Origin of the sequence: Agromyces salentinus (assembly GCF_009749395.1) — a bacterium.
GTDB classification, from domain to species: domain Bacteria; phylum Actinomycetota; class Actinomycetes; order Actinomycetales; family Microbacteriaceae; genus Agromyces; species Agromyces salentinus.
The window spans coordinates 1-54,454 of record NZ_WBIR01000023.1 but is presented as its reverse complement, the minus strand read 5'-3'; the positions used below and the strand labels follow the sequence as shown (position 1 = coordinate 54,454).

General features: G+C 71.8%; 47 protein-coding genes. 27 read left to right on the top strand and 20 right to left on the bottom strand.

Translation table 11 applies throughout. From position 1 onward, the window contains the following. Nucleotides 1-272: 272 nt before the first annotated feature. On the bottom strand, nt 273-1,565 hold the full coding sequence (gene glsA, locus GQQ95_RS17585; RefSeq protein WP_157428905.1) for a glutaminase A: 1,293 nt from the start codon (nt 1,563-1,565) through the stop codon (nt 273-275). Nucleotides 1,566-1,802: 237 nt separating this feature from the next. Here glsA and GQQ95_RS17580 point away from each other — a divergent pair, with 237 nt between their 5' ends. From GQQ95_RS17580 to GQQ95_RS17540, 9 genes are all read left to right on the top strand, one after another. Further along, nucleotides 1,803-2,987 (top strand): NAD(P)/FAD-dependent oxidoreductase, encoded by a 1,185-nt coding sequence (locus tag GQQ95_RS17580; protein ID WP_157428904.1) that lies wholly within the window; start codon nt 1,803-1,805, stop codon nt 2,985-2,987. Then, the gene (locus tag GQQ95_RS17575) at nt 2,987-3,310 is read left to right on the top strand and encodes a (2Fe-2S)-binding protein (protein ID WP_157428903.1); all 324 of its coding nucleotides are present in this window, start codon (nt 2,987-2,989) and stop codon (nt 3,308-3,310) included. The genes GQQ95_RS17580 and GQQ95_RS17575 overlap by 1 nt, the downstream gene beginning before the upstream one ends. Further along, entirely contained in the window at nt 3,307-4,878 is a 1,572-nt protein-coding gene (locus GQQ95_RS17570) for an NAD(P)/FAD-dependent oxidoreductase (RefSeq protein ID WP_157428902.1), read from the top strand. The genes GQQ95_RS17575 and GQQ95_RS17570 overlap by 4 nt, the downstream gene beginning before the upstream one ends. After that, nucleotides 4,875-5,792 carry a dihydrodipicolinate synthase family protein gene (locus GQQ95_RS17565; protein WP_157428901.1) on the top strand — a complete coding sequence of 306 codons (918 nt, stop codon included), beginning with the start codon at nt 4,875-4,877 and terminating at the stop codon, nt 5,790-5,792. The genes GQQ95_RS17570 and GQQ95_RS17565 overlap by 4 nt, the downstream gene beginning before the upstream one ends. Before the next feature lie 39 nt (nt 5,793-5,831). Continuing rightward, nucleotides 5,832-6,833, top strand: a complete 1,002-nt coding sequence (locus tag GQQ95_RS17560; RefSeq protein ID WP_157428900.1) for a proline racemase family protein — start codon at nt 5,832-5,834, stop codon at nt 6,831-6,833. A gap of 40 nt (nt 6,834-6,873) precedes the next feature. After that, nucleotides 6,874-8,358 carry an aldehyde dehydrogenase (NADP(+)) gene (locus GQQ95_RS17555; protein ID WP_157428899.1) on the top strand — a complete coding sequence of 495 codons (1,485 nt, stop codon included), beginning with the start codon at nt 6,874-6,876 and terminating at the stop codon, nt 8,356-8,358. A gap of 103 nt (nt 8,359-8,461) precedes the next feature. Beyond that, nucleotides 8,462-8,731: a GlsB/YeaQ/YmgE family stress response membrane protein gene (locus GQQ95_RS17550; RefSeq protein ID WP_157428898.1), complete on the top strand. Its 270-nt coding sequence runs from the start codon at nt 8,462-8,464 to the stop codon at nt 8,729-8,731. A 141-nt stretch (nt 8,732-8,872) separates the two neighbouring features. Then, on the top strand, nt 8,873-9,163 hold the full coding sequence (locus GQQ95_RS17545) for a DUF6412 domain-containing protein (protein WP_157428897.1): 291 nt from the start codon (nt 8,873-8,875) through the stop codon (nt 9,161-9,163). 98 nt (nt 9,164-9,261) lie between these two features. Next, on the top strand, nt 9,262-10,086 hold the full coding sequence (locus GQQ95_RS17540) for a YidC/Oxa1 family membrane protein insertase (protein ID WP_157428896.1): 825 nt from the start codon (nt 9,262-9,264) through the stop codon (nt 10,084-10,086). Nucleotides 10,087-10,101: 15 nt separating this feature from the next. On the opposite strand, the gene GQQ95_RS17535 is transcribed toward GQQ95_RS17540, so the two are convergent. Together GQQ95_RS17535 and GQQ95_RS17530 are read right to left on the bottom strand one after the other, a co-directional pair. Continuing rightward, on the bottom strand, nt 10,102-10,845 hold the full coding sequence (locus tag GQQ95_RS17535) for a glutamine amidotransferase (protein ID WP_157428895.1): 744 nt from the start codon (nt 10,843-10,845) through the stop codon (nt 10,102-10,104). Then, nucleotides 10,842-11,564 carry a LysR family substrate-binding domain-containing protein gene (locus GQQ95_RS17530; protein WP_157428894.1) on the bottom strand — a complete coding sequence of 241 codons (723 nt, stop codon included), beginning with the start codon at nt 11,562-11,564 and terminating at the stop codon, nt 10,842-10,844. Before GQQ95_RS17530 ends, GQQ95_RS17535 begins: the two co-directional genes overlap by 4 nt. 199 nt (nt 11,565-11,763) lie before the next feature. On the opposite strand from GQQ95_RS17530, the gene GQQ95_RS17525 reads away from it, so the two are divergent. Beyond that, nucleotides 11,764-12,174 (top strand): DUF5997 family protein, encoded by a 411-nt coding sequence (locus GQQ95_RS17525; protein ID WP_157428910.1) that lies wholly within the window; start codon nt 11,764-11,766, stop codon nt 12,172-12,174. 122 nt (nt 12,175-12,296) lie between these two features. Here the strand turns inward: GQQ95_RS17525 and GQQ95_RS17520 are convergent, their stop codons facing one another. After that, nucleotides 12,297-12,944, bottom strand: a complete 648-nt coding sequence (locus GQQ95_RS17520) for an alpha/beta hydrolase (RefSeq protein ID WP_157428893.1) — start codon at nt 12,942-12,944, stop codon at nt 12,297-12,299. Between the two features lie 34 nt (nt 12,945-12,978). On the opposite strand from GQQ95_RS17520, the gene GQQ95_RS17515 reads away from it, so the two are divergent. Next, nucleotides 12,979-13,563: an NUDIX hydrolase family protein gene (locus GQQ95_RS17515; RefSeq protein WP_157428892.1), complete on the top strand. Its 585-nt coding sequence runs from the start codon at nt 12,979-12,981 to the stop codon at nt 13,561-13,563. On the opposite strand, the gene GQQ95_RS17510 is transcribed toward GQQ95_RS17515, so the two are convergent. The 5 genes from GQQ95_RS17510 to GQQ95_RS17490 all read right to left on the bottom strand — a co-directional run bounded on the left by GQQ95_RS17510 (nt 13,530) and on the right by GQQ95_RS17490 (nt 18,055). Next, nucleotides 13,530-14,066 (bottom strand): nitroreductase/quinone reductase family protein, encoded by a 537-nt coding sequence (locus GQQ95_RS17510; RefSeq protein ID WP_157428891.1) that lies wholly within the window; start codon nt 14,064-14,066, stop codon nt 13,530-13,532. The genes GQQ95_RS17515 and GQQ95_RS17510 overlap by 34 nt on opposite strands. Before the next feature lie 128 nt (nt 14,067-14,194). Further along, nucleotides 14,195-14,698 carry a GNAT family N-acetyltransferase gene (locus GQQ95_RS17505; RefSeq protein ID WP_157428890.1) on the bottom strand — a complete coding sequence of 168 codons (504 nt, stop codon included), beginning with the start codon at nt 14,696-14,698 and terminating at the stop codon, nt 14,195-14,197. A gap of 302 nt (nt 14,699-15,000) precedes the next feature. Beyond that, nucleotides 15,001-16,563: a DEAD/DEAH box helicase gene (locus GQQ95_RS17500; RefSeq protein ID WP_157428889.1), complete on the bottom strand. Its 1,563-nt coding sequence runs from the start codon at nt 16,561-16,563 to the stop codon at nt 15,001-15,003. Nucleotides 16,564-16,856: 293 nt separating this feature from the next. Then, complete coding sequence (locus GQQ95_RS17495; RefSeq protein ID WP_157428888.1) at nt 16,857-17,486, bottom strand: DUF1684 domain-containing protein; 630 nt, start codon at nt 17,484-17,486, stop codon at nt 16,857-16,859. Then, nucleotides 17,483-18,055, bottom strand: coding sequence for a hypothetical protein (locus tag GQQ95_RS17490; RefSeq protein ID WP_212275556.1), 573 nt, complete (start codon nt 18,053-18,055; stop codon nt 17,483-17,485). The genes GQQ95_RS17495 and GQQ95_RS17490 overlap by 4 nt, the downstream gene beginning before the upstream one ends. Before the next feature lie 102 nt (nt 18,056-18,157). On the opposite strand from GQQ95_RS17490, the gene GQQ95_RS17485 reads away from it, so the two are divergent. Together GQQ95_RS17485 and GQQ95_RS17480 are read left to right on the top strand one after the other, a co-directional pair. Then, nucleotides 18,158-19,423, top strand: coding sequence for a hypothetical protein (locus tag GQQ95_RS17485; protein ID WP_157428887.1), 1,266 nt, complete (start codon nt 18,158-18,160; stop codon nt 19,421-19,423). A 46-nt stretch (nt 19,424-19,469) separates the two neighbouring features. Continuing rightward, the gene (locus GQQ95_RS17480; protein WP_157428886.1) at nt 19,470-20,150 is read left to right on the top strand and encodes a 2-phosphosulfolactate phosphatase; all 681 of its coding nucleotides are present in this window, start codon (nt 19,470-19,472) and stop codon (nt 20,148-20,150) included. Between the two features lie 7 nt (nt 20,151-20,157). Here GQQ95_RS17480 and GQQ95_RS17475 read toward each other — a convergent pair whose 3' ends face one another. From GQQ95_RS17475 to GQQ95_RS17465, 3 genes are all read right to left on the bottom strand, one after another. After that, the gene (locus GQQ95_RS17475; RefSeq protein ID WP_246205759.1) at nt 20,158-20,811 is read right to left on the bottom strand and encodes a CGNR zinc finger domain-containing protein; all 654 of its coding nucleotides are present in this window, start codon (nt 20,809-20,811) and stop codon (nt 20,158-20,160) included. 142 nt (nt 20,812-20,953) lie between these two features. After that, complete coding sequence (locus GQQ95_RS17470) at nt 20,954-21,451, bottom strand: SprT-like domain-containing protein (protein WP_157428885.1); 498 nt, start codon at nt 21,449-21,451, stop codon at nt 20,954-20,956. A 40-nt stretch (nt 21,452-21,491) separates the two neighbouring features. Then, nucleotides 21,492-22,706, bottom strand: coding sequence for a PQQ-dependent sugar dehydrogenase (locus tag GQQ95_RS17465; RefSeq protein ID WP_246205757.1), 1,215 nt, complete (start codon nt 22,704-22,706; stop codon nt 21,492-21,494). Between the two features lie 38 nt (nt 22,707-22,744). Between GQQ95_RS17465 and GQQ95_RS17460 the strand changes: the two genes are divergently transcribed. From GQQ95_RS17460 to GQQ95_RS17445, 4 genes are all read left to right on the top strand, one after another. Further along, nucleotides 22,745-23,506 carry a LamB/YcsF family protein gene (locus tag GQQ95_RS17460; protein WP_157428884.1) on the top strand — a complete coding sequence of 254 codons (762 nt, stop codon included), beginning with the start codon at nt 22,745-22,747 and terminating at the stop codon, nt 23,504-23,506. Beyond that, nucleotides 23,503-24,129 carry a 5-oxoprolinase subunit B family protein gene (locus GQQ95_RS17455; protein WP_157428883.1) on the top strand — a complete coding sequence of 209 codons (627 nt, stop codon included), beginning with the start codon at nt 23,503-23,505 and terminating at the stop codon, nt 24,127-24,129. Before GQQ95_RS17460 ends, GQQ95_RS17455 begins: the two co-directional genes overlap by 4 nt. Beyond that, complete coding sequence (locus GQQ95_RS17450) at nt 24,126-25,004, top strand: 5-oxoprolinase subunit C family protein (protein WP_157428882.1); 879 nt, start codon at nt 24,126-24,128, stop codon at nt 25,002-25,004. The genes GQQ95_RS17455 and GQQ95_RS17450 overlap by 4 nt, the downstream gene beginning before the upstream one ends. 76 nt (nt 25,005-25,080) lie before the next feature. Then, the gene (locus GQQ95_RS17445; protein ID WP_246205756.1) at nt 25,081-26,757 is read left to right on the top strand and encodes a glycoside hydrolase family 10-like protein; all 1,677 of its coding nucleotides are present in this window, start codon (nt 25,081-25,083) and stop codon (nt 26,755-26,757) included. A 35-nt stretch (nt 26,758-26,792) separates the two neighbouring features. On the opposite strand, the gene GQQ95_RS17440 is transcribed toward GQQ95_RS17445, so the two are convergent. The 4 genes from GQQ95_RS17440 to GQQ95_RS17425 form a co-directional block, all read right to left on the bottom strand. Next, entirely contained in the window at nt 26,793-27,653 is an 861-nt protein-coding gene (locus tag GQQ95_RS17440; protein WP_246205754.1) for a spermidine synthase, read from the bottom strand. 24 nt (nt 27,654-27,677) lie between these two features. Continuing rightward, nucleotides 27,678-28,445 (bottom strand): spermidine synthase, encoded by a 768-nt coding sequence (locus GQQ95_RS17435; RefSeq protein WP_170297118.1) that lies wholly within the window; start codon nt 28,443-28,445, stop codon nt 27,678-27,680. Nucleotides 28,446-28,530: 85 nt separating this feature from the next. Further along, nucleotides 28,531-29,349: a hypothetical protein gene (locus GQQ95_RS17430; protein ID WP_157428880.1), complete on the bottom strand. Its 819-nt coding sequence runs from the start codon at nt 29,347-29,349 to the stop codon at nt 28,531-28,533. A 44-nt stretch (nt 29,350-29,393) separates the two neighbouring features. Further along, complete coding sequence (locus tag GQQ95_RS17425; RefSeq protein WP_157428879.1) at nt 29,394-30,263, bottom strand: endo alpha-1,4 polygalactosaminidase; 870 nt, start codon at nt 30,261-30,263, stop codon at nt 29,394-29,396. A gap of 288 nt (nt 30,264-30,551) precedes the next feature. On the opposite strand from GQQ95_RS17425, the gene rpoB reads away from it, so the two are divergent. The 4 genes from rpoB (at nt 30,552) to GQQ95_RS17405 (ending at nt 43,935) form a co-directional block, all read left to right on the top strand. Continuing rightward, nucleotides 30,552-34,040 (top strand): DNA-directed RNA polymerase subunit beta, encoded by a 3,489-nt coding sequence (rpoB, locus tag GQQ95_RS17420; protein WP_157428878.1) that lies wholly within the window; start codon nt 30,552-30,554, stop codon nt 34,038-34,040. Nucleotides 34,041-34,083: 43 nt separating this feature from the next. After that, nucleotides 34,084-37,980, top strand: coding sequence for a DNA-directed RNA polymerase subunit beta' (rpoC, locus tag GQQ95_RS17415; protein ID WP_157428877.1), 3,897 nt, complete (start codon nt 34,084-34,086; stop codon nt 37,978-37,980). 304 nt (nt 37,981-38,284) lie between these two features. After that, entirely contained in the window at nt 38,285-42,664 is a 4,380-nt protein-coding gene (locus GQQ95_RS17410; protein ID WP_157428876.1) for a carboxypeptidase-like regulatory domain-containing protein, read from the top strand. A gap of 104 nt (nt 42,665-42,768) precedes the next feature. Continuing rightward, nucleotides 42,769-43,935: a hypothetical protein gene (locus tag GQQ95_RS17405; protein WP_157428875.1), complete on the top strand. Its 1,167-nt coding sequence runs from the start codon at nt 42,769-42,771 to the stop codon at nt 43,933-43,935. A gap of 5 nt (nt 43,936-43,940) precedes the next feature. On the opposite strand, the gene GQQ95_RS17400 is transcribed toward GQQ95_RS17405, so the two are convergent. Together GQQ95_RS17400 and GQQ95_RS17395 are read right to left on the bottom strand one after the other, a co-directional pair. Further along, on the bottom strand, nt 43,941-44,711 hold the full coding sequence (locus GQQ95_RS17400) for a hypothetical protein (protein ID WP_157428874.1): 771 nt from the start codon (nt 44,709-44,711) through the stop codon (nt 43,941-43,943). Next, the gene (locus GQQ95_RS17395; protein WP_157428873.1) at nt 44,711-45,259 is read right to left on the bottom strand and encodes a hypothetical protein; all 549 of its coding nucleotides are present in this window, start codon (nt 45,257-45,259) and stop codon (nt 44,711-44,713) included. Before GQQ95_RS17395 ends, GQQ95_RS17400 begins: the two co-directional genes overlap by 1 nt. A 111-nt stretch (nt 45,260-45,370) precedes the next feature. Between GQQ95_RS17395 and GQQ95_RS17390 the strand changes: the two genes are divergently transcribed. The 3 genes from GQQ95_RS17390 (at nt 45,371) to GQQ95_RS17380 (ending at nt 51,474) form a co-directional block, all read left to right on the top strand. Further along, complete coding sequence (locus GQQ95_RS17390) at nt 45,371-46,435, top strand: hypothetical protein (RefSeq protein ID WP_157428872.1); 1,065 nt, start codon at nt 45,371-45,373, stop codon at nt 46,433-46,435. Between the two features lie 25 nt (nt 46,436-46,460). Beyond that, nucleotides 46,461-50,792, top strand: coding sequence for a type VII secretion EssC family protein (locus GQQ95_RS17385; protein ID WP_157428871.1), 4,332 nt, complete (start codon nt 46,461-46,463; stop codon nt 50,790-50,792). Nucleotides 50,793-50,853: 61 nt separating this feature from the next. Beyond that, nucleotides 50,854-51,474, top strand: coding sequence for an FHA domain-containing protein (locus tag GQQ95_RS17380; RefSeq protein ID WP_157428870.1), 621 nt, complete (start codon nt 50,854-50,856; stop codon nt 51,472-51,474). A 6-nt stretch (nt 51,475-51,480) separates the two neighbouring features. Here GQQ95_RS17380 and GQQ95_RS17375 read toward each other — a convergent pair whose 3' ends face one another. Continuing rightward, entirely contained in the window at nt 51,481-52,227 is a 747-nt protein-coding gene (locus GQQ95_RS17375; protein WP_157428869.1) for a hypothetical protein, read from the bottom strand. Further along, a complete protein-coding gene (locus tag GQQ95_RS17370; protein WP_157428868.1) occupies nt 52,227-52,847 on the bottom strand; it encodes a hypothetical protein in 621 nt (206 codons plus the stop codon). The genes GQQ95_RS17375 and GQQ95_RS17370 overlap by 1 nt, the downstream gene beginning before the upstream one ends. Before the next feature lie 260 nt (nt 52,848-53,107). Between GQQ95_RS17370 and GQQ95_RS17365 the strand changes: the two genes are divergently transcribed. The 3 genes from GQQ95_RS17365 to GQQ95_RS17355 all read left to right on the top strand — a co-directional run bounded on the left by GQQ95_RS17365 (nt 53,108) and on the right by GQQ95_RS17355 (nt 54,422). Next, complete coding sequence (locus GQQ95_RS17365) at nt 53,108-53,401, top strand: WXG100 family type VII secretion target (RefSeq protein ID WP_056010942.1); 294 nt, start codon at nt 53,108-53,110, stop codon at nt 53,399-53,401. A 63-nt stretch (nt 53,402-53,464) separates the two neighbouring features. Further along, nucleotides 53,465-54,118 (top strand): WXG100 family type VII secretion target, encoded by a 654-nt coding sequence (locus tag GQQ95_RS17360; RefSeq protein WP_157428867.1) that lies wholly within the window; start codon nt 53,465-53,467, stop codon nt 54,116-54,118. Beyond that, a complete protein-coding gene (locus GQQ95_RS17355) occupies nt 54,111-54,422 on the top strand; it encodes a WXG100 family type VII secretion target (RefSeq protein ID WP_170297116.1) in 312 nt (103 codons plus the stop codon). The genes GQQ95_RS17360 and GQQ95_RS17355 overlap by 8 nt, the downstream gene beginning before the upstream one ends. Nucleotides 54,423-54,454: the final 32 nt, after the last annotated feature.

Here is a 54,454-nt window from a genome sequence, read left to right as displayed (position 1 = left end):
GGATCCTTTCAGACCATGCCCCTGACCAATCGCAGCCAGAAACCGCACCGCCGCAGGAGAAGAGAACGACAACACCACGAGCAACAACCTCCAAGAAGGGGTGTTGCATCGATCAATAGAATCCGGGCACGTCTACTGCAACACACATCGATTCCCAAGCAAATGTCCAGTTGGACACATCGGTGATAAGTCCAGTGGGAACTGGACAGTAGCGGCGGACGGGCCGCCGCCCGTTGCGCGCGCCGGCGCCAGTCGAGGGGCGTGGTGCGGCCTCAGCCGCCGAGCACCCCGGCGGGATCGTGCAGCTGCACCCTGGCGCGGCCGCCGGAGGTCTCGCCGAGTGAAGTCGACGCCCACTCGAAGATGCGGGCAGCCGGCTCCCCGACCCTCGTCACCGCCGCGAAGTCGAGCGTGAGCCCGCGTCCGGACTCGAGAATCGGCAGGAGGCGGGTGAGCACCTCCTCGGCGTCGCCGAAGGTGAGTTCGCCGCGCAGGACCGCAGTGACGTCGCCGGCGTCCGCGGCATGCGGGGTCCCCGAGGCGGCGTCCGGCGCGCCCGGGCTGCCGATCGCGATCTCCGCGATCGGCGACAGGGGTGCGTCGCGGTGCTCGAGCATGTGCAGGCCGTGCCGCTCGCTGAGGGACTCGAGCATCGAGATGCCGCGCACGCTGTTGCCGCGGGCGTCCAGCCGCGGGCTGAACGTGCCGATGCCGAACTGCTCGGGCTGGAGCGCGGCGATGCCCCCGCCGACGCCGCTCTTGGCGGGGAGGCCGACGCGGACGAGCCATTCGCCGGAGGCGTCGTACATGCCGCAGCTGGTCATGACCGCGGTCGTCCAGCGCGCCACGTCCTCGCGGACGACGCGTTCGCGAGTCACGGGGTTCACGCCGCCGCCGGCGAGCGTCGCCGCCATGATCGCGAGGTCCCTGGCGTTCACGTTCACCGCGCACTGGCGGAAGTACGCCGTGGTCGCCACGTCGGAGGTCGAGGCGAGCGTGCCGGCGGATCGGGCGAGGTAGGCGAGCGCGCGGTTGCGGTCGCCGGTCGCGACCTCGGACTCGAACACCGCCTCGTCGACGTCGAGGCTGCGCCCCGCGAACGCCGAGAGCCCGGCCCCGATGACCTGGAACTTCTCCTCGGCGCTGTCGCCCCGGATGAGCGAGGACGACACGATCGCGCCCGCGTTGATCATCGGGTTCAGCGGCCGGCCGGTCTGCTCGTCGAGGCTGATGGCGTTGAACGGCTCGCCGCTGGGTTCGAGGCCGACGTGGCGCATCACCTCGGCGAGGCCGTGCTGCTCGAGCGCGAGGGCGAAGACGAAGGGCTTGGACACCGACTGGATCGTGAACTCCGCGGCGCTGTCGCCCGCCTCGTGCACGGTGCCGCGCACGCTCGCGAGGGCGATGCCGAGCTGCTCGGGATCCTGGACGGCGAGCTCCGGGATGTAGGTGGCCACCGCGCCGGACGCCTCGGGCCGGGCGTGCTCGAGCACCGAGTCGAGCACGGCGGCGAACGCCGAGCTCAGTGGAGACGGCGGGTTCTGGGCGATCTCGTCGGCAGGCATGGGCTCAGCCTAGGACCGGGCGACGGCCGCGGCGCGGGGCCCGGGCGCGGCGCGGCGCGGGCGCGCATGGCGCCGTGGGCGTGCCGCTTGCGCCCCCGCTGGATCGCCACGACACTGAACGCACCGCGACACCGAACGCGTCAGCCGGCCGAGGGCGCGGCACGACCGTTGAATCCTCGATCGATATGTGACATATTACTGATGTCGAGATCCGAGACGAGAGCGAAGGAGGCGCCCATGGCCAGCGACGTCGTCATCGTGGGCGCCGGCATCGTCGGCGCGGCCTGCGCCCGCGCGCTCGCCGTCTCGGGACTGCGGGTCACGGTGCTCGAGCGCGGCGCCGCGGCATCCGGCACCAGCGCGAAGGGCGAGGGCAACCTCCTCGTCTCCGACAAGGGACCGGGCGCCGAGCTCGACCTCGCCGTCTACGCCGCGTCCCTCTGGCCGGCCCTCGTCGCGGAACTGGCGGACGAGCTCGGGCCCGCTTTCCCCGAGCTCGAGTACGAGCGCAAGGGCGGCCTCGTCGTGGCCACCACCGAGGCGGGCTCGGCGCCGCTCCTCGCGTTCGCCGCGAGCCAGCGGACTGCGGGCATCGATGCCAGGCCCGTCGCCCTCGGCACCGCCCTCGAACTCGAACCCTGGCTGAATCCCGCGATCACCGCAGCCGTCCACTACCCCGACGACGCGCAGGTGCAGCCCGTGATCGCGACCGAGGCCCTGCTCGCGTCGGCCCGCAACCACGGTGCGATCGTGCGCACCGGGGTCGAGGTCACGGGCGCGACGCGCGACGCAACCGGTCGCATCGTCGGCGTCACGACCACCGACGGCGACGTGGCGGCCGGGGCCGTGCTCATCGCAGCGGGTCCCTGGTCGGGCGAGGTCGCCCGTGCGTTCGGCGTCTCGCTGCCCGTCAGGCCCCGCCGCGGCATGGTGCTCGTCACCACGCGCATGCCGCACCGCGTCTTCCACAAGGTCTACGACGGCGACTACTTCGGTGCGACCCAGTCCTCGGATGCCGCGCTCCAGACCTCGAGCGTCGTCGAGTCCACCGCCGCCGGAACCGTGCTGCTCGGTTCCAGCCGCGAGCAGGTCGGGTTCGACGATCGGCTGCGCGTGGACGTCATCCGCGAGGTCGCGGCGAAGGCCCTGCGCCTCTTCCCGTTCCTCGCGGACGCGTCGATCATGCGCACGTACGGCGGCTTCCGCCCGTTCATGCCCGACCACCTCCCCGTCATCGGCGAGGATCACCGGGCGGCGGGCCTCTGGCACGCGAGCGGCCACGAGGGCGCCGGCATAGGGCTCTCCCTCGCGACGGCCGAGATGCTCGTCGCCCGCATGCGGGGCGAGGCCGCGCCGCTCGACGCGGCCCCGTTCGGCCTCGATCGGCCGACCCTGGCTCCCCACCTCGAGGAGGCCGCCTGATGGCCGCGCGCATCGTCCCGGCGAAGCGGGACCCCATCCGCCCTGCACCGGCGAACCCGATCGTCATCTCGATCGACGGCGATCCCGTCGCCGGCATCGAGGGGCAGACCATCGCCGGCGTCGTGCTCGCGAGCGGCCGGCTGGCCTGGCGGAGGACCTCCGTCGACGGTCGCCCCCGCGGCCTCTTCTGCGGCATCGGCGTGTGCTTCGACTGCATCGTGACCGTCAACGGCGAGCGCGACGTGCGTGCCTGCCAGCGGCGGGCCGGCGACGGCGACGTGGTCAGCAGCCAGCACGACGAGCTTCCCGAGGCGGCACGATGACCGCCGCGACCCCGGCACGCGGGCCCGGACCCGTCCCCACGCCGGCAGGCGCCGCCGCCGGCGCGCGCAGCGTGCTCGTCGTGGGGGCCGGCCCCGCCGGGCTCGCCGCCGCTCGCGCCGCACGCGAGCGCGGGGCATCCGTGGTCCTGCTCGACGCGTCCGACGCCACCGGCGGCCAGTACTGGCGCCACCTGCCGGACTCCCGCCCGTCGGCGAACGAGCGCGTGCTGCACCACGGGTGGTCGACGTACCGCTCGCTGCACGAGGAGCTCGAACGCGACCCCGGCTGCGAGACCGTGCTCGGCGCGCAGGTCTGGGCGATCGAGCGAGCGGATGCCCCCGGCACGGCCGCCCCCGTCGCCGTGCACGTGCTCGTGGGGCCGCCCGACGGCAGCCGCCGCGTCGGCCGCACGTTCCGTCCCGACGCGCTCGTGCTCGCCATCGGCGCGCACGACCGCACGCTCCCGTTCCCGGGCTGGGACCTGCCCGGCGTGTTCACCGCGGGCGCCGCCCAGGCGTTCGCGAAGGGCGAGCGGGTCGCGCTCGGCGAGCGCGTCGTCGTCGCGGGCGCCGGTCCATTCCTGCTGCCCGTCGCGGCGTCGGTCGCCGCGACCGGCGCGAAGGTGCTCGGCGTCTACGAGGCCGGACGCGTGAAGGGCCTCGTGAGGGGCTGGCTGCCGAAGCCGTGGCAGCTCATCGGCGCGGCGAAGAAGGGCGGCGAGCTCGCGGGCTACGTCGGCACGCACCTGCGCCACCGCATCCCCTACGTGACCGGCCGAGCCGTCATCGCCGCGCACGGCACCGACCGGGTCGAGGCCGTCACGATCGCGAGCGTCGACGCCGACTGGGCGCCGATCCCCGGCACCGAACGTCGCGTCGAGACCGACTCCGTGTGCGTCAGCCACGGCTTCACGCCGCGCCTCGAACTGCCGATCGCCGCGGGCTGCGACCTGACCGCCGACCGGTTCGTCCGCGTCGACGAGGGTCAGCAGACGAGTGTGCCCGGCGTCTACGCGGCCGGCGAGATCACCGGCATCGGCGGCGTCGACGCCGCCCTCGCCGAGGGCGAGATCGCGGGGCACGTGGCCTCCGGCGGCAGTGCGCGCGACACCGACCTGGCAGAGGCGATCGGCGCACGGCGCACGTTCACCGGCTTCGCGGCGCGCATCGAGGCGGCGCACGGCATCCGCCGCGGCTGGACGGGCTGGCTCGAGGACGACACGATCGTCTGCCGCTGCGAGGAGGTCCCGTACGGGCGGCTCCGCGAGACGCGCGAGGCCACGTGCGGCAGCGGCCTCCGGTCGATGAAGCTCACGACCCGCGCCGGGCTCGGCATCTGCCAGGGACGCGTCTGCGGGCGCACGGTCGAGGAGCTCCTCGGCGGCGCGGCATCCGACCCTGCGGCATCCGCTCCTGCGGCATCCGCTCCTGCGGCGTCGGGCCCCGCGGCCTCCGTCACGACCGACCGCCGCCCCATCGCCTCCCCCCTCCGCATCGGCGAGCTCGCCGCCGGCCCCGACCTCACCCGCTCCTCCACCACCAGCAACGTCCAGAAGGGACACCCATGACCACGCAGAAGTTCGACCTCGGCGGCGTCGTCGTCGCCACGACCCTCGCCTTCAAGGAGGACGCCTCCGCGCCCGCCGGCCTCGCCGTCGACTACGACCGCTTCGCCGAGCACTGCGACTTCCTCATCTCGAACGGATGCCGCGGCGTCGGCCCCAACGGGTCGCTCGGCGAGTACTCGAGCCTGACCGACGAGGAGCGCCGCAAGGTCATCCAGGTCGCCGTCGAGGCGGTCGACGGCCGGGGGCTCGTCGTGGCCGGCGTGCACGGCGTGGGCTGGCACCAGGCCGTGCAGTGGGCCGAGTACGCCAAGGAGGACGGCGCCGACGGCGTGCTGCTGCTCCCGCCGACCATCTACCGCGCGAACCGCGCCGAGGTCATCGAGCACTACACGCGCGTGAACGAGGTCGGGCTGCCGATCATGCTCTACAACAACCCGTTCGACACCAAGGTCGACTTGACGCCCGACCTCGTCGCCGAGCTCGCCCAGCTCGAGAACGTCGTCGCGATCAAGGAGTTCACGGCCGACATCCGCCGGGTGCTCGAGATCAAGGAACTCTGCGACATCGACGTCATCGCCGGCGCCGACGACCTGCTCTTCGAGTCCCTCGTGGTCGGCGCGACCGGCTGGTTCGCGGGCTACCCGAATGCGTTCCCGAAGGAGGCCGTCGAGATCTACGACCTCGTCAAGGCCGGCCGCATCGAGGAGGCCCGCACGCTCTACACGCAGCTCGTCGCCGTCTTCCGCTGGGACTCCAAGACCGAGTTCGTGCAGGCCATCAAGCTGTCCATCGACATCGCGGGGCAGAGTTACGGTGGACCGACGCGTCCTCCGCGCGGCCCGCTGTCGGCCGAGCACGAGGCGCACGTGCGCCGCGACACGCAGAGGGCGCTCGACTACATCGCGAGCCGCTGAGCCCGCGCTGACGCCGACCGAAGGGCTGGAGGAGGACACATGCGCTCGAACCGGGTCATCTCGGCCGTCGACTCGCACACCGAGGGGATGCCGACCCGCGTCGTGACCGGCGGGGTCGGGGTCATCCCCGGTGCGACGATGAACGAGAAGCGGCTCCACTTCATGGAGCACCTCGACGACCTGCGGCTGTTCCTCATGAACGAGCCGCGCGGGCACGCCGCGATGAGCGGCGCGATCCTCCAGCCCTCGACCCGCCCCGACTGCGACTGGGGCGTCGTCTACATCGAGGTCAGCGGATGCCTCCCGATGTGCGGCCACGGCACCATCGGCGTCGCGACCGTGCTCGTCGAGACCGGCATGGTCGAGGTCGTCGAGCCCGTCACCGAGATCCGCCTGGACACGCCCGCCGGGCTCGTGATCGCGCGCGTCGCGGTGAGCGACGGCCACGCCGACTCGGTCACGATCGAGAACGTGCCGAGCTACGTCGACGTGCTCGACGCCACCGTCGAGGTGCCGGGCTACGGCACGATCCCGTACTCGATGGCCTTCGGCGGCAACTTCTACGCCATGGTCGACCTCGACGCGGTCGGCCTGCCCTACCAGCGCTCGCGCCAGCAGGACATCATCGCCGCGGGCCTCGCCATCATGGCGGCCATCAACGAGACGGCTCCGCCGCGGCATCCGTCGATCGAGGGACTCGACCACTGCCACCACGTCGAGTTCATCGCCCCGGGGTCGGATGCCGCGCTGTCGCGCCACGCCATGGCCATCCACCCCGGCTGGTTCGACCGGTCGCCGTGCGGCACCGGCACGTCCGCCCGCATGGCCGAGCTCTGGGCGCGCGGCGAGCTCGCGCTCGACACCGACTTCGTCAACGAGTCGTTCATCGGCAGTCGCTTCGTCGGCCGCCTGATCGCCGAGACCGAGGTCGACGGGCGCCCCGCCGTGATCCCGACGATCACGGGTCGCGCGTGGGTCACCGGAACCGCGCAGTACCTGCTCGACCCGAGCGACCCGTTCCCGACCGGCTTCCAGTTCTAGCGCCGCACGCCGGCACCCGAGCACCACCCGCAGGAGAGACATGACCCCCGAGCTCGAGACCATCGCCGCGAACGCCGCGGCCGCCGCCCAGCCGTTCGCCGACACGAATCCGCGAGACCGGGCCCGAGCGCTCGTCGCCGTCGCCGATGCGCTCGAGGCGAACGCCGACCAGCTCGTGCCCGTCGCGATGGAGGAGACGGGACTCGCCGAGGCGCGCCTGCGGGGCGAGCTGCGTCGCACGGCCGTGCAGCTCCGGCTCTTCGCGGAGACCATCGCCTCCGGCGCCTACCTCGACGTGCGCATCGACGTCGCCGACCCCGAGTTCGCACTCGGTCCGCGCGCCGACGTGCGCCGCTACCTGGTGCCGCTCGGGCCCGTCGTCAACTTCGCGGCGTCGAACTTCCCGTTCGCGTTCTCGGTCGCGGGCGGCGACACCGCCTCGGCGCTCGCCGCGGGGTGTCCCGTCATCCTCAAGGGCCACCCCGGTCACCCCGAGCTCACGGGGCGCACGGCGGCCGTGGTCGTCGAGGCGCTCGCCGCCGCGGGCATGCCCGACGGGGTCTTCCAGGTCGTCATGGGCCAGGAGGAGGGCGTCGCGATCCTGAAGGATCCGCGCGTGAAGGCCGGCTCGTTCACCGGCTCCATCCCGGCCGGCCAGTTCCTCGCCGGCATCGCCGCCTCGCGCGAGGTGCCGATCCCGTTCTTCGGGGAACTCGGCAGCCTGAACCCCGTCTTCGTCACCGAGGGCGCGCTCGCCGAGCGCCGCGACGAGCTCGTCGCCGGCCTCGTCACGAGCGTCAGCGGGTCGGCCGGCCAGCTCTGCACCAAGCCGGGCTTCGTGTTCGCGCCGACCGGGCACGGCATGGACCAGGGCGTCGCGGATGCCGCGGCATCCGTCGCACCGCACCGCCTCCTGAACCCGCGCATCGCGGAGGGCTACGCGGCCAGGCGCGACGCGATCCTCGCGACCGCCGGCGTGCGACCGATCGCCGAGGGCCGGGTCGAGGTCGACGGCTCCGGCCAGGGCTGGGTCACGCCGACGATCGTCGCCGTCTCCCTCGACGACCTCCTGGCCTCGCGGGAGACCCTGCTCGAGGAGTCCTTCGGCCCGCTCGCCGTGCTCGTCGAGGCCGCGCCGTCGACCGACCTCGCCGCGCTCGTGCCGACGCTGCTCGAGGGCAACCTGACGGCGACCGTGCACGCCGCCGCCGACGAGACCACGCCCGAGCTCCGGGCGCTCGTCCGGGTGCTCACCGAGCACGCCGGGCGCGTGCTGTTCGGCGGCTGGCCGACCGGGGTGGCCGTGACCCCGGCCATGCAGCACGGCGGACCGTGGCCGGCCACGACGAACGACTCCTCGACCTCGGTGGGCTCGGCGGCGATCACCCGCTTCCTCCGACCGGTCGCCTACCAGGGGGCTCCCGAGGCGCTGCTCCCCGAGCCGCTGCAGACCGCGAACCCCTGGGGCGTCCCGCAGGCGATCTCGGGCGCGGGGGAGTCGACCAGGTGGGGCGCCGGGCTCTGACCGCGTGCCCCATATAGCGGCGCGGCGGGGCCTCGCGCAAGGTCTTGCGGGCGTACCGTGCCGAGTGGAACGCTGAAGTTCCCCCTATTCGAAGGAGCATCACATGAGTTTCCTCGGTTTCCTCCTGCTCGGCCTGATCGCCGGTGCCATCGCGAAGCTGATCCTGCCCGGCAAGCAGGGCGGCGGATGGTTCATCACGCTGCTGCTCGGCGTCGTCGGGGCTCTCCTCGGCGGTTGGCTCGGCAGCCTCATCCTCAACCGCCCGCTGACCGAGTTCTGGGACCTCGGCACCTGGCTCCTCGCGATCGCCGGCTCGATCATCGTGCTGCTGATCTACGGCTTCGCCACGCGCAACAGCCGCAGCGCGGCCTGACCCGCGGCACCACCTCACGCGAACGAGCGGATGACGGCGAACGCCGTCATCCGCTCGTTCGCGTTCCGGCGGGCCCGCGCCGCCCAGTGCTAGCGTGAAGGGGCGGACCGGCCGAGCCCCGTCGCACGAGAGGAGACCGACATGGACCACGTCGTCGCACTCCTCCGGCTGATCCAGGGCGTGCTCGAGCCGCAGCTCGCGGGCGATGCGCACGTCTCACTGCTCGTCATCGGCGCACTCGGCATCGCCGCGGTCGCCGTCGTCGTCATCGCGCACCGCGCCGTCCCCGCGCTCGTCGGCGCCGACCCGACCGGCGCCTCCCTGCGGCTGCGCCAGACCGCCGATCCGGGCCGGCTCATCTCCCAGAGCGATCCCGATGCGGCTGGGCGCCCGCGCCCCAGGGCGCCGGGGCGCGGCATCCCGGCCGCGTAGCGACATCCGCCCCTCGACCCGCGCCTGCGGGCTCAGCGGCGACCCCTGCCCTCGCGGCCAGACGGATCCCACCTCCGCTCCCACCGCAAGGACGCCCTGTGAACCTCTACGACTTCCCGCCCATCGCCGCCGTGCTCGACGTCGCATACGCGATGCTCATGGCCATCTCCGACCTGCTCGAACCCCTCGCGGGCAGCGCGAGCGCCGCGCTCGCCGTCGTGCTCGTGACCCTGCTCGTGCGCACGGCGCTCATCCCGGTCGGCATCTCGCAGGCCAAGGCCGAGCGCATGCGAGCGCGGCTCGCACCGAAGCTCGCCGAACTGCAGCGCAAGCACAAGAAGAACCCCGAGCGCCTGCAGCGCGAGATGATGGCGCTCTACGCCGAGGAGGGCACCTCGCCCCTGGCCGGCTGCCTGCCGATGCTCGTGCAGATCCCGGTCGTCGGCGTCATCTACGCGCTCTTCATCCTGCCCGTGATCGCCGGGCACCCGAACGACCTCCTGACGCACACGCTGTTCGGCGTCCCGCTGGGCTCCAGCCTCGCGGGCTCGATCGTCGCCGGGTCGGCGACGCCGGCCACCTGGGCGGTCTTCGGGACGATCGTGCTGCTCATCGCCCTCGTCGGCGAGGTCACGCGTCGCGCGTTCCGGCCCACGCCCGGCGCACCCGCACCGCTTCCGGTGCCGAGCGCGTCGGCCGGAGGCGCCGCGGGCGCCGGCGCGATGTCGCCGGAGGGCCTGGCTCGCATGCAGGGCATGCTCGGGCTCCTGCAGTTCATCACCGCGGTCGTGGCGATGTTCGTGCCGCTCGCCGCGGCGATCTACCTGCTCGTGACGGTCGCGTGGACGCTCGGACAGCGGCTCGTGCTGCGGCGGATGTATCCGGCGGTGCCGCCGCAGACGCCGCCTCCGCTCCCCGCGTGAGGCGGGGCCGGCCGGTCAGGCGCCGGCGAGCTCGGCGAAGCGCCGGAGCAGCAACTGGGGTGCGGTGACGGATGCCGCGGCCAGCCGCTCGCTCACGGCGCGCAGTTCCGCCGCGGGGAAGTACCCGTGGTGGCGGTAGACGTTCGCGCGCGCGATGAACTCGTCCGCGGTGACCTCCGGATGGAACTGCGTCGCGTACACGCCGCTCGCGCCCACCCGGTAGACCTGCACCGGGCACCCGGCGGAGGACGCCAGGAGCGTGGCGTCGGCCGGCAGCCGCTCCGTCGCCTCCTTGTGGCCGACGAGCGCGTCGAACCTGCGGGGGAGCACGCCGGTCAAGGCATCCTCGACGCCGGCGTCGGTGAGGGTGATCTCGACGGCGGCGGCGTCCTCGCCGTGGCGCGTGCCGACGGTGCCGCCCAGCAGGCGCGTGAGCACGCCGATCCCGTAGCAGGTGAAGAGCAGCGGATGCCCGCCGCCGAGGGCGGCCTCCGCGACGCGCGCGAGGTCGTCCTCGACGCGGCGCTGCACCGGATGCTTGTGCTCCTCCGCCGTGGTCACGTTGTACGGGCTGCCGCCGACGACCACGCCGGCGTAGCCCGACAGGTCCGTCGAGGGCAGCGACTCGACGTCGAGGCGCACGTGGTCGAGGCGCTCGGCGCCGACCCCCATGGCTCGCCGCACGGACTCGTACTCGGGGCCGACGGCCTCGATCTCGGGGCGTGCGGAGAGGAAGAGGAAGGGCCGGGAGCCGCTCATCGACCCCTCCTGCGGCTGCGCTGCTTGGCGCCGCCGCCGGTGCGCGGGGCCGGACGAGCCGGCTTGCCGCCCTTCGACTTCGCGCCCTTGCCGCCCTTGCCGGATTTCGCGGCCTCGGCGGCGCGGCGCTCGGCGGCGGCCTTCTTCGCCGCCTTCGCGGGCGAGAGCGCCGGCTCGTCGTCATCGCGTCCGCGCGAGCTCTTCGCCCCGCGGCCGCGGACGACGCCGACGAACTCCTGGATGTCGGCGTCGTCGCGCTCGAGCGTCCAGACGAGCGCGATGCGCGTCGTCGCGGCATCCGTCACCGGGATCGCGACGACGTCCTTGCGCGCGTGCAGCCGGGCGACGCCGTGCGGGACGATCGCGAGGCCCGTGCCGGCGGCGACGAGCTCGATGGTCATCGCCGCGTCGTCCTGCACCGGTGCGACCGGCTCGCCTTCGAGGTCGGCGAGGGTGACGGATGCCTCCTCGGCGAACGGGTGGTCCTTCGCGAGCACGGCGACGGGCTGCTCCTCCCACAGGGGGATGACGTGCAGGCCCTCGTCGTCGACGGGCAGGCGCACGAACGCGACGTCGACCTCGCCCTCGCGCAGGCCCGCGAGTTGGGCCGGCTCCTCGACGCGGAGCGCCTCGAGCGGCAGGTCGGGCCGTCGGTCGTTCCAGGCCCGCAGCCATCGTGCGGGGCTGACCCCGGCGACATAGCGCAGTTGCAGGGTCATCTCGCCCCCTCCTGTACCGCGGAAACGCCCACCACAGGCTATCGCGCCGCGCTGCGCGGTCGCTGCGTGCGGGATCCGGGCGTGCGGATGCCACGCGAGGAGCGGGTCGGCATCCGTCGCCCGGACCCGCCGCCCGGGCCCGCCGCATGCCGCACACAGGTGGACCGGCTAACGTGTGAGGGTGAACGCCTCCCAGTCGATGAAACCCGAGACCGCCGCCAAGAAGCTCGGGATCCTCCTCGACGCGACCCCCGAGGAGTTCCGCGAGGGCGTCGTCACGCGCGACGAGCTCGCGAAGCTGCAGGCCGACCCGCCCGAGTGGCTCGAGACGCTGCGCCGCGAGGGCCCGCACCCCCGCACGGTCGTGGCGGCCAAGCTCGGCATCTCGAACTCGGGCCTCGCCCGCGGCGGCGTGACCGAGCCGCTCACGAGTGCCGAGATCAAGTCCCTCCTCGAGGCGCCGCCGCAGTGGCTCGTGCAGGAGCGCGCGACGCAGGCCGCCGTTCGCCAGGAGAAGATCCGCGTCGCCGACCGCGACAAGGAGCGCGCCGCGCGGTGGGCCGCCGAGGGGCGCACCTCCGGCGGTGGCGGAGGCGGCGCCGGGGTCTGACGCCTGCCCCGAACTCAGGCCGACGTCGCCGAGTCAGGACGTTCTCGCCGGTTCCGTCCTGATCCGCGGCCGTTCGCCTGATTCCGCTGCGTGCCGTGCGTGAGACCGAGCCCGGATGTCGGTCAGGCGGTGTATTGCGCTCGCAGGAACGCCGCGGCATCCGCGAGCTCGAGCTCGGACACCGAGTGGGCGAGTCCCTCGTAGATGCGCTCGTCGAGCGATGAGTGCGCCGGGAGCCAGTCGCGCGTTCGCGAGATCGAGGCGTCCGGGATGACCGTGTCGGCCGTGCCCCGGCCCCAGAACACGGGAAGCGCGAGCTCGGCGAGCCGGGCATCGCCGTCGCCCTCACGATCGCCGGGCAGCACGAAGCCGGCCAGGCTCACGGCGAAGTCGAAGCGCTCGGGGGCACGTCGGAGCAGTTCGAGCGCCATGGCACCGCCCTGCGAGAACCCGAGCAGGCCGACGGGCGCACCGTCTGGCACGACGCGGTCGAGCCAGGCGAGGATCGCGTCGGTCGCGGCATCCGCCCCCTCGATCGAGAGCTCGGCGCCCTCGGCGAGCAGCGGGAACCAGGCGTAGCCGTAGCCGGCGTAGATCGGCGCCCGCACCGAGGCGATGACCGGCTGGAGCGGAAGGTAGGGCGAGAGGCCGAACAGGTCGCCCTCGTTCGAGTTGTAGCCGTGCAGGAGCACGAGGTGCGGACGCCCCGCGCGGTCGGCTGCCGACGCCGACCAGAGCACGGCCTCGTCGTCGATCTTCACTTCGCTCACCCGGCAACGCTACCCCGTGGGGCAGAATCGAGGAATGAGCGTGCGCACCCCCGACCCCGACTGGAACGGCGACGAGCCGGTGAACCAGCCGGCGCCGAACCCGACTCCCGGATGGCTGACCGACATCGAGCTCGCGGAGATCCGCGGCCGGCTGCCGCTGCTCTACGTCGAGGCCGTGCCCGTGCGCGTCGACGGGCTCGGGCAGGTCACCGAGGTCGGGGTGCTCCTCCGCGCCAACGCGGTGGGCGAGATGACCCGCACCCTCGTGTCGGGGCGCGTGATGTTCGGGGAGACCGTGCGCGACGCGCTGTTCCGTCACCTCGAGAAGGACCTCGGGCCGATGGCGTTCCCGCTGCTGCCGGCGAGCCCGGTGCCGTTCACCGTTGCCGAGTACTTCCCCATGCCGGGCATCTCGCCCTTCACCGACGAACGCCAGCATGCCGTGTCGCTCGTGTTCGTCGTGCCGGTGACCGGCACCTGCGAGCCGCGGCAGGACGCGCTCGAGGTCACCTGGATGGCGCCCGCCGACGCGGGTTCCGACGCCGTCGGCGATGAGTTCGAGGGCGGGCGCGGCCTGCTCGTCCGTCAGGCGCTGGCCTCGGTGGGCGTCCTGCGCTGACGCGCGTCGCGGGGTTCGAGCACGACGACCGCGGTCTCGCGGCTGCGTCGCGCCGAGAGGGCCTCGATGTCGTCGCCGTAGGTCTGCCAGGCCGACCACAGGCGTGCGCGCTCCATGCCGACCGCCGGTCGGGCCCGGACCGCACGGTGCCCGGTCGGCAGCACGACCGTGGCGTCCGGGTCGGCGAGCAGGTTGAGCCACCACGCGGGCTCGGGCTCCGCCCACCCGTTCATGGCGAGCGTCACGAGGTTCGGACCGTCCTCGAAGTACGCCACGATGACCGAGCGCTCACGGCCCGTGCGACGGCCCGTCGTTGTGAGGCGCATGGTCCCCCAGCGCTCGGGACGCGGCGGCCAGAGCCCCTTGCGCCCGCCCGTGACCCGGTAGATGCCGCGGTGCACGACCCAGGCGCTGCGCACGAACCAGCGCGGGGGAATCCGGGGCGTGCGCGCCGCCGGGGGTGGCAGCTCTCGAGCAGCGTCACTGTTGCGCGTCTGGTCCATGCGACACCGTCCTCCGCTCGTGGTCGGCGAGCGTTTCCACGGTCGTCGATGACGGATGCGGCGTCAATCGGCCGATCGGCCGAGATGCGCGCCGAGGCGACCAGCGGTCACCGGGTCGATGCGACGCGTCAGCGAACCATCCGGATCTCGTGGATCGTCTCGCCGAGGAACGGCTCGTCGTGCGAGACGCCGTCGGCCGTGAAGCCGTTGCGCTCGTAGAAGTGCACGGCGTGCGTGTTGGCCTCGGGCACCCAGAGGTACGCGGGCTCGTCGCCGAGGGCCGCGTCGAAGAGCTTCTGGCCGATGCCTCGGCCGTGGGCCGAGTCCAGCAGGTGGATGAAGAACAGCTCCCGTGCGCGGGGGGCGTCATCGTCGCGGGCGGGGCCGGCACCGGCGAATCCGACGATCTCGCCCTCGACGAGCGCGGCGACGTGGGTCAGGCCCTCGCCCTGGCTGATCCAGTGCGTCCAGAGTTCGGCCATGCGGCGCGGCGACAGGTTCGCGAGCGTCGCGGCATCGACGAGGGTGTCGTAGTCCTCATGCCAGCACTGGGCGTGGACACGACCGAGCGCCTCGACATCGGAGTCACGGATGGGGCGGATGACGGCTTCGGCAACGACTTCGGTGCTCATGTTCAGAGGCTAAGCCAGGGTGCCGCCAGCGACAAATCGACGCCGCGGGCGGTGCCGTCCGTTGTGCCTCGGCGACAATGTGCGGCCCGCGGACGTCACCGCCGGCGCTACGCCGCCATCTGTGCACGACTCCGGACGCGGCCGACGACACGCCGCGCTGCGGCCGACCGACGCGGCGTGTCCTCGCGCGGATCCGGAATTGCGCACACTCACAAGCACACGCACACGCCGACGCAGCGCACACGCAGACGGCCCCGACGAGCGCGAGCTCATCGGGGCCGTCGAGGCGATGCGGTCGGGCGTCAGCCCTGCGCGCGGCGGTTCGTGCGCGGGCTCTGGCCCACGAGGCTGCCGACGCGGAGCGGCTGCTTCGCGGGGCGACCGGATGCCCCGCGCTGCGCGCCGGACGTCTGGGCGCCGCGGCTGTGGCCGGAACCCTGCTTGGGCGCATTGGCCTTCGCCTCGACGGGGCGGCCGGAGCGGTCGCGACGGGGAGCGCCGGGAGCGACATCCGCCGAACCGGAACCGCCGGTGCCACGACCCCGACGACGGCGTCCGCCGCCCTCGGTGCGGGCCTCGCCGACGGGCGCGCCGTCGCGGGCGGCGCGCTTGCGCTGGGCGTTCGCGCCCTGCGAGCGTCCGCCGCCGCCCTGCTGCTGCACGGCAGCGCGGGGGGCGGGCTTCACGTACGGGGCCACGTCGCCGACGAGCTTGACGACGGAGGGGGAGGTCGCCGTCACGCGCTCGGGCACGACCTGGATCGCGGCCTTGCGGAGCAGGGTCTTGAGGTCCTGCTTCTGCGACGGCAGGCAGATCGTGACGACGTCGCCCTCGCTGCCGGCGCGGGCGGTGCGGCCCGAGCGGTGCAGGTACGCCTTGTGCTCCATGGGCGGGTCGACGTGGATCACGAGCTCGACGTTGTCGACGTGCACGCCGCGGGCCGCGACATCCGTCGCGACGAGGACCTTGGCCGAGCCGTCGCTGAACGCGGCGAGGTTGCGGTCGCGCTGCGGCTGCGACAGGTTGCCGTGCAGGTCGACCGCGGGGATGCCCTGGTCGGTGAGCTTCTTGGCCAGCTTCTTGGCGTGGTGCTTCGTGCGCATGAAGAGGATGCGGCGGCCGGTGCCCGAGGCGAGCGCGGTGATGAGGTCGTTCTTGGCGTCGACGTCCTCGACCTCGAAGACGTGGTGGGTCATCGCGGCGACGTGCGAGGTGGCCTCGTCGACCGAGTGCAGGACCTCGTTGTGGAGGAAGCGCTTGACGAGCTTGTCCACGCCGTTGTCGAGCGTGGCCGAGAACAGCAGGCGCTGGCCCGACTGCGGGGTCTTGTCCATGATGCGGGTGACGACGGGCAGGAAGCCGAGGTCGGCCATGTGGTCGGCCTCGTCGAGCACGGTGATCTCGACGGCGTCGAGGGTCACGAAGCCCTGCTTCATGAGGTCCTCGAGGCGGCCGGGGCAGGCCACGACGATGTCGACGCCGGCGCGGAGCGCGTCGACCTGGCGCTTCTGGCTGATGCCGCCGAAGATCGTGGTCGTGGTCATGCCGTAGGCCTTGGCCAGGGGGGCGAGCACGGCGTCGATCTGCGTCGCGAGCTCGCGGGTCGGGGCGAGCACGAGGCCGAGGGGGCGGCCGGGGCGGCGCTTGCCGCCCGAGAGCTCGCCGCCGAGGCGGGCGGCCATCGGGATGGAGAAGGCGAGGGTCTTGCCGGAGCCGGTCTTGCCGCGGCCGAGCACGTCGCGTCCGGCGAGCGTGTCGGGCAGGGTGTCGACCTGGATCGGGAACGGGCTGGTCTTGCCGTCGGCGGCGAGCGCGGAGACGATGGCTGCCGGGACGCCGAGCGTGCTGAAGGTGGTGTCGGTCATGGGTGCCTTTCGGGGCGCACCGCACGGTGAGGCCGACGTACGCGCGGTCGCAGTGGTGCGTCGGCGTGCGGCGGATCGGCCCGGCGGTGGGAGTGGCGAAGGCGCCGGTCGGCGCATCCGTTCGCCGTATGAGAGTCAACGGGCGCCCTCTGATGAGGCCCTGCCCGGAAAGCGTTTCTACGACGCAGGCGGCGCGTTCATCGCGCACACCGGCCTTCAGCATAGCGGATGCCGCCGGGCCGACGCTGTGAGTCCGTCCCGCGGTCCGGCGGCGACGCCTCGCGGGGCCGCGCTCAGCGGCCGAGTCGCTCGCCGACGGGGATCTCCTCGCGCACCGTGTTGCCCGGCTGGGCGAGCGGGCAGGACCACGAGGGGTCGTACGCGCACGACGGGTTGAAGGCGAAGTTGAAGTCGACGATGAGCGAGTCGCCGTCGGGGCCGGCGCCGAGGTCGGCGCCCTTGACGGTGTCGAGCAGGTAGCGCCCGCCGCCGTACGTGCCGCCGGGCGCGCCGGCGAGCCCGTCCTTCACCGGCAGGAACAGGCCGCTCGCGTACTGTCCGAGTCGCCAGACGTCCAGCGTGCCGAGGTACGGGATCCGCACGGAGCCGAGCAGCGAGAACCGGATCTTGCCGTCGGTGGCGCTGTCGACCGTCAGCTTCTCGGGCTCCTCGGCGGGCCGGACCTCGAGCTCGAAGCGCCAGTCGGGATCGTACGGCGCGACCGTGAGGCCGGTGAAGGACGCGCGGTCGTCGGGCAGCAACGGAGATTGCGGATGCCCCGCGAAGAGCTCGTCGCGGCCCGACTTCCAGAGCTCGTGGCCGGCCGCGGGGTCGTGCGCGCTCAGCTGGCGCACGCCCGCGTAGAGGCCGAACACGCGTCGTCGCCAGTCGGCCAGCTGCAGTGCGGGCAGGGAGTCGGTCATGCGTCGGGGCCTCCGGTCTCGGCGTTCGTCGTGCCCGGGGCATCCGCGGGGCCCGCCGGTTCGTCCGTGCTCATGGCGTCCGCGGTTCCCGGGGGATCGAACGACCACGTGGGGGCGAGCGCGCGCAGGCGCAGCCCGCGCCACTGCCAGAACGCCCAGGTGGGGTACCACGCCACGAGGTCGAGCGCCCCGGCGTGCGCGATCAGCCGGTCGCGGTACAGCGTGCGGCCGCCGGGCAGGGCCGACACCGCCATGCGGTGGTCCCAGCGGTCGAACAGGGCGAAGGGCCCGCTCACGGCGCCGCCGCCGTCGCGCAGCATCCGCACGCCGTCGGGGAGCCCGCCCGGGTAGCCGAGGTCGATGACCTCCTCGCCCACGGGGAACCGGCCGAACGCGCGCGGCTGCAGGCGGTGTCGCCCCGCGGACCACGTGGTCGGAAGTCCGCCGTCCTCCAGCGAGCCGAAGTCGAGCCAGGGTGCGACGACCTCGCGCAGCACCGCCGGGCTGTGCAGCGCCCGCCACGCGGCATCCGGAGTGCACTCGAGCTCGAGCTTCAACATGACCCGCATGAGCCGACCCTACGACCGGCGGATGCCCCGGCCAAGGGCCTTCGGCGGATTCACGGGCGGCAGGGCGGGCGCGCCCGGGTCGGCCGCACGTAGAATCCCGGCATGGCCGACGGACTCTGGTGGGTGCCCTCCGTCGTGGTGCTCGGCATCGCCGCGGTGGCCGCCGCCGGCGGCATCGCAGGCTTCCGCCGGCTCGGCGCGCGACGGGAGCGGGACGCGCTCGAGGCGGGCCGGGCGGACGAGACGCGCGCGAAGTCGATGATCGTGCAGGCGGACTCCGCCCTGCGGGAGGCCCTCGGCGAGGTCCTGTACGTGGAGGCCCAGTTCGACGAGGCCACCGCGGCGGGCATGCGCGACTCCGTCGACGCGGCGCAGCGTCGGCTCCGGGAGGCGTTCCTCCTCCAGCAGCGACTCGACGACGCCGAGCACGAGACCGCGGCCCAGCGGCGCGCCTGGACCGAGCACATCCAAGAGCTCTGCGAGTCGGCGATCGCGACGCTGGCGGCGGCCGATGACGCACTCGAGGCGAGGCGCCGCGACGAGCGTGACGCGAGCGTCGAGGTGCCGCAGTTCGAACGCCGGCACCGTGCGCTGGCCGCGCGGCGCGACGAGGCCGCCGCGATGCTCGGGCGCCTCGACGGGCGGTTCGCGCCCTCGGCCCTCGGCGGTGCGCATACCGCGCTCGACCGGGCCGGTGCCGCGCTCGCCGCCGCATCCGACCGCCTCGGCGCCGCGCAGGTGCGACTCGCCAGGCGGCAGGGCGCGTCCGACCTGACCTCGGCGGCCGCCGGCCGGCTCGAGCGCGCCGAGCACGCCATCGACGAGGCCGAGCGCATCGAATCGGATCTCGAGGCGGCCGGAGCGGATGCGCTGGCGCAGGCCGCCGCACTCGAGGACGACCTGGCCGCCGCGCGCACCGAACGCGACATGGCGGACGACCCGGAGGCGAGGGCCGAGCTCGCGCGCGCCATCGACGCCGCCACCCGCGCCCGCCCCGGGGTGGCCGATGCCGGGCCGCCGGACCCGTTCGCCGCACGTGATCGCCTGCGCGTCGCGCGCGACCGGCTCGAGGTGGCCCGCGCGGGAGTCCGCGCCGCGCAGTCCAGGCTCGACGGGGCGCGCGGCGCGCTCGGCGGCGCCATCGCCATCGCGGAGAGCCAGCTCAGGGTCGCGAGCGACGCCATCGGCCACGGCGGCCGGCGCATCGGGGCCGACGCGCGCACCCGGCTCGCGGAGGCCGAGCGCCAGCTCGTCATCGCCCGGCAGGAGCCCGACCCCGTGGCGGCGCTCGACGCCGCGCGTCGCGCCGCCTCCAGGGCGAGCGACGCGGAGGCGCTCGCCGCGTACGACCTGATGGCCGGTCGCTGAACGTCACGCGCCGGCGCCGCTCCGGCCGCGGCGGTAGCCTGTCGCGGTGAGCGATGCGACGAACGCCCTCGGGCAGGCGAAGTACCAGGTCCGGTTCGACTGGGGCGTCGCCGGTGCGCATCGCATCGCGCCCGGCGCACACGTCGTCGTGCTCGTCGACGCGCTGCCGACCACCACGCAGGCCGTGCTCGCCGCCGAGCGCGGCGAGGCGTACGACCTGTCGGGCCGGGACGACCGTCAGGGCGAGGCCGGCGTCGACGCCGCCGGCACCGAGGCGGCCGCGCTCGCCGAGGCCCTCGCCGCGAGCGAGGCGGTCGTGCTCGCGGCGTCCCTGCGCAACCGCGAGGCCGTCGCCCGGCGCGTGCTGGCGCTGCAGGAGGCGCGCGGCGAGCGCATGTTCGTGGCCGTCGTCGCCGCCGGCGAGCGGGGCGGGGCCGATGCGCCGTCGCCGGACGCCGGCATCCGCTTCGCCATCGAGGACCAGCTGACCGCCGGTGCCGTCATCGACGCGCTCATGCGGCTCGGAATCGACCACACGTCACCTGAGGCTGCCGTGGCGTGCGCCGCGTTCGAGGGCCTGCAGCACGCTGCGGTGCACCTGATCGGCGCCTCCGGCAGCGGCGTCGCACTCACGGATGCCGGCCGCAGGGCGGAGGCCCGCCAGGCGACGCAGCGCGACGTGACCGACGTCGTGCCCGTGCTGCGCGACGGGGTGTTCTCGGCGTAGCCGCGGGTCAGGCCGCGGCCTGCTCCTCGAGCCGGGGCACGGCCTTGCCCGCCTTGCGGGCGCGATGCGCGCGCACCTTGGCCCGGTTGCCGCACCGCTGCATCGAGCACCACCGACGGGTGGCGGCACGCGACGTGTCGAGGTAGACCATGCGGCAGTCGGTGCCGTCGCATTCGCGGAGCCGGCCCTCGTTGTCGGGGGAGAACACGTCGACCGCGTCCCGCGCGATCGTGGCCAGGGCCTGCGACACCGTGTGCACCGAACGGCCGGCCTGGCGCGTGCCGCCGCCGAGCGTGGGCGGGATGTCGGGCGTCGCCGCGTAGAGGTTCACGACGTCGATGTCGGTGCCGCGCAGGACCTCGCCCACGGCGGCGGAGCGCGCCATGCGGGCGATCGCGTCGCGGAGGGCGACGGCGTCGAAGAGGTCGCGCGATCGTGCCGCGCCCATCTGCACGGGGAACCGCTCGCGCAGCCACTCGGTCAGGTCGTCGGGGGCGTGCAGCCGCTCATGCTGGGGGCCGCCGTCGGTCGTGCCCTGGTCGCCCAGCGCACCCGTCGTCGCGAAGTCGAGGGCGAAGGATCCGGAGTCGAACCACCACCGCACGCCCTCGGGGGAAACGAGCCATTGTCCGACGGGGATCGCAACGGTTGAGACGGGCACCCGGCAATGCTAGCGGTCGCCGGCACGTCGCAGGACCGGCTGTGGATGCCGGAGGGCCCGGCCACGGCCGCGCGATGCCGCCGTGCGCGAGCGGAACATTCCCGACGGCGCATACGGCGTGGCCGCCGACCGGGCATCGGCCTCAGCCGGCGCTCGCGCTCGCGGCGCGGCGGCGCACGGCCGCCGTGATCTCCCGGCGTCGCCAGACGATGAGGTTCGCGTGGTCGAAGCCGCGGTGGCAGACGCCGCAGCTCAGCGGCCGCGACGGCTCGCGGTACCTGAAGTGCTCATGCCCGGCGGGGCAGCGGCCGACCCAGGGCGCGAGTTCGTGAGCGACCTCGCCGTCATGCGTTCGGCGACCGACGTAGCCGAGCTCGGCGGCGACTCGACGCCATTTCGGCCCGTGCCCGGCGCGCGGACCGGCCACGGCGTGGGCGACCTCGTGCAGCAGGATCTGGTGGATCTCGTCGTCGTCGTAGCGGGCGGCGAGGTACCGCGACACCGAGATGCGCTTGGACGTGAAGTTGCAGAGTCCGGCCCGCTTCTTCGCGTGATCGAAGCCGAAGCTCCAGACGGCCGGATCGAGGTGCAGGGCGATGAGCGCATCGGCCCACCGTCGCACCCGTTCGAGATCCGCCATGACATGAGAATAGCCCCGGTGACGTCTCGATCGGGAGGTCTCAGCCCGCGGCGAGCCGCACGCGGAGGAGGCGGTCGTCGCCCTCGATGGGGCTCCCGCGGCCGTCCGTGTTGTTCGTGAGGACCCACAGCTCGCCGTCGGGACCGGCCACCGCGTCGCGGAGTCGCCCGAACTCGCCGACGAACGCGGCCGCCGCCTCGGGCGCGCCCGAGCTCGCGGGCGCCGCGACCCAGAGGCGTTCACCGCGGAGCGCGGCGAGGAAGAGCGAGTCGCCCATCACGGCGAGTCCGCTGGGGCTCGCCTCGGCCGTCGACCACTGCAGCACGGGGTCGAGGTACCCGGCCGCGCCCGCCCGACCCTCGACCACCGGCCAGCCGTAGTTGCCGCCGGGCTCGATGAGGTTGAGCTCGTCCCACGTGTTCTGCCCGAACTCGGCCGCCCAGAGCCGACCGTCGTCATCCCAGGCGAGGCCCTGCGGGTTCCGGTGCCCGAGCGAGTGGACGAGCGTGCCGAACGGGTTGCCGGGCGCCGGCGCCCCGTCGGGCGTCATCCGCAGGATCTTGCCCGACAGCGAGTCGGGATCCTGCGCGGCGTCGCCGTCGCCGCCGTCGCCGACCGTCGCGTACAGCAGGCCGTCGGGCCCGAACGCGAGGCGTCCGCCCTGGTGGTTCGAGGCTCCGCGCGGGATCCCGGCGAGCACCGTCTCGGGCGCCCGGACGCTCAGCGATCCGGGAGCGCCGCTCAGCGGCATCCGCACGATGCGATTCTCGGATGCCGCGGAGAAGTAGGCGTAGACGTGCCCGCCGGCGCCGCCCGCCCCGGGCAGGTGGGCGAGGCCGAGGAGCCCGCCTTCGCCGCCGGGCACGACGTCCGCGACCGTGCCCGCCACGCGGAGCGACCCGTCGGCCGATACCTCCACGATGCGGGCGGTGTCGCGTTCGCTCACGAGCACGCCCCCGTCCGGGAGCCGCAGGATCGACCACGGCGCCTGCAGTCCCTGGGCGATGGTCTCGACGACGCCCGTCGGGCGGAGCACGACCGGTGCGGGCTCGGGAGTCGGCGACGCTTCGGGAGCCGTCTCCGTCGCGCTCGCCGACGGCGACCCGGGCGGGCTCGAGGGCGGTGCGGTCCGCTGCGCGGCGGGCGAGCATGCGGCGAGCGCTGCGACGAGGAGCACGGCGAAGGCCGAGGTCGCGCCCGCACGAGCTCGGACGGTCGCCCGACGGGCGCTGCGGGAGGCGGAGGCGGTGCGCACCTCCCCAGTCTGCGGCCCGCTTGGGCAGAATGGAACGCATGCAGCCGACGATCGACCTCAACAGCGACCTCGGCGAGAGCTTCGGGGCCTGGCACGTGGGCGACGACGAGGCGATGTTCCGGGTGGTCACGAGTGCGAACGTCGCCTGCGGGTTCCACGCCGGCGACGCGGTCACGATGGCCCGCAGTGCCGCCGCCGCCGCGCGCGAGGGGGTCGTGCTGGGGGCGCACCCCGGGTATCGCGACCTCGTCGGCTTCGGGCGGCGCGCGCTCGAGACGAGCCCCGACGAGATCGCCGCGGAGCTCCTCGTGCAGCTCGGCTCGCTCGACGGCGTCGCCCGTGCCTCGGGCATCCGCGTGCGCTACGTCAAGGCCCATGGCGCCCTCTACCACCGGCTCGCGACGGATGCCGCGGCGGCTCGCGCGTTCGCCGAGGCCGTCGCGGTGTACGACCCGACGCTGCCGGTGCTCGGCCCGCCCTCGAGCGAGATCGAACTGGCCGCGGACGCCGCGGGGCTGCGCTTCGCTCGCGAGGCGTTCGTCGATCGGGGGTACCTCGCCGACGGCTCGCTCGTGCCGCGCGGGCAGCCGACCTCGATCGTCGACGACCCCGCGGCGGCCGCCGATCGTGCGCTCGAACTCGCCGAGACGGGCTCCATCACGGCCGATGACGGCAGCCGTGTCGAGCTGCGACCCGACTCGCTCTGCCTGCACGGGGACACTCCCGGGGCGGCCGTCATGGCCGCCGCGGTGCGGGCCGCGCTCGAGCGCGCCGGCGTCGAGATCCGGGCGTTCGCGTGAGCCGCCGGCTGCTGCCCAGCGGCGAGTCCGCCCTGCTCGTCGAATGCGACTCGCTCGAGGAGGTGCTCGCCCTCCACGATGCGCTCGAGGAGGCGCGGCCGCCGGGCGTGGTCGAACTCGTCCCCGCTGCGCGGACCCTGCTCGTCTCGGTCGATCCCGAGCGGATGCCGCTGGAGTCGGCCGCGACCTGGATCCGTCGGATCCCGGCCGAGGCGGGGTCGCGGGTCGCCGGGGCGCACGCCGAGCCCATGCGCATCCGGGTGACCTACGACGGGGCCGACCTCGCGGCGACCGCGGCGCTGCTCCACATGTCGGTGGACGCCCTCGTCGCGCGCCACTCGGGCATCGAGTGGCGGGTCGCGTTCGTGGGCTTCGCGCCGGGGTTCGGATACCTCGTGAGCGAGGACTGGCCCCACGAGGTCCCGCGGCTCGAGGCGCCGCGTCCCCGCGTGCCCGGCGGGTCCGTCGCGGTGGCGGGGGCGTTCGGCGGCGTGTACCCGCGGCAGAGCCCGGGTGGATGGCGCCTGCTCGGTCGCACCGACGCGCCGCTCTGGGATCCGGCCGCCGCCGAGCCCGCGGTGCTCGCACCCGGTCGCCGCGTGCGGTTCGAGCCGACGCGATGACCACCTCCAGCCGTCCGTCGCGCCTCACGGTCGAGGCGCCCGGCGCCTCGACCCTCGTGCAGGATCTCGGCCGGCCGGGGCTCGCCCACCTCGGGGTGCCGGCCTCCGGTGCGCTCGACCGGGGAGCGCTCACCCTCGCGAACCGGCTGGTCGGCAACCCCGACGCCGCCGCGGCCCTCGAGATCGCCATGGGCGGGTTCCGCTCGCGGTTCGCGGCCGAGACGTGGTTCGCCGTGACGGGAGCGTGGGGCGACGTGCGGCTCGACGGACGCCGCATCGCGCCCTACACGGCGGCGCGGGCCGCCGAGGGCGGCGTGCTCGAGCTCGCGCCGCCCGAACGCGGCATCCGGTCCCTCCTCGCCGTTCGGGGCGGCATCGACGTCCCGGCGGTGCTCGGCTCCCGCTCGCGCGACACGCTCTCCGGACTCGGCCCCGACCCGGTGCGGGCCGGCGACGTGCTGCCGATCGGGGCCGCGCCCGCGGCATCCGTGCCCCTCCTCGATCACGAGGCGGCGTTCCCTCCGCCGTCGGGCACAGTGACGCTCTCGCTCCTTCCCGGTCCCCGCGCCGACTGGTTCACGGATGCTGCGCGCCGAGGGCTGTTCGATGGGGCGTGGCGCATGTCCGACCAGGCCGATCGCATCGGCGCGCGGCTCGTCGGCGATGTGCTCGCGCGCCGGGTCGACGGGGAGCTCGCGAGCGAGGCGACCGTGCCGGGGTCGGTGCAGGTCGCCGGCGACGGGCGACCGACGATCCTGCTGGCCGACCGGCCGGTCACCGGCGGCTATCCCGTCATCGCGGTGGTCGCCGCGGCCTCGCTCGACCGGCTCGCACAGGTGAGACCCGGTCAGGAGCTGCGATTCCGCCACGCCTGAACTACCGGAAATTACTCTTCACATTGGGCAGCAAAACTGGAAGTATCTTCCACACTGGACCAATGGAGGACCTGCGATGCCCATCGAGAACGCCACTCCCGCCGCTGCCGATGCCGATGCGATGCCGGATGCGGCGGTCGGATCCCCATCGCAGGGTCTCGCCCGCCGCGGGTTCCTGACGCTCGCGGTCGCCGGGGCGGCGGCATCCGCCTTCACCGTGACCGTCGGCACGCTGGCACCGCCCGCGGCGCGCGCGGCAGGCCTCGACGACGCGAACGTCGCCGTCGGGCCGCGCAAGCGCGAGCTCCGCGCCATGTGGATCTCCTCGGTCGTGAACATCGACTGGCCGAGCCGAACCGGCCTCACGGCCGTTGAGCAGCGCGCGGAGTTCCTGCACTGGCTCGACGTGGCCGAGCAGTTCCGGCTGAACGCGGTCTTCGTGCAGGTGCGACCCGCCGCGGATGCGTTCTGGCCGAGCCCGCTCGAGCCGTGGTCGCAGTACCTCACCGGCGTGCAGGGCCGGGACCCGGGCTACGACCCGCTCGCGTTCATCGTCGAGGAGGCGCACCGGCGCAACCTCGAACTGCACGCCTGGTTCAACCCGTACCGGGTCTCGATGCAGGCCGACCCGTCGCAGCTCGTGCCGGAGCACCCCGCACGCGTGCACCCGGAATGGGTCTGGCCGTACGGCGGGAAGCTCTACTTCGACCCGGGGCTGCCCGAGGCGCAGGAGCACATCCAGCAGGCGATCATGCATGCCGTCGAGCACTACGACCTCGACGGCGTGCACTTCGACGACTACTTCTACCCCTACCCGGTCGCCGGTGCCACGATTCCGGATGCCGCGACCTACGCCGCGCACGGCGGCGGCTTCGCCGACATCGCCGACTGGCGACGGCACAACGTGGACACCTTCGTGCAGTCGATCTCCGAGCGCATCAAGGCCGCGAAGCCGTGGGTGAAGTTCGGCATCAGCCCGTTCGGCATCTGGCGCAACGCCGCGACCGATCCGGCGGGCTCGGCGACCGGTGGGTCGCAGTCGTACGACCTCCAGTTCGCCGACACCCGCAGGTGGGTGCTCGAGGGCTGGCTCGACTACATCAACCCGCAGATCTACTGGCAGTTCGGGCTCGCGGTCGCCGACTACGCGGCGCTCGTGCCCTGGTGGGCGGACGTCGCCGCGGCATCCGGAACGCACCTCTACATCGGGGAGGCGCTCTACAAGGTCACCTCCGGCGTCTTCAGCGACCCCGCGGAACTGTCGAACCACCTCGCCTTCGACCGCGAGCTCGATGCCGCGGGCCGGCCCGTGCACGGCAACGTCTACTTCTCCGCCAAGCACGTGCCCGCGGATCCGCAGGGCTCGATGTCACTCGTGCGGGACCGCCACTACTCGGCTCCGGCGATCGTGCCCGCGATGCCCTGGCTGCCGGCGACGCCGGTTGGTGCACCGGTGCTGGCACGCGCGGCCCGTTCCGATGACGGCGTGCAGCTCGCCTGGCTCGACGCGGAGCGGCCGAACCGGCGCGCGACGTCGTTCGCGGTGTACCGGGTCGAGGGTTCCGCGGACGCCATCGACGTCGAGCACGCCGCCAACCTCGTCGCCACCGTGCGCGCCGGTGACGGGGTGCGGCAGGAGTGGGTCGACGCGACGGCCGACCCGGGCCGGACGTACACGTACGCGGTCACGGCGCTGGACCGGGTCTGGAACGAGTCGGCGCCGAGCCGCGTCCGCGAGGTCGACGCCGGCTGAGAGCGCGGGGGCCGACCGAGGTTCGGCGCCGGCGCTCAGCGCTTGAGGAAGATCGAGCGCGCCGGCGGAGGAGAGGGCACCGCGGTGGCATCCGTCACGACCGGGGCGCCCGCGATGAAGTTGACGAGCTCGGCGCCATCGACCATGCGCGCCGGGGCCGGATCGCTCGCGAGCCGCCGCGGCAGGCCGGCGAAGGGCAGCTCGGCGTTCGAGGCGTACATGACGACGTTGCCGAACCGGCGGCCCTTCAGCATCGACGCGTCGGCGGCGATGGCCACGTGCTCGAACAGGTGCGCGAGGGTCGCCGCCTGCGACCTGGCGAAGGCCAGGCCGGTGCCGTCGGCGACGTTCGCGACCGCGATGCCCTGCGGGGCCATGCGCCTGGCCAGCAGTTCGTAGAACTCGACGCTCGTGACGTGCGCCGGGGTGCGCGAGCCCGAGAAGATGTCGACGACCGCGATGTCGACGGCGCCGTCGAGTCCGGCGGGCAGCTTCGCGAGCACCTCGCGCGCATCGCCGTGGCGTACGCGCACCTGGGCCCCGCGCGGCATCGGCAGGTGCTCGCGCACGAGGTCGACGAGTTCGGACTCGAGCTCGATCACCTGCTGGCGGGAACCGGGGCGAGTCGTCGCGACGTACCTCGGCAGCGTGAGCGCGCCGCCGCCGAGGTGCAGCGCGGTGATCGCCTCGCCCTCCGGACGCACGAGGTCGACCGCGTGCCCGATGCGGCGCACGTACTCGAAGCCGAGCCAGTCGGGGCGGTCGAGCTCGACGTGCGACTGGGGCGTGCCGTCGACGTAGAGGGTCCACGATCCCGGCACCTGGCGGGACTCCTCGAGGTGGGCGAGGTGGCCGCTCACCGAGAGGCGGCGTTCGAGGTCGGGGTCGGAGGGCACGGATGCCACGCTACCGCGCACGCCTCAGCAGGCGCCCCAGAGCACGAAGTCGAGCCGGTCGCCCTCGAGCACGGTCGCCGGGAACGGGCCGCCGGCGGCGAGCGCGCCGGCGAGGTCCACCGGCATGGAGCCCGGCGCGGCGACGAGCACCGCGTTGCCCTCCTCCGACCCGTCGAGCACGGCCGTGTCCCCGGCCGCGAGCAGCCCGCCGCCGGGTGCGGCCCTCGCGAGCGCGCGCGCCGCCGTACGGAGACGCGCGAGCCCAGCGGCATCCGCGATGTTGACGACCACGAGCCCGCCCGGCCGCAGCAGCGCGAGGCAGGCGCCGAGGAAGGCGGGATCGTCGACGAACGCGGGTGCGTCCAGATGCGTGTAGAGGTCGACGATGACGAGGTCGAACCGCTCTCGTCGTGCGGCAGCCTCCCGCACGGCATCCTGGGCGTCGGCGACGCGCACCTCGATGCCGGATGCCGCGGGCCAGGGCGCCCTGGCCCGCACGACCGCGACGAGCTCGGCGTCGAAGTCGACCACGACCTGGCGCGAGCGCGGACGCGTCGCAGCCACGTAGCGGGGGAGCGTGAGGGCGCCGCCGCCGAGGTGCAGCACGTCGATCGGGGCGCCCCGTTCTCCGTGGTGGTCGATGACGTGCCCGACCCGGCGCACGTACTCGAAGAAGAGGCGGGTCGGGTCGGCGAGGTCGACGTGCGACTGCGCCGAGCCGTCGACGAGCAGCGTCAGGCCGCGCGGACTGAACACGTCGGACTCGAACTCGATGCGGGGTGCGGGCTCCACGCGAGCATCGTCCCACGCGTGCGGGTGGGCGCGCGCGGTCATGTGGGCGCGGTCGAGCGGGCGCGGCGGCTCGCGTCTCGACGCGTCAGCCCGGAAGCGACCCGCGCCGGGCCTCGAAGGCGTCGAGCGCGGCGTGCAGCAGCGCGTCGCGATCGAGCCCGGTCGCCGCCGAGAGCGCCTCGATCCGTTCATCCAGTGCCGAGCGAGCGGATGCCGCGTCCGGCCCGCCCGCGGCGTCCGGGGGCGTGGGTGCGGGGCGGTCGCGGAGCAGGAGGGCAACGACGGGAAGCACGATCGTGCCGAGCGCGTCGAGGATGGCGATGACGCCGAACCACCGCCAGTACGTCTCGCCGTCGGGGCCCGGGATCGCCCAGTCGGTCAGGATCGGCAGGATCAGCATCGCCGCGACGATCGCGATGGCCGAGAGCGTGATGGCGAGCGCGATGCGCACGACCCGGCGGCGCCGCCCCGACAGCAGGAGGAGCAGGTTCGCGTGGGCGAGGCTCGCGGCGAGGATCGATGCGACGCCGAACCAACGCCAGGCGTCGCCCACCCAATCTCCCACGTCCACGGTCCACGGGGTCCACACGACCACGAGGCCGAGCAGCAGCGCGACGGCGCTCGTGACGAGCCCGACGAAGCCGACCGCCCGAACGGGCCGCCCGATCACGGTCAGATGGCAGAGGGCGAGGATGCTCGCGCCGGCGATGACGAGCGTCGTCAGCAGCACCCGGCCCTGCACCTCGCCGAACTCACCGCTGAGGAGGGTCACGATGCCGATCACGGCCGTGATCGACAGGGAGGCCACGAGCACGATGATGGCGATGCGCCGGTAGCCCCGCACGGCCTGCCGGCTCGTCGCCGTCGGTGCGTCAGGCCGGTCATCCGGTGCATTCGCGCTCATGCGGACCTCCTCGTCGTTCCGCTCAGGATAGGGGCGGCCGGGCCTCAGTCGCAGCGTTCGTAGCGGTGCCCCGCGTCTCCGGCCGGGGCGAGGTCCCGATCGCGCAGGATCATCGTGGGCGCCCGGTCCTCGAGCGAGCAGGCCTCGGCGAGCGTGAGCCCGGCCTCGTCCAGCGCCTCGGGGTACTCGACCTGCAGGAGGTGGTCGCCGTAGACGGCCGTGTAGTCGCCGCATTCGTCGAAGGCGGCGCACTCCTCGCTGATCGCGAAGTCGAAGCCGAGCTCGTCGTGGGCGAACGGGGCGATCTCGGCCGCGTTCTTCTGCCCGATCGCGAGCCCCGCCTCGTGGGCGAGGGCGACGTACGCGGCGGCGAGCGCGTGCGCTCCCGACCTGTCGATCTCGGGGAACCGCGTCCAGGTGTCCAGGTTGTCGATCTCGACGGCGTCGTAGCCTGCCGCCGCGCAGGACGCGATGACCGGTCCGAGGACCTCGAGGATGCCGGCGCGCTGCGACTCGGTCGACGGATCGAGGACGAGTTCATCGGGCCAGGCGGGGTCCCTCACGAACCCGTCGTCCCCATCCCCGAGCAGCAGGTCGCTGCGCTCGAGCCACGCGTCCTCCTCGCCGGGCTGGGTCTGGAAGCCGTTCACGTAGCAGATGCCGTAGGCGCCCGACGGCGGCGGTGCCGAGGCGTCCCTGACCACGACGTCGGGGTCGAGGTGCCCGTCCGCCGTCTCGACCCGCTCGGAGGGGCCGCCGAGCTGGTAGTCGAAGACGCCGTGCGTCGGCGGCAGCTCGATCGCCCGGCCCTCCTGCCCCGCGTGCGGGCTCGCGGGAGCTGCTGCCGGCGGGGTCGTGGAGCAGGCCGACAGGACGAGCGACACCGCCGCCACCAGCACGATCAGACGGCTCATGCGCCCCATCCTGCCCCGTTCCAGGGCGGCTTCGAGGCCGCAGTCCCGCGCCTCGCGGCATCCGGAATCTGGGTTATACCTGAGACCCGCGAACAAATCAAGAATCGACTGGACATGGCGCGTCGCGAAGTATATGGTTAACCTTTGCGCTCCCAGACCCACTATGCCTTCATATTGCGGTCGGCTTCGCATGTCGGGTTCATCCCCCGGCATCGGCACGCGTCTCGGGGCAATTCTCTCCGCTACCGACAGTGAACCGGCCCGACGGGGCCGATGGAGGTTATTCACTTGGCTGCTGCGCGCAACGCGACCACGCCCACTCCCAAGAACGGACGCGGTGCAAGCCGTCTCTCGTTCGCCAAGGTCACCGACACCCTCACCGTACCCGACCTGCTCGCCCTGCAGACCGAGAGCTTCGACTGGCTCGTCGGCAACGATGCGTGGAAGGCACGCGTCGAGGAAGCTGTCGAGGCCGGCCGCAAGGACCTGCCCGAGGCCACCGGACTCGAGGAGATCTTCGAGGAGATCTCCCCGATCGAGGACCTCGGCGAGACCATGCAGCTCTCGTTCACGAACCCCGAGCTCGAGCCGCCGAAGTACACGATCGACGAGTGCAAGGAGAAGGGCAAGACCTTCTCCGCACCCCTCTACGTGAACGCCGAGTTCATGAACCACCTCACGGGTGAGATCAAGACGCAGACGGTCTTCATGGGCGACTTCCCGCTCATGACCGCGCGCGGCACGTTCGTGATCAACGGCACCGAGCGTGTCGTCGTCTCCCAGCTCGTGCGTTCGCCGGGTGTCTACTTCGAGCGCACGCCCGAGAAGACGAGCGACAAGGACATCTACTCCGCTCGCGTCATCCCGAGCCGTGGTGCCTGGCTCGAGTTCGAGATCGACAAGCGCGACCAGGTCGGCGTCCGCATCGACCGCAAGCGCAAGCAGTCGGTCACCGTCTTCCTCAAGGCCCTCGGCCTGACGAGCGAAGAGATCCTCGAGCAGTTCGCCGGCTACGAGTCCATCGCCCTCACCCTCGAGAAGGACAACATCCTCACGAAGGAAGAGGCGCTCAAGGACATCTACCGCAAGCTCCGTCCGGGCGAGCAGGTCGCCGCCGAGGCCGCGCGTGCGCTCCTCGACAACTTCTACTTCAACCCGAAGCGCTACGACCTCGCCAAGGTGGGTCGCTACAAGATCAACAACAAGCTCGGTCTCGAGGCGCCCCTCACCGACTCGGTGCTGACCGTCGAGGACATCGTCGCGACGATCAAGTACCTCGTCGCCCTGCACGACGAGCGCACCACGCTGCCCGGCCGTCGCAACGGCAAGGACGTGGAGCTGCGCCTCGACGTCGACGACATCGACAACTTCGGCAACCGTCGCATCCGCGCGGTCGGCGAGCTGATCCAGAACCAGGTCCGCACCGGCCTGTCCCGCATGGAGCGCGTCGTCCGCGAGCGCATGACCACGCAGGACATCGAGGCGATCACCCCGCAGACCCTGATCAACGTGCGACCCGTCGTCGCCGCGATCAAGGAGTTCTTCGGCACGTCGCAGCTCTCGCAGTTCATGGACCAGAACAACCCGCTCGCGGGCCTGACCCACAAGCGTCGCCTCTCGGCGCTCGGCCCCGGCGGCCTCTCGCGAGACCGCGCCGGCGTCGAGGTCCGTGACGTCCACCCCTCGCACTACGGCCGCATGTGCCCGATCGAGACCCCTGAAGGCCCGAACATCGGCCTGATCGGCTCGCTCGCGTCGTTCGCGCGCATCAACTCGTTCGGCTTCATCGAGACGCCGTACCGCAAGGTCGTCGCCGGCAAGGTCACCGACGAGATCGAGTACCTGACCGCCATGGAGGAGACCGGAGAGGTCATCGCCCAGGCGAACGCACCGCTCAAGTCCGACGGGCACTTCCAGGAGGACCGCGTCCTCGCCCGGAAGACCGGCGGAGAGGTCGACCTCATCCCCGCCGACGAGATCGGCTACATGGACGTCTCGCCGCGCCAGATGGTGTCGGTCGGTACCTCCCTCATCCCGTTCCTCGAGCACGACGACGCGAACCGCGCCCTCATGGGTGCCAACATGCAGCGTCAGGCGGTGCCGCTGCTCCGCAGCGACTCGCCGTTCGTCGGCACCGGCATGGAGGGCTACGCGGCCATCGATGCCGGTGACGTGGTCACCGCCGACAAGGCGGGCGTCGTCACCGAGGTCTCGGCCGACTCGGTCACCGTGCAGCTCGACCAGGGCGGAACGCAGACGTACTACCTGCGCAAGTTCGACCGCTCGAACCAGGGCACCTCGTACAACAACCGCGTCGTCGTCACGGCCGGTGAGCGCATCGAGGTCGGCGAGGTCATCGCCGACGGTCCCGCGACCGACAACGGCGAGCTCGCGCTCGGCAAGAACCTCCTCGTGGCGTTCATGCCGTGGGAGGGTCACAACTTCGAGGACGCGATCATCCTCAGCCAGAACCTCGTGAAGGACGACGTGCTCTCGTCGATCCACATCGAGGAGTACGAGGTCGACGCGCGCGACACGAAGCTCGGCAAGGAGGAGATCACCCGTGACCTCCCCAACGTCAGCCCCGACCTGCTCGCCGACCTCGACGAGCGCGGCATCATCCGCATCGGTGCCGAGGTCCGCCCCGGCGACATCCTCGTGGGCAAGGTCACGCCGAAGGGCGAGACCGAGCTCTCCGCCGAGGAGCGACTGCTCCGCGCGATCTTCAACGAGAAGAGCCGCGAGGTCCGCGACACGTCGCTGAAGGTGCCCCACGGCGAGCGCGGAACCATCATCGCCGTCAAGGAGTTCTCCTCCGAGAACGACGATGAGCTCGGCTCGGGCGTCAACCAGCGCGTGGTCGTCTACATCGCCCAGAAGCGCAAGATCACCGAGGGCGACAAGCTCGCCGGCCGCCACGGCAACAAGGGCGTCATCTCGAAGATCCTGCCGGTCGAGGACATGCCGTTCCTCGCTGACGGCACTCCGGTCGACGTCATCCTGAACCCGCTCGGCATCCCCGGTCGAATGAACTTCGGCCAGGTGCTCGAGACCCACCTCGGGTGGGTCGCCAAGCAGGGCTGGAAGGTCGAGGGCAACCCGTCCTGGGCCAAGAAGCTGCCGAAGGACGCGCACGAGGCCGCCCCCGGCACCAAGGTCGCGACCCCGGTGTTCGACGGTGCCTTCGAGGAGGAGATCGCGGGTCTACTCGACTCGACGCTCCCCAACCGCGACGGTGAGCGCCTCATCGACTCGACCGGCAAGACGCACCTCTTCGACGGTCGCTCGGGCGAGCCCTTCCCGTACCCGGTCTCGGTCGGCTACATGTACATCCTGAAGCTGCACCACCTCGTCGACGACAAGATCCACGCGCGCTCGACGGGCCCGTACTCGATGATCACCCAGCAGCCGCTCGGTGGTAAGGCGCAGTTCGGTGGTCAGCGATTCGGTGAGATGGAGGTGTGGGCCCTCGAGGCCTACGGCGCCGCATACGCGCTCCAGGAGCTCCTCACGATCAAGTCCGACGACATCCTCGGCCGCGTCAAGGTGTACGAGGCCATCGTCAAGGGCGAGAACATCCAGGAGCCCGGCATCCCCGAGTCCTTCAAGGTGCTCATGAAGGAGATGCAGTCGCTGTGCCTGAACGTCGAGGTCCTCTCGGCAGACGGCACCGCGGTCTCCCTCCGCGACACCGATGACGAGGCCTTCCGCGCAGCGGAAGAGCTCGGCATCAACATCTCCGCGCGCTTCGAGTCGTCGAACATCGACGAGATCTAAGCCTGGCCAGTAGACGACTACAGAGACTTTCCAAGGAGAGAAATTGCTCGACGCAACAACATTTGACGAGCTTCGCATCGGTCTGGCCACGGCAGAGGACATCCGCAAGTGGTCCTACGGTGAGGTCAAGAAGCCCGAGACGATCAACTACCGCACCCTGAAGCCCGAGAAGGACGGTCTGTTCGGTGAGCAGATCTTCGGACCGAGCCGTGACTGGGAGTGCGCCTGCGGCAAGTACAAGCGCGTGCGCTTCAAGGGCATCGTGTGCGAGCGCTGCGGCGTGGAGGTCACCAAGTCCTCCGTGCGCCGCGAGCGCATGGGCCACATCGAGCTCGCCGCTCCCGTGACCCACATCTGGTACTTCAAGGGTGTTCCCTCGCGCCTCGGCTACCTGCTCGACATGGCGCCGAAGGACCTCGAGAAGGTCATCTACTTCGCGGCCTACATGGTCATCGACGTCGACGACGAGGGTCGTCACGCCGACATGCCCGGCCTCGAGAACGAGATCCGACTCGAGATCAAGACGATCGGCGACCAGCGCGACGCGCGCATCGCCGAGCTCATGAAGCGCAAGGAGGACGAGCTCGCGGCCCTCGAGGCCGACGGTGCGAAGTCCGACGTGCGCAAGCGCGCCGAGGCCGCCGCCGACAAGGAGATGGCCGGCGTCCGCAAGTCGGGCGACGAGCAGATCGCGCACCTCGAGCGCGTGTGGGAGGACTTCCGCACCCTCAAGGTCGGCGACCTGAAGCCCGAGGACTCGGTCTTCCACGAGCTGCAGGACCGCTTCGGCATGTACTTCGACGCCTACATGGGTGCCGAGGCCATCAAGAAGCGCCTCCTCGCGTTCGACCTCGCGGCCGAGGCCGACGACCTGCGCCTGCAGATCGCCGAGGGCAAGGGCCAGAAGAAGATCCGCGCCATCAAGCGCCTGCGCGTCGTCAGCTCCTTCCTGCAGACCGGCAACTCGCCGGCCGCGATGGTGCTCGACGTCGTGCCGGTGATCCCGCCGGAGCTGCGCCCCATGGTCCAGCTCGACGGTGGCCGCTTCGCGACCTCCGACCTCAACGACCTCTACCGTCGTGTGATCAACCGCAACAACCGTCTCCGTCGACTGCTCGACCTCGGTGCTCCCGAGATCATCGTCAACAACGAGAAGCGGATGCTGCAGGAGGCCGTCGACGCGCTGTTCGACAACGGTCGTCGTGGTCGTCCCGTCACGGGCACCGGCAACCGCGCCCTCAAGTCCCTGAGCGACATGCTCAAGGGCAAGCAGGGTCGCTTCCGCCAGAACCTGCTCGGCAAGCGCGTCGACTACTCGGGCCGTTCGGTCATCGTCGTCGGCCCGCAGCTGAAGCTGCACCAGTGCGGTCTGCCCAAGCAGATGGCGCTCGAGCTCTTCAAGCCGTTCGTCATCAAGCGCCTGATCGACCTGAGCCACGCTCAGAACATCAAGGCCGCCAAGCGCATGGTGGAGCGTTCGAACCCGCACGTGTGGGACGTCCTCGAGGAGATCATCCGCGAACGCCCCGTGCTGCTGAACCGCGCACCCACCCTGCACCGTCTCGGCATCCAGGCGTTCGAGCCGCAGCTCGTCGAGGGCAAGGCCATCCAGCTCCACCCGCTCGTCTGCGCCGCGTTCAACGCGGACTTCGACGGCGACCAGATGGCCGTCCACCTGCCCCTGTCGGTCGAGGCCCAGGCCGAGGCGCGCATCCTGATGCTCGCGTCGAACAACATCCTGAAGCCGTCCGACGGTCGACCGGTGACCCTGCCCTCGCAGGACATGATCATCGGCCTGCACCACCTGACGACCGAGAAGCCCGGCGCAGCCGGCGAGGGCCGCGCGTTCTCGTCGATCGCCGAGGCCATCCTCGCGTTCGACCAGAACCGTCCCGGCGAGATCGCGCTCGACCTCAACGCGAAGGTGCGCATCCGTCTCGACGGCGTGCACTTCGCCGAGGGCGACGCTCCCGAGAACTTCGTGCAGGGCAAGCCGTACCTCATGGAGACCACGCTCGGGCGTGCGCTCTTCAACGAGGCGCTCCCGGTCGACTACCCGTTCTTCAACGAGCAGGCTGGCAAGACCCAGATCTCGGCGATCGTGAACGACCTCGCCGAGCGCTACCCGAAGACCGAGGTCGCCGCGACCCTCGACCGCATCAAGGACGCCGGCTTCCGCTGGGCGACCCGCTCGGGCGTCACCGTGGCGCTGTCCGACATCATCACGCCCCCCGCCAAGGGCGAGATCGTCGGCCGCTACGAGAAGCTCGCCGCGAAGGTGCAGTCGCAGTTCGAGAAGGGGCTCACGACCGACGCCGAGCGTCGTCAGGAGCTCATCCAGATCTGGACGAAGGCGACCGACGAGGTCGCCAAGGCCATGCAGGAGAACTTCCCGACCGACAACACCATCAACCGCATGGTCACGTCGGGTGCTCGTGGTAACTGGCTCCAGGTTCGCAACATCGCCGGTATGCGCGGTCTCGTGAACAACCCGAAGGGTGAGATCATCCCCCGTCCGATCATCTCCTCGTACCGCGAGGGGCTGTCGGTGGCGGAGTACTTCATCGCGACGCACGGTGCCCGAAAGGGTCTGGCCGACACGGCCCTCCGTACGGCCGACTCGGGCTACCTCACGCGTCGTCTCGTCGACGTCTCGCAGGATGTCATCATCCGCGAGGAGGACTGCGGCACCGGCAAGGGCCTCGAGCTCCCCATCGGTGCGGTGGACTCCGAGGGCGTGCTCGTGCGCGACCCGAACGTCGAGAACTCGGTGTTCGCCCGCTCGCTCGCGGCCGACGCCGTGAACGCCAAGGGCGAGGTCGTCGCGGAGGCCGGTGAGGACGTCGGCGACGTGCTCATCGACAAGCTCATCGCGGCGAACGTCGAGTCGATCAAGGTCCGCTCGGTCCTCACCTGCGAGTCCGCCGTCGGCGTGTGCGCGAAGTGCTACGGCCGTTCGCTCGCGACCGGCAAGCTCGTGGACATCGGCGAGGCCGTCGGCATCATCGCGGCCCAGTCGATCGGCGAGCCCGGCACGCAGCTCACGATGCGTACCTTCCACACCGGTGGTTCGGCCTCGGCCGACGACATCACGCAGGGTCTTCCCCGCGTGCAGGAGCTCTTCGAGGCACGTACCCCCAAGGGTGCGTCGCCCATCGTCGAGGCCGCCGGTCGCATCACCATCGACGAGTCCGACCGTCAGCGCAAGGTCATCCTCACGCCTGACAACGGCGACGAGCCGATCGCGTACAACGTGCTCAAGCGTTCGACCCTCCTGGTCGAGGACGGACAGCACGTCGAGCTCGGTCAGCAGATCATCGTCGGCACGGTGGACCCCAAGGAGGTCCTCCGCGTCAAGGGCGTGCGCGAGGTGCAGAAGCACCTCGTCGACGGTGTGCAGGGCGTCTACCGCTCGCAGGGTGTGCCGATCCACGACAAGCACATCGAGGTCATCGTCCGCCAGATGCTCCGCAAGGTCACGGTCGTCGACCACGGCGACACCGACCTGCTCCCCGGTGAGCTGGTCGACCGGTCGAAGTACAACGAGATCAACCGCGCGACGCTCACCGAGGGCAAGAAGACGGCGTCGGCCCGTCAGGAGGTCATGGGTATCACCAAGGCTTCGCTGGCGACCGAGTCGTGGCTGTCGGCCGCGTCCTTCCAGGAGACGACCCGCGTGCTCACGCAGGCCGCCATGGAGGGCAAGTCCGACCCGCTGGTCGGCCTCAAGGAGAACGTGATCATCGGAAAGCTGATCCCCGCGGGCACCGGTCTGAACCGGTACCGGAACGTGGCGGTCGAGGCGACCGAGGAGGCGAAGGCGGAGCGGTATCCGAACCGCATCTTCACCGACGACGCGTCCTTCACCGAGGGCGACCTGAGCTTCGTCGACTTCGATGCGTTCTCGAACGACGACTTCACGCCGGGCAACTACAGCTAGGCGCGATTCGCTCGACGAACGGCCCCCGATCCGCTGCGGATCGGGGGCCGTTCGTCGTTTCACAGGCTTGGAGGAGGAGCGCCCGCCGACGGCGGGGAAAGCAGCCACGCTCGACCAGCGGCCATCCCCTACGATGAGTCCACCCGAACCCGTGCGTGCCGGAACTCCGAGCCGGTCGCTGCCCCACCCTGAGGACCCATCCGTGCGCGTTGTCAGAGTTCCCGAATCTTCGCCTCCGGGGCAGCCGCTGCCGCGCGCAGGCCGCCATTCCGCAGTTGTCACTGCCGTCGCGGCAGCACTGATCGTGATCAGCAGTATCATCGCGCCGGGCCCGGCCTACGCCAATGAGGCCGACGACTCAGTTCCCGCAGTGTCCGGACGGATCATCGACAGCGATGGTGCAGCGGTCGTAGGTGAACGAGTCACTCTGGTACGTGTGACCGCAGACTACTTCGGCAATGTCCAGACCGAATCCGCGGGCTCGAGTCTGACCGGTGCTGATGGGAGCTACAGCATCTCCGTGTCGAGCGGGGTCTCCACTGATTCGTATTTTCGGCTCATGGTTGCGACCGGGCCGTCATCACCATTCCTCGATCGGACCGACGGGCCGATTTTCGCGCCACGCGGTGCTCAGACACGTGTGGACCTCCAATTGGCGCGGGCGGGGAGCATCTCGGGCACCGTGAGAGATGGGTCCGGTCGGGTGGTGAGCGGCTACGTCTCGTTGTTCCGCTCGCCGCACGACGGTACGAGCGGGCCTGTTCGAACAGTCCGGGCCTCGTCAGGATTCTTCTCGGTTCCAAAGGTCGCCCCGGGCGAATACCTGATCAAGCTCAGTCCGTCCGAGGAGCCGGCTACGTGGTGGCCCAGCGCGGCGAGCGAGCGCGACGCGGCTTCACTCCGAGTCGAGGAATCGAAGCCCTATTCGGTGGCGATCACGACGATCGTCACGGGCACGATCGCCGGAACCGTGACGAGCGTTGAAGGGCCGATGATCGACAAAACGGGCCCGCGCAGCGCGAGAGTGACGGCTCACCGGCTCGACGGGGACGAATTCGTCCTCGCCGGATCATCGTTCGTCGGAGACGGCGGCGAGTATCGGCTCGACGTCCCGCCAGGGCGTTACGCCCTCGAGTTCGTCGGAACTGACCGCTTCGCACGGAACTTCACCGGTGGGGCGAGCCTCCTGAGCGAGGCCGACACTTTTGTTGTCGAATCAGGCGCAGTCGAACTACTCGACGCAGAACTCGATTACGGCGGAACCATCGAGGGGAGCGCGGAGGGCGCCAGCGTCGTGGAGGTCTCTGACGCCGACGGCCGCGTCGTCGGTCGCGTCCGGTTGACATCCCCATACCGCATCACGGGGCTATCCGCAGGCGAGTACACGGTCCACGCCTATGGCGAGCCCTTGGGAGACGAGAACTACCTCCACCAATGGTGGCCCGGCGCTTTCACCCGTGACGGGGCCACCGCCATCCAGATCGAGGCCGGAGAATCTCGGACCGGCTTAGATTTCGCCGCCAGCCATGGTGCAACGTTTGAGGGAAATGTTCGGGTGTGGGAGGAATCTTGGATGCCGGTCGGCCAGGCGATCGTGACCGGCCTCGCCACCGACGGCCGTGCTCTCGCGTCGACCAGCTCGGATGTGTTGGGCAGATTCGAGCTCAACGCGGTCCAGCCCGGAGTTGTGCGGTTGCGAATCGAGTCCGGCTCCGGTCACGAATGGTACTGGCCGGCGGCCAAGAGCTTCGAGACCGCAGGCACGCTGACGGCGAAGCCGAGTGAGACGATCCGGGGCATCGTCACCGGGCCGGAGGCAACAGTGAGCGATCCTGTCGTGTCTGGCACGCCCGCAGTCGGACAGACGCTCACCGCTTCGTCGGTCTCACCGGTCGCCGGAGCCGACATCACGTACCGTTGGGGTGGCCGAGGGTTCGTAGATCGCGTCGGGCCCTCGCTCGTCGTCACCCCCGAGATGGCGGGTGGGGGGATCGTCGTGACCGCGACCGCGACGAAGCTCGGGCACACGACGATGACCTCGAAGTCTGTCTGGCTGCCGGAACGGGTCCTGAACTGGGGCAAGCCGTGGTTCGGTGACGGCCAAGCGCCGGCTGTCGGCTTCCCGCTGAGGATCTTCGATTCGCGGGGGAGCACGACCGGCGCAACGGCAACGACGCGGCAGTGGTTCGCCAACGGCGTCGCCATTCCCGGCGCGACCGGGGAAACATTTGTGCCAAGGCTGGCGGACGAGGGCAAGCGCCTGACCGTGCGTACGACCGGAAGTGCGCCCGGATACGCCGACGGATCGGCGACGTCCGACCCTTCGACTCGAGTGATGAAGGTCGGGACCCCGAAGGTGAATGGAACTGCGCGGGTCGGGGCGACCCTCGTGGCAGATCCCGGCATCTGGACGACGGGCTTGTACGTCTCATATGAGTGGACGATCGACGGGGATTGGTCGGGGTCGCAGAATGAGAGACAATTCACTGTGCCGGCGGATGCCGTCGGCAAATCGATCGGCATCGTCGCCTGGGGTGAGAACGAGCAAGCGGGCTACGACCGTGTGTTCATGTACTCCGCAGAGACTCCGAAGGTCGTCGCTCCGAGAACTCCGATCATCCACGGCACGCCATACGTCGGGTCGACGCTCACCGCGGATCCGGGTGATTGGGGGGTGGGCGCTCCAATCGAGTACCAGTGGCTCGTGAACGGGACGAGCATCCCCGCAGCGACTGCCAAGCAGTACCGTCCGACTACGGCGGATGCTGGAAAGCCGATTACCGTTCGCGTTCGTGTCAGTGATCGCGCGTGGGCGTCGGCGACCATGACCTCCGCGCCGACGCAGAAGGTCGCGCTGGCGCCGGTGCCGAAGGTCTCGGGCACGGCTCGAGTCGGCGGCAAGCTGACCGCAACACCGGGCACCTGGACCAAGGGCACGACACTGACCTACCAGTGGTATGCGAACGGCACGGCGATCTCGAAGGCCACGTCGCCGTCGATGACCCTGCCGTCCTCGCTCGCGGGAAAGGCGATCACGGTGAAGGTCACCGGTCGCCTGTTGGGCTATCCCACGGCGACGCGATCGAGCGCGGCGACGGCGAAGGTGACGGCGTGGTCGCCGCCCACGGTCTCGGGCAGTCCGAAGGTCGGCGGAACGCTCACGGCGAATCCGGGCGCCTGGACGCCCGGCACGTCATTCGCGTACCAGTGGTACGCGAACGGTGTCGCGATCCCGAAGGCGACCGGCAAGACCTTCGTTCCCACGGCGGCGCAGGTCGGGCGGACGGTGGCGGTGCGGGTCAACGGATCGCAGGTGGGCTTCGGTTCGATGACTTCGACGTCGCCGGCGACGTCCACGAAGGTGGCGCTGGCACCGGTACCGAGCATCTCGGGTACCGCACGCGTGGGCGCCCGGCTGATCGCAGTGCCCGGCACCTGGACGACAGGCACGGTGCTGTCGTCGCAGTGGTATGCCGATGGGATCGCGATCGCGAACGCCACTGCCTCGTCGTTGGTCGTTCCATCTTCACTCGCGGGCAAGGCGATCACCGTGAGAATGAGCGGACGCCTGGCGGGCTACCCGACGGTCACGCACGCGAGCGTCCCGACCGCACGGGTGATCGCGTGGTCGACCCCGACGATCTCGGGAACCACCGAGGTCGGCGCCACGGTGACCGCGAATCCGGGAGTCTGGTCGACGGGAACATCGTTCGCGTACCAGTGGTACGCGAACGGGGTCGCAGTCTCGAAGGCGACGGGCAGAACGTTCGCGCCGACACCGGCTCAGGTCGGTGCGTCGCTGACGGTCAGGGTCACGGGTTCGCAGGCCGGTTTCGGCTCGGCCTCGGCGACGTCGAGCCCGACGATGACGAAGGTGGCGCTGACTGCCGTCCCGAAGGTCTCCGGGGAAGCACGCGTCGGTGGAATGCTCACCGTTTCCCCGGGTGCCTGGACCACGGGCACGGCATACACCTACCAGTGGTACGCCGACGGCGTGGCGATGCCCGCCCGCACGACTCCCTCGCTGGCGCTCACCGGTGCACAGCTCGGCAAGACCATCACGGTCGTCGTCAGCGGCAGGCTCGCGGGCTACCCGACGCTCAGCGAGCGATCGGCGGCCACCGGCAGCATCGTCGTCTCCGGAACGCCGACGCTGACCGGTGAGGCGCAGGTGGGGGCGACGCTCTCGGCGAGTCCTGGTGATTGGACAGGCGTGATCACGTTCGCCTATCAATGGCTCGCGAACGGCGTCGCCATACCGGGTGCGGCCGGCGTCACCTATCAGGTTCCGCCTGAACGCCTCGGACAGCGGATCACCGTGAAGGCGACCACTGCAGAGACGGGCGTTGCCGTAGTGTCGGCGGTCTCGGCACCGACCTCGGCGGTCGTTGCGGGATCGATCCAGGCGGGCGCCCCGACGATCATCGGTGTCGACAACACGTTGGCGCTCGATCCTGGCGACTGGCCCGCGCTCGCGGCACTCACGTTCCAGTGGTACCGGGATGGAGAACCCATCGCCGATGCCCACGGAACTTCCCTCGACATCGACGGACAGTCTGGGAGCTATCGGGCGGAGGTCACCGCATCGGCGACCGGCTACACGACCGTCACGATTGCGTCATCCGAGTTCGTGGTGCCGGCCGCGGTGCCCACCGAGCAACCGGTCGGCGCGCTCGCCGAGTAGACGCCGCTCCGAGAAGCACCGCGCGCGCTCCACCGCCTGCGCGATGCGCGTTGCTAGCATGAGCCGACGACCGCGGGTGCAGGGCGCCCGGAAGGAGCGCGAAGATGAGCGACAGGACGAGTGGTCCCGACCAGACCGGCGCGGTGCCGGCCGACGAGGGCGACACGAGCCAGACGTCGACGACGGATGCCGCAGCCGACGTTCCCGCCGAGACGGCCACGCCGAGCACCGAGAACGATCTCGCGAACGCCCTGACGGCAGAACCCGCCGCCGAGCCGGTCCCGGCCGATGAGCCGCAGGCCGAGGCCGTGGCGGAGCCGCCCGCGGCCGAACCCGTCCCGAACCCCGAGCCCGTCCCGGTCGTCGACGCGCCCGCATCCGACGTCCCCGAGCCCGTGGTCGTCGACGCACCCGAGCCCGACTCCTCGGTGGATGCCGAACAGGCTCGCACGGCCCGCCTCGACGAGGCCGTGCAGCGCGCGAACGCCGGCGCCGTGGCATCCGACGAACCGGCCGTGACGGCATCGGAGCCGACGGTGCCGGTCGAGCCCGTGCACGACGAGCACGAGACGCCGATCGACTACGACGCGTATCCCGAGCCGGTCAGCGCCGACAGCGTCCGCCGCGAGACCTACGTGCCCCCGGCGCCCGAAGCCGTCGCTGCGGCGGGAGGGGCGGCCACCCTCGCGCCCGAGCCCGTCCCGCAGCAGCCGCAGACCATCTACGTGCAGGCGCCCGTGCCGCCGAAGACGAAGGGCAACCGCGGGTTCGGCGCCCTCGTGGCCGCGATCGGCGCGGTCGCGTTCGCCCTGCTCTACGCGGGCGTCTCCTACCTGATCCTGATCGGCCGCGGTGATTCCGACCGCGCGGCCGACGTGTTCGTCTCGTTCCTCGGCAGCGCCGTGTTCTGGGTGCCGATCGTCGCCGTCTTCATCGGCTTCGCGCTGCTCGCCGCCATCATCAACCGCGGACCGTGGTGGATGTACGCCGTGTTCGGTCTCCTGGTGGGCGTGCTCGTCTACTTCTCGTACATCGGGGCTTCCCTGCTCACGGTCCAGGCGTGGACCCTCACGTTCGACGAGGCCGCCCGGTTCATCGGCGAGCGCTGGCTCGACCCGTTCGCGATCGCCGCGGCCGTCATCGCCCGGGAGATCCCAATCTGGTTCGGCGGATGGATCGCGGCCAGGGGCCGCACCGTCACCGAGCGCAACCGCGTCGCGCGCGAGACCTACGACCGCGAGCTCGCGGCTGGTCCGAAGCCGGTCGGCTGACCTCGTCAGCCCTCGGGGCAGGCGAGGTCCTGGGCAGCCGCGGCGATATCGACCTCGGCTCCCCACTCGGCGAAGGTGAAGCTCGCGTCGCCGGACTCGTCTGCGGCGATGTAGGTGCGGGGGAGTGGCGGTCCGTAGCGCTCGACGGTGAGCACGCCCACGGTCGCGCCCTCGCCGATCACGATCTCGAGCACCTCGGCGTCGCCGACGGGGTCGCCCACGGCGAGCGGGGCGCTCGTGAGCATCGCCGAGACGAGGTCGGCGGGATCGAGCATCGGTGCCCACCGGTCGAGGACCGGCTCGGCGCCGACCGTGCAGACCACCTCGCCGGCGGTCTCGGGCGCGCCGATCGTCTCCGCATAGGCCGCGTTGCCGAGCACGTGCGCGACGCCGTCGTCGACCACGATGCGGGCGGACGACGAGCCGGACCTAAGACGGGCGTCGAAGGACCCGGGGCGTCCGCGGTAGTCCACGCTGAGTTCGCGCCCGCGCACGAGGTCGGCTTCGGGGTCGGGGCGCGTGGTCTCCGTGAAGGAGCCGGCCGCGTGCACCGGTCCGGCGGCGCGAACGGCGGCGAGCACCTCGTCGGCGATGTCCTCACCCGACACCAGCCAGAGGCCGTTCCCGTCGGCCTGATCGTACGACTCGAGGTCGACGCCCGCGGGGGGCTCGGGCGGGGGCGGCGCCTGGGCGCACCCCGCGAGGAGCGACGCGGAGATCCCGGCCACGAGCCACGCCCGGACGACGGCCCTGCTCCGCGCTGGAGTGCGCCGCATCACGCGTCCGCGTCGGCCGCGCAGATCCCGGCGCCCCGCTGGGCATCGAGGGATGCCGCGTCGAGGCTGACCTCGGCGGTCTGGTCTGCGGGCCGGACGACGAAGCACGTCGACTCGTCGGCGACGCCGGCTGCGGACGGGATCCATGCCTCGGTGCCCCGCACGAGCTGCGTCAGGTCGGTCACGCCGCCGTCGCCGTCGACGGCGTACAGCGCGTAGGCGGCGTCGGGGCCGCCCCAGTCGAGGTGCAGGTTGCCGCCCTCGACGGAGGCCGAGAGGCCGTCGACGCGCACGGAGTCGTCGGTCACGATCGAGATGATCCACCAGGTGGCCGCCCCGGCGAGCGCGAGGAACGTCAGGATCATCGAGACGAGCATCGCCGGATGCCGCCACCAGCTCCGCTCGCGGTCGGGGGCCTCCGCGAGTTCGGGAAGCACGGTCGAGCCGGCCCCGAGGGCGCGGCCGCCGGCGTTCTCGCCGAGCACCGGCTGTCCGGGTGCGTGGCCGAAGACCGCATGGCCCGACGGTGGCATGAGCCGATCGGTCATCGCCCGTTCCTCCTGGTCGCCACGGTCGGCGGCACCGACCGCGTACCATGCTATATCGGCCCCCGAACTGGGCCGGCCAGGGGAGGGAGCACGGTGAGGCGCATCGCACGCATGAGGTCGTTCCTCGCCGCCGTTCCCGTCGCCCTGCTGCTCCTCGCCACCGCCACCGCACCCGCCGTGGCCGCCGAGGACCCGGCCTCCGCCGAATCCCAGAGCGCCGCCGAGGTCGAGATCCCGTACCTCGAGACCGCCGAGATCCAGCCCTCGCCGCCGTGGCGCATCGCCGACTGCGACGTGCCGCGCTCGGCGACGCCGCTCGTCGTCGCGTGCGACGGCGAGCGCATCGTGCTCTCCGCGCCCGAGTACGACCCCGAGGCCGGCGTCACGGTCCTCCCGGTCACGCTCACCGACGGCACGGTATCGATGACCGTGGCCTATCGGGTCACCGCGGCCCCGCCGCCCGCACCGGAGGTCTCGCCGTCCGCGACCGTGCGGCCCGTGGCATCCGCGAGCCTGCTGCGCATCCCCTTTTCCGACCTCGGCGCCACGTGCACGCGCTGCGGCGGCGGTGCCGGCCTGATCGCCCTCGGCGTCGAGCCGGCCTCCGCGGGGTCAGCCTGGGCCACCCCGACGCATCTCGTGTTCCGAGCCTCCTCCACCTTCACCGGGCCCGCCGAACTCGGGTTCGGCGTCCTCGACGAATTCGGTGCGGAGACGAAGGGCAAGCTGCCCGTCTCGGTCTACCCGGCGGATGCCCCGCTCATCGCACTCGACGTCTTCGTGCCGCTCGACGGCTCGGCGGGCGTCGAGGTCGACCTCGCCTCGCTCGTCACCTCGATCGCCGGCGACGACGTGGTCCTCGTGGGCTGCGGGGCGTCGATGCACGGCAGCGTGGCCTGCGATGCCGACGGCGTCGCCCGCTACGTCGGCTCCGGACAGGCCGACCAGTTCGGCTTCCAGGTCGCCGCGGGCGGCGAGCAGGCCGCCGGGTCCGTGACCCTCGTCCCGGCCGACGCCGGTCTCCCGACCACGGGTCCCGTGCCGACCGCGCCCACCGGCGCGGACGACGACGAGGCCGTCACCACCCTGTTCACGCCGCCGGCGCCCATCGAAGACCTCGCCACGGGCGGCCCGTTCGACGCCTTCATCGCCCTCCTCGACCGTACGAGTCGATGACGACCACCTCCGAAAGGCAGCACCCATGAGCCTCCGACTCACGCTCGACCAGCGCTCCGGCGATGCCGCCGGTTCGTGGATGCTCGACGTCGACGAGGGCACCACCGTGGCCGAGGTCGCCGAGGCCCTCGGCGTGCCCGAGACGCTGCTCGCGAGCGACCTCGAGCCGGCGACGCCACTCGCCGACAGCGCCGTCCTCTCCGGCGGCCAGGTGCCGCAGGCCTCGCACGCCGACACGCCCGTCGGCGGCCTGCGGCTCGAGCTCGTCGGCGGACCGTTCTCCGGCGACTCCCTGCCCATCGTCCGCGGAGCCGCGGTGAGCATCGGCAGCGGGGCGTCCGTCTCGCTCTCGATCGCCGACCCGGCGCTGCTCTCGCACCACGTGACCATCACGGTCTCGCCGGGCGGCGCCGGCAGTGACGGGCGACCCGTCCCGTTGACGGCGTCGGTCGTGCCCGAGCCGGGCGCCGAGATCTGGGTCAACGGCGTCACGATCACCGAGGCCACCGACGTGGTCCCGGCCGACCTCGTGCAGGCGGGTTCGACCATCTTCCGCCTCGGCATCTCGCCGGCCGGCGACGCCGACCTGACACGCGACGCGCTCGGCGCCCGGGGGTTCAACCGTCCGAGCCGCATCCGCCCCGCGGCTGAGCAGCCCGTCGTCGCGCTGCCGGGCGACAAGCCCGACGACCCCGACCAGTCGCCCATGCCGTGGCTGTCCGCCATCATCCCGGTCGTGCTCGGCGTCACCATGGCGATCGTGTTCGGGCGGCCCATCATGCTGCTGATGGCCGCCGCGAGCCCCGTCATGGTGGTCGGCTCGTTCCTCGCGAACCGCAAGCTCGCCAAGAACAAGGGGATCAAGACCGAGCAGCAGTGGATCGACGAGGTGCGCAGCACCGAGGCGCGCATCGGCGAACTGGCCAAGCGCCAGCGCATCGAGACCTGGTACCGACTGCCCGACCCCGTGGTCCTCTTCGACATCGCGACGAGGCCGCTCGCTCGGCTGTGGGAGCGTCGGCGCACGGATGCCGACGCGCTCTCGGTCCGGGTCGGCGTGACCGAGGTCGCCCTCGACGTCCGATTCGAGGGCGGCGGCAAGGACCGGACGAGCGCGCGCCGCGTCGGTGTCGCACCCGTGCCCGTGGCCGCGGACCTGCGGTCGGGTCCGCTCGGCATCGCGGGTCCCGTCGATGCGACCCGAAGCCTCGCCCGCGTCATCGTCGCCGGTTGGGCGACGTTGCGTTCACCGCGCGACGCCGAGCTCGTCGTGCTCTGTCCCGACGATGCCGAGGCCGAGTGGGGCTGGGTCCAATGGCTGCCGCACGCGCAGCCCGCCGGCGCCGCCGCGTCGCTCGGCAACTCCGACGACTCGCGCCGCGAACGCCTCCGCGAGCTCTCGGAACTCCTCGAGCTGCGCATGCGCATCGCGGGACAGCGCGGTGCCGAGCCGCCCAGCAGCGTGCTCGTCGTCGTCGACGGAGCGCGTCGTCTCCGGATGCTGCCCGGCATGGTCCAACTCCTCGAGCACGGCGCCGCACACGGGATCCACGTCGTGGCCCTCGACACCGAGCGGGCGCGGCTTCCCGAGGAGGCGAAGAGCGTCGTCGCCATCGACGCATCCGACCCTGCGGTCGCCCGGGTCGAGACCGGCACCGACTACCACCCGGTCGTGCTGCTCGACGGCCTCTCGGTGCCCCGCGCCGAGCTGATGGCGCGCAGCCTCTGCTCGCTGCGGCACGTCAGCGGAGTCGGCGACGACGCCATGCTGCCCTCGAGCGTGCGGTTCGCCGACCTCCTCGCGATCGACCTCGACGACCCCGAGCCCCTCGTGCGTCGCTGGCAGACCCAGCCCCGCAACACGTTCGTCGTCGTCGGCGCGACCGGCGAGGGGGAGTTCGCCGTCGACATCTCGCGCGACGGGCCGCACGCCCTCGTCGCAGGCACCACGGGTTCGGGCAAGTCCGAGTTCCTGCAGGCGCTCGTCGTGAGCCTCGCGCTCGCGAACCGACCCGACGCGCTGAACTTCGTGCTCGTCGACTACAAGGGCGGGTCGGCCTTCGCCGACTGCGAGCGACTCCCGCACACGGTGGGCATGGTGACCAACCTCGACGCCCGCGAGACCGAGCGCGCCCTCGCCTCCCTCGACGCCGAGCTCAAGCGACGCGAGAAGGTCCTCCGCGACATGAACGCGAAGGACGTCGACTCCGCCTGGGCGAGGGACGCCGACACGGCCGCCCGCCGTGGCCTCGCACGCCTGATGATCGTCATCGACGAGTTCGCCGAGCTGCGCACCGAGCTGCCCGACTTCATCGACGGCCTCGTCCGCATCGCGCGCGTCGGCCGCTCGCTCGGCGTCAACCTGGTGCTCGCGACGCAGCGCCCGTCCGGCGTGGTCACGCCGGAGATGCAGTCGAACATCAACCTCCGCGTCGCGCTCCGCGTCACCGACCGCACCGACTCCTCCGACATCCTCGGTTCCGGGGAGGCCGCGCTCATCAGCCCGACGACGCCGGGTCGCGGGTTCGTGCGCACGGGTCCGTCGTCGGCCCCGGTGGCGTTCCAGACCGCCCGCGTCGCCGGCATCCGCCCCGGCGTGCAGCGCAGCGTCAAGGTGCTGCCCCGCAAGGCGCCGCTGCAGTGGGACCTCCTCGGGTTCCCCGCCAAGTACCCGAAGGCCGCGTCCTCGCAGTCCCAGGTCACCGACCACGACGACACCGACCTGCGCGCGCTCGTGAACCTCATCACCGCCGCGACGCAGCAGCTCGGCATCCCGAAGAACCCCTCGCCGTGGCTCGTTCCGCTGCCGGCCGTGCTTCCGCTGGAGAAGTTCCAGGACCAGCACGTGCCGGAGCGCTCGATCGTGCTCGGCCTCGAGGACGTGCCGGGCGAGCAGTCGCAGCGCAGCCTCACGTGGAACATCGAGACGGACTCGCACGTCCTCTTCCTCGGCGGTGCGCTCTCGGGCCGCACGACGGCGCTGCGCACCATGCTGGGCCAGCTCGTGCAGGAGTTCACCCCGGCCGAGCTGCACCTCTACGTCATCGACTTCGGCAACGGCGCCCTGCTGCCCCTCGTCGACGCGCCCCACACCGGCGCCGTCGTCACGCAGCTCGACTCCGACCGCCTGCCGCGCCTCGTGCAGCGGCTGCTCGAGGAACTCGGACGTCGCCAGTCTGTGCTGTCGACGGCCGGCGTCGGGCACATCTCCGAGCAGCGGGCGCAGGCCGACGCCGCGTCGCGGCTGCCGTACGCGATCGTCGTCGTCGACGGCTGGGAGCGGATGCTCTCGACCATGAACGCCGACCAGCTCGTCACCTTCCGCGACCAGTTCATGCGGGTCCTCCGCGAGGGTCCGGCCGTGGGCGTGCGCGTGCTCGTCACGGGCGATCGCGGCGTGTCGGGCGACAAGATCTCGTCCTTCATCGACGAGCAGTACGTGCTTCCCCTGCGGGACCTCTCCGACTACCGCACGGCCGGCATCCTCGCGAAGGACGTCCCGATGGACCTCCCGCCCGGACGCGTGCTGTTCGGCGCCGCGGGAGCCGAGGCGCAGATCGCAGTGCTCGTGCGCGACACGAGCGGCGAGGCGCAGACCACCGCGCTCCGGCGCATCGTCGAGCAGGTGCACGACCACTTCGACCAGTTCCCGCAGCTCGCCGGCCTGCCGCAGCCGGTACGGGTCGACCCGCTCCCGGGCCACTTCGCCCTCACTGCCGCCTACGAGCTGCCCCTCGGCGACTCCGGGCCGGCCGACGGTCCGGTCGTCGCCGTCGGCGGCGACGTGCTGTCGCGCTTCACGATCGACTGGCCGGCCGAGGGCGGCCTGCTCGTCACCGGCCCGCGAAAGTCCGGCCGGTCGTCGGCGCTGGCCGCGATCGTCCACCAGCTCGCTTGGCGCAAGACCCCGCTGCTCGTCGTGGCACCGCGCGAATCGGTGCTCACCGAGGTCGCCGCCGGGCACGGGATCTCGGTGATCTCGGCGGGCGACAGCGATGCGGCGGCCGTGCAGCAGGCGCTCGACGCCGCGGGTGAGTTCGTCACGGTCGTCGTCGACGATGCGGAGCAGTACAAGAACGCGCCGATCGAGCACGCGCTCACGGGCTCCAAGCACCGGGCGGTCTTCATCGTCGCGGCCGACTCGGAATCGCTGTCGACCCTCTTCGGCGGCCCGGTGGTCGAGGCGAAGCGCTCGCGCCGCGCCCTCGTGCTGCGCCCGGAGTCCGCCGTCATGGGCACGCAGGCGATCGGATCCCCGATCCCGAAGTTCATGCTGGGGCGCGGCACGCCGGGCTCGGCCGTGTTCACCACCCCCTCCGGCTGGCTTCCCGTGCGCGTGCCCGACATCCGCCAGTGACGGGCCCGCGACGCACGTAGACTGACCCGGGCGAATCGCCCACTCGAGGAAGGACCGACTCGTGGCCTCTGCCCGCTGCGTCTACTGCGACGCGACGCTGCAGCCGAACAGCATGTACTGCGTCGAGTGCGGTCAACTCATCCCGCAGCAGCCCACTCGCCCGCCGGTGCCCTCGCAGTTCGCGACCCCGCATCGCGCGACGCCCGTCGTCGCGCCGGCCCAGGCCCCCGGAGCGCAGGGCGGCGCCGTCGCCCCGGTGCCCCTGCCCCGCACCCTGCCGTGGCAGCAGCCGGGCTCGAGGTCGGATGCCGCGGCGCAGGCCACGCCGGCGCCTGCGACGCCCGCCGCGGTCGAGCGCATCGAGCTGGCGTTCTCCACCGGGCAGCGCGTGATCGTGTCGGGCAGCGCCGTGATCGGCCGCAAGCCCGCCGACACCGCCCTGGCGATGGGCGTCCGTGCCGTCGAGGTGCAGGACGACACGCGCTCCGTCTCGCGCGTGCACCTCTTCCTGGACGTGGCCGATGGTCGCATCCACGTGGGGGACGCCGGCTCCGCGAACGGCGCCCGCCTCGAGCGTGCCGGCCGCATCCAGCAGCTCGAGTCCGCGGGCACGCGGGTCGAGGCATCCGTCGGCGACACCGTCTGGCTCGGTGACCTCTCCTTCGAGATCCGTCCGGCCTGACCCGCCTCAGCCCAGTTCGGCGGGCCAATCCGGATCGAGCAGCGGCCCCTTCCACTTCATGTAGCCGAAGGTCGACTCGTGCATCGAGTGCGGGATGCCGCGAGCCTCCGCCTCGGCGAAGAGCACGCGCACGACGGCCTGGACGGTCTGCTCCGAGAGCACCGAGTCGAGCAGAAGCGGCAGCAGGCCGCGCCGGAGGCCATCGGGCCAGCGCCCGTAGAGGCTGACGCGCTTCGCGGCGCCACGATCGGCGAAGGCGGTGCGCAGCGTCTCGCCGTCGCGCACCGCGATCTCGCAGAGCACCGTGCCGTTGCCGGCCTTCAGCGCGAGCGAGCCGAACCAGCCGAAGACCGGGACCGCCCGAAGCCGGGAAGTGCGCGGACGATCGTTGAGCACGCCGATGAACACGACATCGGACCACGGGATGAACGGCGAGTTCGCGAGGGCGACGCCGCCCTCGGTGACCGAGCAGGCCACGGCCCCGTCGCCGGCGAGCAGTCGGAGGATGCGCGCGCGCAGGACGCTCGTGACGATGAGGGAGATGCTGAGCACTCCCAGCACGCCGACCAGGGCGATCGTGAACCACGATCCGAATCCGGTGGTGATCATGACGATGACGGCGGCCACCGCCGCGGTGACGAGAACCGCTCCCGTGAGGATGAATCCGGTGTTCCAGCGACGGGCGGAGTGCGCCTTCGCGGGGTCGACGAGTGCCTGGAACCGAGCCTGTTCGGGCGTCGCGTCGACGCCCATCAGCCGAGCAGCGTGGGGTCGATCGTGCCGCTGCCGCTCGGCCGACGCGAGAAGTCCTCGGGCGCGAGTCGCTTCAGGTCGACGAACGCGCGGTCCCGCAGCGTGATGAGCGGCCAGGACGGCGCCTTCGCCCCCGCGCCGTTCTGGATCGTCACGAAGGCCAGCCGATCGGCATCCGCTCGGTAGACGGACACCCGGATGCTGCCCTTCTTGTGGTTCGGCACGGGGAGGTACTGCGCCGGGTCGCCCGTGGCGAACCGCGCGTGCATCGCGTCCGCGACATCCGGGCCGCCGGCGACGACGAAGTGTCGCGCCGTGAGACGCGTGCCCGTCTCGACGCGCTCCCAGCGGTGCGACCCGCTGATCGCGATCCAGGCGAACACGAACGCGAAGAACGCGGAGATGAGCACGAGTGCCGGGGCGACGACGCCACGAAGCCCGGAGCGCCGCCCGGTCATGTCGCCGGCGCTGTCGCGGATGGACTCGAAGTTCACGAGCACGAGCACGAGCCCGACGAGGGCGAGCAGCGCCAGGACGGCGAAGACCGCCGTGCGGCCGGTCGCGCGCGCGAACCGGAACAGCTGGGGGCGGGCGGCGAGGGTGGCGTCGTCGGGGCGCACGTGCGGCCTTTCGGTCGAGAGACGGGGATGCCTCGACTGTACCCATTCGACGCCGAGGCGTCCCGCAGCCTCGGCGTGCACGGCCGGCCAGCGGCCCCCCGCATCCGGCTGCGGACGAGTCGCCGGAGTGCTCCCCTCCGACGGGGAGTCCTCCCCATCGGAATCCGGCGGCCCAGAGGGTAACGTGTTCGAAGCACGGGGAATCGGAGTCGTACTCCGCTCCGAGTTCATACGAGGCATCCACTCAACGGAGGAAAATCATGGCGGAGATCCGCGTCACGTCCGACTCGCTCGCCGGTGTCGCCGGGCAGCTCTCGAGCGGTTCGCAGTCGATCGAGTCCCAACTGTCCAACCTGAAGTCGCTCGTCGAAGGTCTCATCTCCGGCGACTGGTCGGGTACGGCATCGCAGAGCTTCAACGAGCTCTACTCGCAGTGGGACCAGGCCGGCCTGCAGCTGAAGGAGTCCCTCCAGGGCATCAGCGACCTGCTCAACCAGGCCGCCCTGTCCTACGAGGACAGCGAGAACGCGATCGCCGGCACGTTCAACGGCTGACATCGCTGATTCGAGCGCCGGGGTCGACAGGCCCCGGCGCTCATCCGACGGGAAGGGATTCCGGTGGTCTCATTCAGAGTCCGCGCGACAGCGCTGAGCGAGGTGGCTGCGCTGCTCGGCACCGTCCTGTCGACCTTCGACACGAACCTGTCGACGGTCGATTCGCAGGTCAAGCGCACGGTGGACGTCACCTGGAAGGGCGACGACGCCGAGAGCTTCGCCGAGGGGTGGGCGACGTTCATGACGACCGCCGGGTTCGTGCGGCAGTCGCTCGCGGCACTGCAGACGGGCCTCATCGCCGCTGACGGCTCGTACACGCAGAACGAGTCGGGCGTGCAGCGCTCGTTCAACGGTCGGGCACCTTCCGTCGCGGCCATGCGGTCGAACTCGGGCAAGCTCGGTGCAGTCGTCGACCGTGGCGAGGAGCGGGCAGAGGACATGGCCGAGTTCTTCGGCCGCGATTACGCCGGCGACGGCGAGGCCGAGCTCTACGGCGGCGGCATGCTCGGCGCCCGCAAGAGCACCGGCCAGGCGACCGGCGGCGGGAGCGGCGACAGCGACCGAGACGGCGACGACGACGCCATCGGTGAGGGCGTGTTCCGCGTCGGCGAAGACGGCGAGCCGGCTCTGGTCGACGGCGCCGCTGCCGTCGAGATCGGCGAGGTCCCGGTGGTCGATGCGTCGGCCGAGAACGCGACGGGGGAGAAGAATGTCTGAGCAGCAGGCCGACACGGCCGACCTCAAGGCGCTCGCCGACATGCTCGGCGAGCTCGTGACCTATTGCACGGCCCTCAAGCAGGGCGCGAGCGGGTTCGCGTACATGCTGCCCGCCGAGTGGCAGGGCCCCGCCATGACCAACTTCCTCTCCATGTTCGAGAAGTGGCAGATCGGCGCGGAGGCCATGTCGCAGGCGGCCGAAGGGCTTCAGGACCAGGTCGACGGTGCGCACAAGGCCTACACCGAGACCATCGAGTCGCTCGACGAGTCCTGGAGCAAGCTGGCCTCCGGCCTCAGCGCCTGACCACGATCTTTCCCGGCGCGGGGGGGGGGGGG

Excerpts from the sequence above, each read along its gene's own strand:
- glsA (WP_157428905.1), bottom strand. The coding sequence starts at position 1,565 with ATGCCTGCCGACGAGATCGCCCAGAACCCGCCGTCTCCACTGAGCTCG.
- GQQ95_RS17580 (WP_157428904.1), top strand. The coding sequence starts at position 1,803 with ATGGCCAGCGACGTCGTCATCGTGGGCGCCGGCATCGTCGGCGCGGCC.
- GQQ95_RS17575 (WP_157428903.1), top strand. The coding sequence starts at position 2,987 with ATGGCCGCGCGCATCGTCCCGGCGAAGCGGGACCCCATCCGCCCTGCA.
- GQQ95_RS17570 (WP_157428902.1), top strand. The coding sequence starts at position 3,307 with ATGACCGCCGCGACCCCGGCACGCGGGCCCGGACCCGTCCCCACGCCG.
- GQQ95_RS17565 (WP_157428901.1), top strand. The coding sequence starts at position 4,875 with ATGACCACGCAGAAGTTCGACCTCGGCGGCGTCGTCGTCGCCACGACC.
- GQQ95_RS17560 (WP_157428900.1), top strand. The coding sequence starts at position 5,832 with ATGCGCTCGAACCGGGTCATCTCGGCCGTCGACTCGCACACCGAGGGG.
- GQQ95_RS17555 (WP_157428899.1), top strand. The coding sequence starts at position 6,874 with ATGACCCCCGAGCTCGAGACCATCGCCGCGAACGCCGCGGCCGCCGCC.
- GQQ95_RS17550 (WP_157428898.1), top strand. The coding sequence starts at position 8,462 with ATGAGTTTCCTCGGTTTCCTCCTGCTCGGCCTGATCGCCGGTGCCATC.
- GQQ95_RS17545 (WP_157428897.1), top strand. The coding sequence starts at position 8,873 with ATGGACCACGTCGTCGCACTCCTCCGGCTGATCCAGGGCGTGCTCGAG.
- GQQ95_RS17535 (WP_157428895.1), bottom strand. The coding sequence starts at position 10,845 with ATGAGCGGCTCCCGGCCCTTCCTCTTCCTCTCCGCACGCCCCGAGATC.
- GQQ95_RS17530 (WP_157428894.1), bottom strand. The coding sequence starts at position 11,564 with ATGACCCTGCAACTGCGCTATGTCGCCGGGGTCAGCCCCGCACGATGG.
- GQQ95_RS17525 (WP_157428910.1), top strand. The coding sequence starts at position 11,764 with ATGAAACCCGAGACCGCCGCCAAGAAGCTCGGGATCCTCCTCGACGCG.
- GQQ95_RS17515 (WP_157428892.1), top strand. The coding sequence starts at position 12,979 with ATGAGCGTGCGCACCCCCGACCCCGACTGGAACGGCGACGAGCCGGTG.
- GQQ95_RS17510 (WP_157428891.1), bottom strand. The coding sequence starts at position 14,066 with ATGGACCAGACGCGCAACAGTGACGCTGCTCGAGAGCTGCCACCCCCG.
- GQQ95_RS17505 (WP_157428890.1), bottom strand. The coding sequence starts at position 14,698 with ATGAGCACCGAAGTCGTTGCCGAAGCCGTCATCCGCCCCATCCGTGAC.
- GQQ95_RS17500 (WP_157428889.1), bottom strand. The coding sequence starts at position 16,563 with ATGACCGACACCACCTTCAGCACGCTCGGCGTCCCGGCAGCCATCGTC.
- GQQ95_RS17495 (WP_157428888.1), bottom strand. The coding sequence starts at position 17,486 with ATGACCGACTCCCTGCCCGCACTGCAGCTGGCCGACTGGCGACGACGC.
- GQQ95_RS17490 (WP_212275556.1), bottom strand. The coding sequence starts at position 18,055 with ATGCGGGTCATGTTGAAGCTCGAGCTCGAGTGCACTCCGGATGCCGCG.
- GQQ95_RS17485 (WP_157428887.1), top strand. The coding sequence starts at position 18,158 with ATGGCCGACGGACTCTGGTGGGTGCCCTCCGTCGTGGTGCTCGGCATC.
- GQQ95_RS17470 (WP_157428885.1), bottom strand. The coding sequence starts at position 21,451 with ATGGCGGATCTCGAACGGGTGCGACGGTGGGCCGATGCGCTCATCGCC.
- GQQ95_RS17460 (WP_157428884.1), top strand. The coding sequence starts at position 22,745 with ATGCAGCCGACGATCGACCTCAACAGCGACCTCGGCGAGAGCTTCGGG.
- GQQ95_RS17450 (WP_157428882.1), top strand. The coding sequence starts at position 24,126 with ATGACCACCTCCAGCCGTCCGTCGCGCCTCACGGTCGAGGCGCCCGGC.
- GQQ95_RS17445 (WP_246205756.1), top strand. The coding sequence starts at position 25,081 with ATGCCCATCGAGAACGCCACTCCCGCCGCTGCCGATGCCGATGCGATG.
- GQQ95_RS17430 (WP_157428880.1), bottom strand. The coding sequence starts at position 29,349 with ATGAGCGCGAATGCACCGGATGACCGGCCTGACGCACCGACGGCGACG.
- GQQ95_RS17425 (WP_157428879.1), bottom strand. The coding sequence starts at position 30,263 with ATGAGCCGTCTGATCGTGCTGGTGGCGGCGGTGTCGCTCGTCCTGTCG.
- GQQ95_RS17405 (WP_157428875.1), top strand. The coding sequence starts at position 42,769 with ATGAGCGACAGGACGAGTGGTCCCGACCAGACCGGCGCGGTGCCGGCC.
- GQQ95_RS17400 (WP_157428874.1), bottom strand. The coding sequence starts at position 44,711 with ATGCGGCGCACTCCAGCGCGGAGCAGGGCCGTCGTCCGGGCGTGGCTC.
- GQQ95_RS17395 (WP_157428873.1), bottom strand. The coding sequence starts at position 45,259 with ATGACCGATCGGCTCATGCCACCGTCGGGCCATGCGGTCTTCGGCCAC.
- GQQ95_RS17390 (WP_157428872.1), top strand. The coding sequence starts at position 45,371 with ATGAGGTCGTTCCTCGCCGCCGTTCCCGTCGCCCTGCTGCTCCTCGCC.
- GQQ95_RS17385 (WP_157428871.1), top strand. The coding sequence starts at position 46,461 with ATGAGCCTCCGACTCACGCTCGACCAGCGCTCCGGCGATGCCGCCGGT.
- GQQ95_RS17375 (WP_157428869.1), bottom strand. The coding sequence starts at position 52,227 with ATGGGCGTCGACGCGACGCCCGAACAGGCTCGGTTCCAGGCACTCGTC.
- GQQ95_RS17365 (WP_056010942.1), top strand. The coding sequence starts at position 53,108 with ATGGCGGAGATCCGCGTCACGTCCGACTCGCTCGCCGGTGTCGCCGGG.
- GQQ95_RS17355 (WP_170297116.1), top strand. The coding sequence starts at position 54,111 with ATGTCTGAGCAGCAGGCCGACACGGCCGACCTCAAGGCGCTCGCCGAC.